37 protein-coding genes and 3 pseudogenes are annotated in these 51,726 nt (G+C 42.4%); 11 read left to right on the top strand and 29 right to left on the bottom strand.

Going from position 1 to position 51,726, the window contains the following annotated elements; translation table 11 throughout:
- Positions 1–89 precede the first annotated feature (89 nt).
- The gene (locus R7E78_RS19570; protein ID WP_262629926.1) at positions 90–1,070 is read right to left on the bottom strand and encodes a chemotaxis protein; all 981 of its coding nucleotides are present in this window, start codon (positions 1,068–1,070) and stop codon (positions 90–92) included.
- A gap of 684 nt (positions 1,071–1,754) precedes the next feature.
- Here R7E78_RS19570 and R7E78_RS19565 point away from each other — a divergent pair.
- The gene (locus tag R7E78_RS19565) at positions 1,755–2,363 is read left to right on the top strand and encodes a response regulator transcription factor (RefSeq protein WP_017635344.1); all 609 of its coding nucleotides are present in this window, start codon (positions 1,755–1,757) and stop codon (positions 2,361–2,363) included.
- On the opposite strand, the gene R7E78_RS19560 is transcribed toward R7E78_RS19565, so the two are convergent.
- From R7E78_RS19560 to R7E78_RS19540, 5 genes and pseudogenes are all read right to left on the bottom strand, one after another.
- The gene (locus R7E78_RS19560; RefSeq protein WP_017635345.1) at positions 2,360–3,247 is read right to left on the bottom strand and encodes a LysR family transcriptional regulator; all 888 of its coding nucleotides are present in this window, start codon (positions 3,245–3,247) and stop codon (positions 2,360–2,362) included. The two genes, R7E78_RS19565 and R7E78_RS19560, sit on opposite strands and share 4 nt — an antisense overlap.
- A 157-nt stretch (positions 3,248–3,404) precedes the next feature.
- Positions 3,405–4,775, bottom strand: a complete 1,371-nt coding sequence (locus tag R7E78_RS19555; protein ID WP_017635346.1) for a GGDEF domain-containing protein — start codon at positions 4,773–4,775, stop codon at positions 3,405–3,407.
- 9 nt (positions 4,776–4,784) lie between these two features.
- The gene (locus R7E78_RS19550; RefSeq protein ID WP_017635347.1) at positions 4,785–5,381 is read right to left on the bottom strand and encodes a response regulator transcription factor; all 597 of its coding nucleotides are present in this window, start codon (positions 5,379–5,381) and stop codon (positions 4,785–4,787) included.
- A complete protein-coding gene (locus R7E78_RS19545; protein WP_318058170.1) occupies positions 5,374–6,540 on the bottom strand; it encodes an EAL domain-containing response regulator in 1,167 nt (388 codons plus the stop codon). Before R7E78_RS19545 ends, R7E78_RS19550 begins: the two co-directional genes overlap by 8 nt.
- Positions 6,524–10,187: pseudogene (locus R7E78_RS19540) on the bottom strand (ATP-binding protein). Before R7E78_RS19540 ends, R7E78_RS19545 begins: the two are co-directional and overlap by 17 nt.
- Positions 10,188–10,863: 676 nt before the next feature.
- Here R7E78_RS19540 and R7E78_RS19535 point away from each other — a divergent pair.
- Entirely contained in the window at positions 10,864–12,081 is a 1,218-nt protein-coding gene (locus R7E78_RS19535) for a tyrosine-type recombinase/integrase (protein WP_213963388.1), read from the top strand.
- 181 nt (positions 12,082–12,262) lie between these two features.
- On the opposite strand, the gene R7E78_RS19530 is transcribed toward R7E78_RS19535, so the two are convergent.
- The 3 genes from R7E78_RS19530 to R7E78_RS19520 are packed head-to-tail and all read right to left on the bottom strand — an operon-like array spanning position 12,263 to position 15,254.
- On the bottom strand, positions 12,263–13,282 hold the full coding sequence (locus tag R7E78_RS19530; RefSeq protein WP_318058169.1) for a hypothetical protein: 1,020 nt from the start codon (positions 13,280–13,282) through the stop codon (positions 12,263–12,265).
- Between the two features lie 57 nt (positions 13,283–13,339).
- Entirely contained in the window at positions 13,340–13,921 is a 582-nt protein-coding gene (locus R7E78_RS19525) for a hypothetical protein (protein WP_318058168.1), read from the bottom strand.
- Positions 13,922–13,928: 7 nt separating this feature from the next.
- Entirely contained in the window at positions 13,929–15,254 is a 1,326-nt protein-coding gene (locus tag R7E78_RS19520) for an ADP-ribosylglycohydrolase family protein (RefSeq protein ID WP_318058167.1), read from the bottom strand.
- Positions 15,255–15,444: 190 nt separating this feature from the next.
- On the opposite strand from R7E78_RS19520, the gene R7E78_RS19515 reads away from it, so the two are divergent.
- From R7E78_RS19515 to R7E78_RS19485, 7 genes and pseudogenes are all read left to right on the top strand, one after another.
- On the top strand, positions 15,445–16,092 hold the full coding sequence (locus R7E78_RS19515; RefSeq protein WP_318058166.1) for a HEPN domain-containing protein: 648 nt from the start codon (positions 15,445–15,447) through the stop codon (positions 16,090–16,092).
- A 30-nt stretch (positions 16,093–16,122) separates the two neighbouring features.
- Complete coding sequence (locus R7E78_RS19510) at positions 16,123–17,019, top strand: helix-turn-helix transcriptional regulator (protein WP_318058165.1); 897 nt, start codon at positions 16,123–16,125, stop codon at positions 17,017–17,019.
- A 100-nt stretch (positions 17,020–17,119) separates the two neighbouring features.
- On the top strand, positions 17,120–17,827 hold the full coding sequence (locus R7E78_RS19505; RefSeq protein ID WP_318058164.1) for an SGNH/GDSL hydrolase family protein: 708 nt from the start codon (positions 17,120–17,122) through the stop codon (positions 17,825–17,827).
- Positions 17,828–17,830: 3 nt separating this feature from the next.
- A complete protein-coding gene (locus tag R7E78_RS19500; protein ID WP_318058163.1) occupies positions 17,831–19,117 on the top strand; it encodes a hypothetical protein in 1,287 nt (428 codons plus the stop codon).
- A 40-nt stretch (positions 19,118–19,157) separates the two neighbouring features.
- Positions 19,158–19,784 carry a hypothetical protein gene (locus R7E78_RS19495; protein ID WP_257889328.1) on the top strand — a complete coding sequence of 209 codons (627 nt, stop codon included), beginning with the start codon at positions 19,158–19,160 and terminating at the stop codon, positions 19,782–19,784.
- A gap of 3 nt (positions 19,785–19,787) precedes the next feature.
- Entirely contained in the window at positions 19,788–20,573 is a 786-nt protein-coding gene (locus tag R7E78_RS19490) for a DUF6998 domain-containing protein (RefSeq protein ID WP_318058162.1), read from the top strand.
- Between the two features lie 137 nt (positions 20,574–20,710).
- A pseudogene (locus R7E78_RS19485) lies at positions 20,711–21,920 on the top strand (IS256 family transposase).
- Between the two features lie 175 nt (positions 21,921–22,095).
- On the opposite strand, the gene R7E78_RS19480 reads toward R7E78_RS19485, so the two are convergent.
- From R7E78_RS19480 to R7E78_RS19410, 15 genes are all read right to left on the bottom strand, one after another.
- Positions 22,096–24,429, bottom strand: a complete 2,334-nt coding sequence (locus R7E78_RS19480; RefSeq protein ID WP_318058161.1) for a hypothetical protein — start codon at positions 24,427–24,429, stop codon at positions 22,096–22,098.
- On the bottom strand, positions 24,395–25,084 hold the full coding sequence (locus tag R7E78_RS19475; protein ID WP_318058160.1) for an ABC-three component system middle component 1: 690 nt from the start codon (positions 25,082–25,084) through the stop codon (positions 24,395–24,397). The genes R7E78_RS19480 and R7E78_RS19475 overlap by 35 nt, the downstream gene beginning before the upstream one ends.
- Positions 25,077–26,333, bottom strand: a complete 1,257-nt coding sequence (locus R7E78_RS19470; RefSeq protein WP_318058159.1) for an ABC-three component system protein — start codon at positions 26,331–26,333, stop codon at positions 25,077–25,079. Before R7E78_RS19470 ends, R7E78_RS19475 begins: the two co-directional genes overlap by 8 nt.
- A gap of 55 nt (positions 26,334–26,388) precedes the next feature.
- Positions 26,389–28,239, bottom strand: a complete 1,851-nt coding sequence (locus tag R7E78_RS19465; protein ID WP_318058158.1) for a hypothetical protein — start codon at positions 28,237–28,239, stop codon at positions 26,389–26,391.
- 14 nt (positions 28,240–28,253) lie between these two features.
- A complete protein-coding gene (locus R7E78_RS19460; protein WP_318058157.1) occupies positions 28,254–29,492 on the bottom strand; it encodes a DEAD/DEAH box helicase family protein in 1,239 nt (412 codons plus the stop codon).
- Positions 29,482–30,174, bottom strand: coding sequence for a DUF4276 family protein (locus tag R7E78_RS19455; protein ID WP_318058156.1), 693 nt, complete (start codon positions 30,172–30,174; stop codon positions 29,482–29,484). Before R7E78_RS19455 ends, R7E78_RS19460 begins: the two co-directional genes overlap by 11 nt.
- Positions 30,167–31,273 carry an AAA family ATPase gene (locus R7E78_RS19450; protein ID WP_318058155.1) on the bottom strand — a complete coding sequence of 369 codons (1,107 nt, stop codon included), beginning with the start codon at positions 31,271–31,273 and terminating at the stop codon, positions 30,167–30,169. Before R7E78_RS19450 ends, R7E78_RS19455 begins: the two co-directional genes overlap by 8 nt.
- 10 nt (positions 31,274–31,283) lie before the next feature.
- Complete coding sequence (locus R7E78_RS19445) at positions 31,284–33,197, bottom strand: site-specific DNA-methyltransferase (protein ID WP_318058154.1); 1,914 nt, start codon at positions 33,195–33,197, stop codon at positions 31,284–31,286.
- A 58-nt stretch (positions 33,198–33,255) separates the two neighbouring features.
- Positions 33,256–33,996, bottom strand: coding sequence for a DUF4391 domain-containing protein (locus R7E78_RS19440; RefSeq protein ID WP_318058153.1), 741 nt, complete (start codon positions 33,994–33,996; stop codon positions 33,256–33,258).
- Complete coding sequence (locus R7E78_RS19435) at positions 33,996–37,265, bottom strand: helicase-related protein (RefSeq protein WP_318058152.1); 3,270 nt, start codon at positions 37,263–37,265, stop codon at positions 33,996–33,998. Before R7E78_RS19435 ends, R7E78_RS19440 begins: the two co-directional genes overlap by 1 nt.
- Positions 37,265–37,762, bottom strand: coding sequence for an addiction module antitoxin (locus R7E78_RS19430; protein ID WP_318058151.1), 498 nt, complete (start codon positions 37,760–37,762; stop codon positions 37,265–37,267). Before R7E78_RS19430 ends, R7E78_RS19435 begins: the two co-directional genes overlap by 1 nt.
- A gap of 121 nt (positions 37,763–37,883) precedes the next feature.
- Positions 37,884–38,765 (bottom strand): Wadjet anti-phage system protein JetD domain-containing protein, encoded by an 882-nt coding sequence (locus R7E78_RS19425; protein WP_318058150.1) that lies wholly within the window; start codon positions 38,763–38,765, stop codon positions 37,884–37,886.
- Entirely contained in the window at positions 38,762–41,554 is a 2,793-nt protein-coding gene (locus R7E78_RS19420; protein ID WP_318058149.1) for a hypothetical protein, read from the bottom strand. The genes R7E78_RS19425 and R7E78_RS19420 overlap by 4 nt, the downstream gene beginning before the upstream one ends.
- On the bottom strand, positions 41,548–42,117 hold the full coding sequence (locus tag R7E78_RS19415; protein WP_318058148.1) for a condensin complex protein MksE: 570 nt from the start codon (positions 42,115–42,117) through the stop codon (positions 41,548–41,550). The genes R7E78_RS19420 and R7E78_RS19415 overlap by 7 nt, the downstream gene beginning before the upstream one ends.
- Positions 42,107–43,381 carry a hypothetical protein gene (locus tag R7E78_RS19410; RefSeq protein WP_318058147.1) on the bottom strand — a complete coding sequence of 425 codons (1,275 nt, stop codon included), beginning with the start codon at positions 43,379–43,381 and terminating at the stop codon, positions 42,107–42,109. The genes R7E78_RS19415 and R7E78_RS19410 overlap by 11 nt, the downstream gene beginning before the upstream one ends.
- Before the next feature lie 147 nt (positions 43,382–43,528).
- On the opposite strand from R7E78_RS19410, the gene R7E78_RS19405 reads away from it, so the two are divergent.
- Complete coding sequence (locus tag R7E78_RS19405; RefSeq protein ID WP_318058146.1) at positions 43,529–44,389, top strand: helix-turn-helix transcriptional regulator; 861 nt, start codon at positions 43,529–43,531, stop codon at positions 44,387–44,389.
- Positions 44,390–44,668: 279 nt separating this feature from the next.
- Here the strand turns inward: R7E78_RS19405 and R7E78_RS19400 are convergent, their stop codons facing one another.
- The 4 genes from R7E78_RS19400 to R7E78_RS19385 all read right to left on the bottom strand — a co-directional run bounded on the left by R7E78_RS19400 (position 44,669) and on the right by R7E78_RS19385 (position 48,192).
- Complete coding sequence (locus tag R7E78_RS19400) at positions 44,669–46,924, bottom strand: ankyrin repeat domain-containing protein (protein WP_318058145.1); 2,256 nt, start codon at positions 46,922–46,924, stop codon at positions 44,669–44,671.
- A 231-nt stretch (positions 46,925–47,155) separates the two neighbouring features.
- Positions 47,156–47,299 carry a hypothetical protein gene (locus tag R7E78_RS19395; RefSeq protein ID WP_318058144.1) on the bottom strand — a complete coding sequence of 48 codons (144 nt, stop codon included), beginning with the start codon at positions 47,297–47,299 and terminating at the stop codon, positions 47,156–47,158.
- A 120-nt stretch (positions 47,300–47,419) separates the two neighbouring features.
- Positions 47,420–47,629, bottom strand: a complete 210-nt coding sequence (locus R7E78_RS19390; protein WP_213963416.1) for an AlpA family transcriptional regulator — start codon at positions 47,627–47,629, stop codon at positions 47,420–47,422.
- 125 nt (positions 47,630–47,754) lie between these two features.
- On the bottom strand, positions 47,755–48,192 hold the full coding sequence (locus tag R7E78_RS19385) for an RNase H family protein (RefSeq protein WP_318058143.1): 438 nt from the start codon (positions 48,190–48,192) through the stop codon (positions 47,755–47,757).
- A gap of 356 nt (positions 48,193–48,548) precedes the next feature.
- Here R7E78_RS19385 and R7E78_RS19380 point away from each other — a divergent pair.
- Positions 48,549–49,468, top strand: a pseudogene (locus R7E78_RS19380) (IS5 family transposase).
- 165 nt (positions 49,469–49,633) lie between these two features.
- On the opposite strand, the gene R7E78_RS19375 reads toward R7E78_RS19380, so the two are convergent.
- Complete coding sequence (locus R7E78_RS19375; RefSeq protein ID WP_161679384.1) at positions 49,634–51,295, bottom strand: BCCT family transporter; 1,662 nt, start codon at positions 51,293–51,295, stop codon at positions 49,634–49,636.
- Positions 51,296–51,726: the final 431 nt, after the last annotated feature.

The following is a 51,726-nucleotide window of genomic DNA, read 5'->3' as shown; positions in this document are numbered from 1 at the left end:
TTAAAATACAAAACGCCCGATGAAGTACATCGAGCGTTTTAGTTAAAAAGTGTCAACCCATATCAGGACGGGTCAATCTGATCGGTTTTTTACGCAAAGTTAAACACGTATTTATCCATCATATTCACCATGCGGCCAATCTCTGGCTTGGTAATCGTATCATTTGCGCCAAGAGATAGTGCTTTCGCTCGGTTATCCTCACTCATCAATGACGAGAACATAATGATCGGCATTTCATGAAACGCTTCGGTATCGCGTAGTCTCTTCACTAAGTGCATACCATCCATTCGAGGCATTTCTACGTCCGTAACCACCGCATCTAATAGCTCTTTAACTGGCAAGCTTTCTTCTTTCGCAACCTCGATCAAACTCATCAACTTCTCATGCGCCTCACCACCGTCTTTACATGTGATCACATTGTAGCCTGAAGAAGCTAATGTATCTTGGATCAAAGAGCGAATAAATGCTGAGTCATCCACCACCATGATCGTTTTAGCATTACGCTTACCGACCATTCTCTGGTTGAGATCCACCGACTTGTCCCCTTTCACATCGTATTTTTCCATACTCAATTCTGGGTTGATGTCTGCGATGATTTTTTCAAAGTCGAGAATCATGATCAGGTTGCCTTCTTTACGGACAACGGCTACTACACAATCTTGTTCGCCCGCTTCCAAAAACTGACTTGGTGATTCCACATCATTCCAAGAGATGCGATGAATACGCGAAATGCTGTCAATTAAGAAGCCATTGGTCATTTTGTTGAAATCCGTAACGATTACAAACTTGCGCTCCAGATCTTGTCGTGTTGGCACACCTAACCAACCAGCTAAATCCACTAAAGGCGTCAGTACATCTCTGGATGAGAACACACCAATCATATGAGGTTGTGCGTTTGGATAATCGGTTGTTTCTGGCACGCGAATCACTTCTCGTACTTTCGCAACGTTAATGCCGTAATAACAAGTTTTTGTGCTGCCATCTGGCAATGTTTTTTCTAAATGAAACTCGATGATTTCAAGCTCATTGGTACCACTTTCTGTCAAAATGGTGCTGGTTACGTTACTCATAAAGCCAATTATCCAACCAAAAATACGCATCAGAAAAAGTTTGATGCAAACGCCATGAGAAGCCATTCTCTGGCTAAAAATCCAAAAGTCCTTTTTAGTCGTTACAACAAAATTTGTAAACCATCAACAGGACGGCTAACGCACATTTCCATACCAAACCATGTAAAATTGTCTCATTTTTGAACACGACATTATGAGTGGCCAAAGTGCGAATTAACACCTCCACTTTTAGCGACCGAGTCAATGAAAAGTTTAGAAATAATTTGAAGTGATGTTCAGCGTCAATAGCCAAACCTATCCAACAGATATCAGTGCAAAGTTGGCTACTGTGCTCATGCCTGGTGTAGAACAAGCTCTCTTCAAGTGGCATGGTATAAAACTGCGCTTGTGAACACACGAGTTTAAATCGAAGCGCTAGAGGCATCGCAAGAAAATCTGAAGGCATAGAACACTGAAAGAACACTTTCAGTTTGTTAGTTTTCTGCCAGCGTAAGTTTTAAGCAATCATCCTATCACTAGGTATTTCAATACCTGACATCGTTATTCCCATAATCAAGACACTGATTTTCACTTTTGGAAAGAGTCATTTTCCTTCCTCTTAGCAAGGTTTTTCCTACAATCCTATTCATCCAATTGCGCTGTCGCCTGACAGCACACTAGTTGATGTATTAGGTGAGGTTAACTTTGAATAATGTTCTTATTATCGACGCTCAACCATTGTATAGCGAAGCACTTGCTTCTCTAGTTGAATCTATAATCAACGCAGCTGAAGTGATTCAAACCACTGACAGTGCGGAAGTGATGGATCTTGTCCGAGGCCAAAAGATTGATTTGATTATTTTAGACGTAGTGCTTGGCGACCGCGATGGTATGCGTTTAGCCAAAAACATTTTAGCGACAGGATATCGTGGCCGACTGTTATTTGTTTCTTCACGTGACTACTCGAGTCTTTCTAAAGCAGCGTACGAAATGGGCGCAAATGGCTTCTTAAGCAAACATGAAACAAGAGAGACCATTATTGACGCAATTGTGAGTGTTTCACGCGGTTACTCAATGTTTAAGTCGACTCACACACCATCGTCGGGTAACGTAACACTTTCAAATCGCGAAGCCATGGTGTTCCATTATCTTGTACAAGGCTACTCAAATAAGAAGATTTCTGAACAACTTTCACTCAGCGCTAAAACAATCAGCACCTACAAAACGCGTATTCTGAAAAAGTACCATGCGGACACGTTGATTGAACTTCTGCATACTATTCCTCAGTCAGAAAACATTGAGTTTTGCCGCTAAGCGCTCATGTATTTTGCAATAGCACCGATTAACAACTGGTGCATTGCATCATGTCTTAAGCTTTGCTTCACCTGTACAACCACTTTTGGCCAGCCATCTGGGTAAAAATGCTCTGGCACTCTTATAAATTTATATCCATCAATTGGCGCCTGATATTCAAGTAACACGGTTGCGGCGCTTTTTTGCTTAATTAGCTTCAATACGCTGCTTACGTTGTCTAGAGCCGCAATACGGTTGATGACCATACCGTGGCTTTCCATTGCACGCTTAACGAGCTGCTCTTTCTCTTTCCAACCGATAATCTCTAACATGATAAAGGGAAGTTTGGCCGCTTCTTCCAGGGTGGTAATTCCCAGCTCTTCAGGGACAACTACCACAGCAGGCGCATAGCCGATGAACTTCTGATAAACAGATTTCGGAACATCCTCGTTGAAGTAATGTAACTGCGCATCCACTTTGCCTAGGATTATCTCTTCTATCGTATACTCTGTAATCGTTGCTATCGAAATGTGCGCCTTGGGAAACAGCGCCATTAAATCCATTGCAAGTAAATGCCCAAATGAGTATTGAGCGGTTTGCGGCAAACAAATGGTGATGTCTTTTTCGTAATTTTCCGGTTCAAACTCATCTCTAATTAGACAAGTTTCAAGCTTCTCGAGTGCATCGGAAATTTTAGGTAATTGACGTTTTAAATAGTCCGTCGGTTCCATGTGGTGAGGATGCCGAATAAACAATTCATCGTTTAGCTGGAGTCGCAATCGGGCAAGGTATTTGCTAATTGACGCTTCGCTCTTCCCCATCGCTTTCGCAACGGGCTTGAGCTGACGGTGCTTATCCAGTAAGACAAGTATTTTAAGTAAGTTTAAGTCGAGATCTTTGTTCACGTGCGACACCAGATGTAAGGTCGAGAATAAATAGAGCAATCACTATTTGTTGACTGCTCTAATATAAAAGACCACTCATTCTGTTTGGTCAAATTAATCAAACAGTTATGTCATGGTTATGTTCCGTAACTTTGCATTTAGTCAATACCAGACCTGCTTAATGGGACTTTTGTCTGTGTTTTTTCATCTCATAGAGATCTTCATCTGCACGTACAATAACGTCCTGAAGCGTTTCGTGTAACTCATTCGCCGCGATACCAGTACTCACACTAACTTCGATATCCAAGGTCTTTAGTCGGTTATCTTTAACGACACTACGAAGCTTCTTCGCCAATATTGAAGATTGGCTGATACTGCAACCTGGCAGAATCGCAACAAACTCATCACCACCAGTTCGAACTAGATAATCACTATTTCGAAACACTTTAGACATAGCATCAGCAATAATCCCAATAACTTCGTCCCCTACATGGTGACCGTAATGGTCATTGATTCGCTTGATCCTATCGCCATCTATTGCAATGACGGAATATGGCGCGGTTTCCAAACGACGTTTGAATTCGCTATCTTGAAAGACTCTGCGGTTAAACAATCCCGTTAAATCATCTTTCGTCACGTTCGTCAGTGCTTTGGCGAGGCGAAGTTTGCTCTCTTTAGATTCATAAGCTTTGTTGTAATACGCTAAAGTTACGAAAAAGAAGATGATAAACAAGAACACGTAATCCAGTACAATTTTACTGAATGGGTACATGTAAACAATGAGATTGTTGTTGTCTGCGACATATGATTGGGTGTACGCGAATGATGGAAAGGGGTAGCCAGCGAAGTAAATCACCATTTGCTTGTTCCCATTCGCAATTTGAACATCCACCGCTTTCCCATCATTATAAAGCGGCGAGAGGTACAATTGTTCCGAAAACTCTCCCACTAACTCACCTTGAAAGTAAACCGGACTCATGATGCTTATCGCCATGTCATCGGAGTATGTCGTTTTAAATGGTAGGGAAAACAATACCCGGTCCGTTAGTTGCTCTTTCCACGCGGCTAACACACAAGAATAGTTACTTTTACACCAATCAACATCAAATGTGGCTTTCACTCCCTCTAGCGCTTCAATCGGTCTCTCTAAGATGAGTTTGTTTCCAGTATAAGAACGAAAATACATAACGGCATTTTGTCGATTGAACGCATTTGATAAATACGCTTCAGCCTGATGAAGCGATTTCCGTGCAACAGCTTCAACGTAATTAAGTTTTTCATAACGTGACAGGGAGTAAATCGCATCTTGAAAGCTCAGCTCTGTTTGCGCTTCTACTTCACTCACGCTCATGCCTTTGTATTGCTCGAGCTGCGCTTCCGTCAATAGCCCCATGAGAATTACTTTTTGTTTTATTTTGGCTAAATTATTCGCGTAAGTGTTGAACTGCTTTACTTCATAAGAAATTAACACCGCACCAATCATTGTGACAGAAGTGACGAATAGTAATGTTGCGATGAAAAGAGACAACGCGATACTTTTAAGTGTCATGATGCGGTCTTACGCCCCCGCCACTCTTGTTAGCTCAACAATGTTCTTTACGTTAAATTTATCCAATAGACGACGTTTGTATGTGCTGACTGTTTTGTCACTTATTGATAGCACTGAAGCGATTTCTCGATTGGACTTTCCTTGTAATAAATACTTCATTACTGCGCTTTCTCTGCTTGAAAGTTGTGGCATTTCTCGAACGCTATTAACAACTTGCTTAAATTTGAAGAAGGTATACCCCTTCTCTACCGCTTCTATCGCGTCTTTAAGAATGTCGTGATTTTCCGATTTACACACATAGCCATCAGCGCCAGAACGAAAAGCCATTTGGCTGTACATTTGGCTAGTTTCAGCGGAGAAGAAAATGACTTTGCCTTCATAACCATGGGATTTGATACGTTTGTAGAAATCAAACCCATCGCAATCTGCCAAGTTCACATCTAAGATCAACAGTTGAATTTCTTCCTTTTTCAATATTTGTAATGCCATCTTCGCTGATGTTGCAGTAAATACCCCATTTGTTTTACCTAACTCTTCCAGCAACGACTTGATTGCAACACAAACGAGAGGATGATCGTCAAAGATCAAGTAATTCAATTTATTCATATCTTTCATTTAGTATGGTTATGGCTTCTAGTGGCATGGGTTTATCAATGTAGAAGCCTTGGCAAAGATCAATGCCATACTCACGTATCGCTTGCAGTGTGACTTCGTCTTCAATACCTTCCGCGACCAGTCGTATATTCAAACTTTTCGCTAACGCGCAAATAGCAACAACGATGTTGCGTTTTTTGATATCGCATTCGACACCTTGTACAAACGAACGATCGATTTTTAACTCGTTGAATGGCAGTTGAGCCAGTTTTTCAAACGTCGATGACCCCGTGCCAAAATCATCTATTGAGACAGTGACACCGTTCATCCTCAACTTGAGTAAATTCTTGTACAGGGACGCGCTAGTCTGAAATGTATCTCGCTCTGTAATTTCAATGGTGATTTGTGATGGGTCAATCTCGCTCTCTAAACATTGCTGTAAAAAGTAATGAGAGAACGCCGTATCTTCTAAATTTTCATGGTCTACATTGATGGATACGTTTTGCGTCAATCCGCGGTGTTTCATGTCATAGATAACATTACTCAATACAGCTTGAAACAACTCTCCAGAAAGGCGGCAACGCTCTACAATTGGCAAAAAATAATGAGGGGGTAACACACCATAAATAGGATGATTCCAACGCGCGAGCGCTTCATACCCAAGCACTTCCCCACTTTGCACATCGACTAAAGGCTGGTAATAATTTTTCACGCGCCCTTCAGCCAGAGCAAACAGGAATTCTTGATCTTCCACTTCAATAGGTTGCGCAAAGCTGACTTGTTTCGCTTTTTCATCTTTTATTTTATCCAACAAATCAACGACTTCATTTTCATCGTATGGCTTAGGCAGCTTCCCTAATATTTCAAAACTAAATCCCTCGCACATGGCTCTTACCGCAGAAATAATGGTCAATTCCATTGCACTGACCAGTACAACTTGCCCCTGGTACTGGACTTTATCGAGCATTTCCATCATATCGATGCCGTCTTTTCCGGGCATTTGGATATCACAAAAAATCACGTCAAAATATTGTTCCTGCACACTCTGAATAGCGGCATCCACACAGTTAAAAGGGATGACTTGCGCGCAATAGCGTTCCAATATTTGCGTAAGTATTGTGGTTTGTAGCGGATGGTCATCAATCACCATCACATTAAATTGTGTATTCATTTGTCTCTACCCAATAGTTTATGTTTTCGATCTCCTGCTCGATTCGTAAAATTAGCTCCGCTGTTCGCCTGTCAAACTCCGCAGCAGTAACTCGTTCTGCCTCAATACAAAGCTCAGCCAGCATGCTTACCCCTATCGTCCCAACCGCTCCTTTGATGCCATGAATGACCCGTTTTTTGTCTCGCTCAGTCGATGCGGCGTTTAAGTTTTTTATATCTGTAGACATTGATTGACTAAACACGCGCGCAATCTCTTTTGCGTCCTGAGCTTTGAACCGTTTAATCCAGCCGGGCAGCCTACCCCTCTCTTTTCGCCAATAAATGGAATCAAAACGGTTTTTAATTGATTAAGGTCATAGGGCTTGTAGAGCACATCATCAATGCCGATATCCTGTGTACGTTCAATGGCAAGACGAGCATCTTCTGCTGTCACACCGATGATTGGAATTGCTTTAAATTCGGAGTTTTTCACGTGCCTAACAAGCTCATAGCCATCCATTTCTGGCATATGAAAATCGGTCAGCAGCAACACAACGTTTTCATCTTGGTTGATGTATTCCCATGCTTCGCGGCCGTTATTCACAATGACAGGTTCGATTCCAAGTTCATGAAGCTGCATTGCTATCACACTTTGGTTAATGGGATTATCTTCTGCGACCAGTACCGTGCCGAGAACCCAAGAAACCACTTCTTGATTTACGTCACTAAGCTTGGTTTCTTGCTGCGTTTGGCTGAGCAAATTGAACAATGTATCTGGATATTGAAGCTCTCTTAGCGTAAGACTGCCAAGTACCCTTTGTTCGTCACGCAGCATTAGGCCATTAAAACTGGCATCGCTGTCGTGTATAGGTGAAGGTTCGCCACCATTGTTTTTAACGTCGCTGGACGCATTTTCCACGCGTCACACCACTGGCGAACATTAAGTGGTAAGCTCTCGCTATACGTCCAGTTCAAACAAACGTCTGGCTCAGAGTCGCAATGCTCAATTGGCAGTCTGACGGTAATCGTCGTGCCCAAGCCAAATTGTGAATCGATGCAGAGCACGCCGCCCATGCAGTCGATCAATCGGTCAACAATGCTTAGCCCCAATCCAGTACCGCCATATTTACGCGTAATAGTGTCATCCGCTTGAACAAAAGGATTGAGAATGCCTTCGAGTTGGTCATCCGTCATGCCGATACCTGAATCTGCCACTTTCAAGATAAGCTGCTTTTCATGAAGAATGACACTGATTCCAACCTCGCCTTCCGCAGTGAATTTCACCGCATTGGAGAGTAGATTGGTGGTAATTTGCACCAATCGCAGCGCGTCGATTTCAATGAAAGCATTCGAAAATGGTTTGATTGTCACTTTGTAATCCAAACCTTTCGCGAGCGCTCGTGGTTCAAAGCTTCGAAACACATCGCACAAGGTTTTAAGCAAGTCAGTCTTAACTGGGGCGACGGTTAAGTGCCCTGCTTCTAACTTTGAATAATCCAGTACTTCGTCTACTAGCGTATTCAAATGATTGAGCGAGCGTATGGCTTGGGCAATTAACTCGCGATTTGAATCTGCCGTCACTTGGTGATTTAGAAGATCGAGGATGCCGTGCGCTGCCGACAATGGCGTTCTTAATTCGTGACTCATGGTTGCCAAAAAGTTTTCGCGCGCACGTACCGCGGTTTGCGCTTCTTTTTGCGCATCGATTAACGCCTGCTCACGTTCTTTTTGCTGGGTAATATCTTGAATAACAGTCAGTACAAACTTGTTCTTACCGCTAGGAGAAGCGATGACTTTGCGTTCTCGATATACATGTTTAATATCAAGTTCACAGCCCGATGAGGCAACCTCTTCTGAAACACGCTTTCCAGCAATAACAGTGGTCAGTTCATCAAAATTATTCACCAGAGGAGCGTGCGTAGAATCACTTTTCAACTTACATTGTTGGCACTGTTTACTGTTGTAGTTGGCACAATTACTCATCTCCATATGGTTATTTTCACTATGGATAAAAACCAAGCTATTGATCTCTTTGATTATGTCCATCAGCCATTGCTTTTCCGCTTCCTCATTGTCAGCATTAAATTCGGCTAACCTCACTTTAAGTCGCATGTGAGATAAGATGAAATACGCCGCAATTAACATGAGACAGAATATGAATGAACCAGCAACAACAAATGTAGCGATCTGCTCCGCGTCATAGCCATAAGTCAGTTTGAAGCTTCGGTGAGAACGCAGCAGTTTTTCGATCTCGTTAGAATCAATGGTTTCGATGATGCTGTTCAACATGTGTTGAAGTTGTGTATTGTGGTTTGCAACCGCAAATGCATTAGAGAACGTCAAAACGTCCTCCGCATTGATCACCAAGCCATCGACTTGATCTTGTGCAATCATATTGTGAACGATGTCGTCAGGAATGTAAGCCACATCCAAAACGCCCGATTTCAAATCGGTAAGCAGCTTTTTCAAATCATCATAATGATCAACTTGGCCTTGCTGCCAAGTGCCCAAATGAACTAACCCTTGCTTTTTCAAAGTGAGCAGAATACCCGCTTCTTTCAGTGCAGATTTATCGCGCTTGCTCTGCTCCGCTTGGATAGCCACGTAATTACTGTGCATGAATGGTTTAGTGAACAACCAGTCTGACTTAGGTAGATCACCCACATAAGAAACAGGGACTATATCGGCATCAAATGCCGTTAATCCATTGGAAAGGCTCGACGTCGGCTTCACATACTTAAAGCTCAAGCCAGTACGAGACTGCAATAAGTCGATGAAGTCTGGAAAGAAACCGTCTAACTCACCCGTTTGCGAATCTCGGTAGAGAAACGGATAAGCTTCGTCACTGCTGCTGTAAGTTATCACTAGTTTGTTTTGATGATTACGTCGGTAATCTACCAATAACTTATCACTGATATGGTAAGGATTTTTCGAGGCGACGGAGCGAATGTTTTTTCCATTTTGCTCCCACTGAAGGATTTTGTTGATGTCATCGATCAGACTCTGTTTGTCCAACGAAGCGATAAAACTCACCTCTTCGTCTTTCAACCAACTAGGAATATCGACAACCCCTTTTACAATGTCATTCAAATCCAAATATTGGGTAATACCAACATAAGTGTAAATCAGCGCGTTCGCTTTACCTCGCTTAACTTCATTAAACGCCTCTAAACGTGTTTTAACATAATGTATCTTATCGATACCACGTTCAGTGAGGTTGTCACAATACACACTGCCCTCAACACACACCCATTTAAGATCACGCGCATCACTATCTCGGTAAGTGGCATTCCGATACCAAACAGCGATAGTGCTCGAAAAGAAAGGCATCGAAAACAAGAAACGCTTTTCTCTTGCTGCTGTTTTACTAAATCCAACCGCACCATCAATCTTCTTGCTTTCGACATCCGCAAGTAAAGACGGAATATGCTTGTAAGTCCGAAGTTCTAACTCATAATCCAAAGCTTTAGTAATGTTAGACAAATACTCAAGACTAATTCCGTACGAAGGACCAACGCTACCGTCAAACGAGTCTTTAGCTTCGTCTTGCGCAATAACACCAACGATGACCTTCGGTTTAGGACTCTGTTTGGCAGTTGAGCAAAAAGAACTCGCTAAAAAAATTAAGGCGACGGACGATACCGTAATACTTCTAAGAATACTGAGCATGACTGCTTCCTCTGAATGGAAGCTCAGACTAGTTTTTGTCAGATAAAAGTCAAACTTCGCTCAATAGCGAAATAAAAATAAAGATTTGATATAAAAGCAAAAAACAAAAATTCGTCAGAACAATCTGACAACACAATCCACCTTTGACTACACAGCGTTTGCGTTCGGTCTCTCACCCAGACGGATATTCACTGCGAGTCGGTATACATAAAGGATGTGTGCTTTTAGGTTTGCACGCCATAGCTTTTTACTTTCATCTTGAATGATTCATCATCATTCCATGATAAACTGACGTATTAACATGAAAGAAAGCTCAACTCCGCGGTTTCGAGCAGCTTGAAGTAAACACAGTTTTAGAAAATGCATTCTAGTATTGTATTACTCAAGACTCACATTGCTACTTTTACAACCGCTGGAGCATTAGAAAAATTAAGGTATTAAATTCAAATGGTTAATAACTCAATCCAGTGGTTTCCTGGACACCCGCATTAAAATCTCACAACTTACCAGAACATCTAATTTATCATTTAATATCAATAATTTAACCAGAACCTCAATTCCAGAACGTCCCACCAGATATCACTACAAATCATCATTTTGGTACCCCACCTGGTACCCCACCAAATCAATTTACTATACAATGGTCTTCAAATAATCACTTCAAAGATCATTCGCTATGGCAAAACGAATCACTGATACCACAATCAAAGCTCTCGTCATCAAAGACAAGGAATATACATATACTGTTGAAGAGGGTTTACAGCTTCGTATTCGACCTAAGCGCTCTGATAAGGGGACAGGCACTAAGGCTTGGCAATTCAAATACCGTCACCCTGTAACGCGAAAAATAACAAAAATTCCAATGGGCACCTACCCTTCACTGCGACTTGCAGCTGCAAAACTCGAAGCCGCCGAATATCGGAAACAAATCGCTGAAGGTATCGATCCAAAACGATTCAAAGAACATAAACGAATCGAAGAATTACGTAAGCACAATGATAGCTTTCTTGAAGTTTCAACTATGTGGTTTGATAGGAAGCGTAAGTCTGTCAGCTCATTTCATGCAGAGCGAATCTGGAGAACACTAGAAAAGTACGTATTTGATAGCTTAGGTGGGCTTCCAGTAAGTAACATTACTCGGCGTGATGCAATTGAAATGCTACGCCCTCTCGAAAAAGACGGAAAACTATCCACCATCAAAAGAATTTGTCAGAGCTTAAATCAAATTATGGAGTATGCGGTAGCAAGTGATGTGATTAACGCTAACCCATTAACCAAGATGATCAATTCATTTGAGAAACATAAAGTAGAAAACATGCCTACCATACGCCCTGAGTTGCTAGGTGAGTTTATGACTCGTTTGTCGCACAACGAAAACATTCAAGACAAGACTAAACTACTTTTGCTGTGGCAACTACACACGATTTCCCGCCCAAAAGAAGCTGCTAGAACACGCTGGAAAGACATTGATTTCAATAATCAATGCTGGACTATACCTGCCGAAGAAATGAAGCGAAGAAGAGAGCACAGAGTTCCTCTGACCAAACAAGCAATCAATATCCTTGAAAAGATCAAAGCCCAAAGCGGCGGCAAAGAGTTCGTGTTCCCCAGTGGACGGAATCCTGATAGCCATGTAAGCGTCTATACAGCTAATGCTGCTTTAAAACGTAGTTTAGGATTTAAAGATGAACTCGTTGCTCATGGTTTAAGAGCTATTGCATCGACCGCTCTGCACGAACAGGGCTTTGATACACTTCATATAGAAGCTTGTTTATCACATATGGATAAGAATGTGACAAGAGCGAGCTACAACCGCTCTGACTTCTTCGAGCAACGGAAAGAAATCATGCGCTGGTGGAGTGAGTTTATAACGAAAGCAAATAGCGGCGATTAAACAGCGCGAGTGAGGGCAATCCCTTGCTAAAATACATAGTCAAGAAGGGGACAACGTCTAGCCAAGTTTTAGCGACGGGACATGCCTCCTTTTACCTTTACTGATATAGCGAATCAACAATGGTGATGCAAAAAACCATAGTAGCCTGACGAGTAAGCCAATTGCTTTCGAAGTAATCAAATTAGTCATCTCTTGTTATCACACTCATCAAATGCCTTACTACCCCTCCAGCTTCATTAAAACTGAGGGGCTTTACTCCCATTAGCTCAAAGCATCCATCGCCTCGTAGAACAATCTTTTGCTGTGTTTGCTCCTTATGCGGATAGCGCCAAACACTCAGCTCAAAGCCATCAGCGATATCCTCTCTACACACGGTGAACACTTGGCTATCCAACATTGCAACCAGTTGGTTGTAGTCTTTAACCAATTGCTCTGGATAGCCCAAGCCCATTTGCCAAATCGACTCGATGGGACTAGGTTCACTTCCCTGACTCTGGATATCCTTAACCACTACCTGAATTAATGATGCGAGCTGAGCGCACTCCTGTTTTGATTTATTATTTCCTAAAGCGGCATTTTGAAATAGGTAAAGGTAAACATCTAAATCATGAGCCTTACGCGACTCGTAAGAGGTGCCTATTAGCAGGCGAGAGATGTCTTGAACCAATAATTCAAACAACTCCTGTTCACCTGGAGTAGAAGCATTTACCGATGAATCCCAAAAACCAGTCAGTCGACTTTTTATTTGCCTTACTATCTCAACGTTGATATTGCTTTCTGCAACGACTGATTTAGATATCGGCAGCATTTGAAAAAGCTGATGGTTAAGATTGCTCTCCAATGCGTAATGTCTACTATGATCGCGAATAAAAGCTCCCGACGAATTAAAACCATAGCTATAATCACCTGTTACAGCCTGAATCGTATCTAGTACAGTGAGATTTAGGTCAATCCAATTAATGGCGCGAGCATGCTCTATTCCCTCATACCACTGCTCAAACGATTCGACTAACTCTTGCTGACGCTGTCGCCCTTTACTGCCAATGATAGAACTGTGGCTAACGAGGTGCTGATAAACCGCTAAATGCACAAATATGGGACTGATACGATTAACGAACACCGGATACTTTTTGGTGTAGCTATCCCACAGCCCATCACAAAACTGGCTCGCAAGACACGCTGTTAAATTTTCGTTCGTCATCGTATTTTCCCCAAAACTATCGGATTGATTCATCTCACCTCGCCAATAAAAAACAATTTATAGGCTATCGCCAACCAACTTAAAGGCTTCTTCAGTTTTATAGCCCTCAAGGATAAGATTGATGATATCGTCTCTATGTTGGGAAATGGCTTTCGGAAGACTTGCTCTGTTGGCTTTAAAAAAGTCCAGCGTCATAGCCATTGCATCAGCACGTGAAAGCCTAACGGGAGGGGTAGCCTTCTGTTCCGCCGTTTCAATGTACATATCAAAATCGTCAGAGACCGAAGACCAATCATACGCAAACACTTCATCTCTTAATTTCACGGGGTCGAAGTACTCAGTAACGCCATTACCGCATTCGCCCGCAGTCTTATTGATAATAAGAGATGTCACATCAGGTAAGCCTCGTTCAGAGGTAAACAATCGGACAACGTCAAGCTTACGACCAGCCGATACGGGTATCGCACGTTGGACGTATTCAATATCAGGATGTGACTCTTTGGCTCGCTTAACCAGCTCACCATAAGTCAGACAATACTTATGACGAGCAAGTTCCACTAAGATCGGATAGTATACAGTCGCCAACTGAACATCGTTTAACGTGATATTGGCATACAAACTTTGAGCCTGTTGTTCCATTTTAACCTCAAAAATTATCATTATTATTTGCGAATTGTGCCATTCGCCCTAGCCAGACGTGTAGTGAACCATCTTCTACAAATTTTTGCCATAAGCCCTCATTAAGTCTGTCACCTCTAATGATGGCTGTGATCACCTGAAAGCCCTCTACATAACTCATACGCTCGAAAAACTGACGTTTTGGATGGCTTCCATCGTCAGCAGGAACCCTGAGATCGGTAGCGATCAACGCTCGATTGGGAAAATCCATCCAATGGTAATCAGCCAAGATACAGCCATGGTCATACAACAACAGATAGGTTGCCTCACTCCATGAGCTTTCAGGCATACTCGCTATTTGGCTTAACATCAAGCTAAGACGCTCAAGCGTAGGAATCATCATAAGCAGCTTAGCTTGCTCTTTGATATAATCTTGCCACGCGAGCTTGTCGAGCCACGACCTTGGCAATTGACTGTATCCATAAAACGCGCCAGCAAGTTGTCCATAAATCGCTGCGGTTGTATCGGCATCCTCACCCAAGTTTGCAGCCAGCAAGGCCCCATCTTTAAAATTATCACTATGAGCAAAAGACCATAACGCGGCTTCTAGGGACTGAACAACAAAGCCTGTTCCTCGTATGTGCTTTCTCGATTTGGTCAAGAACGACCCTTGAACTACAGTAGCCAAATCATCATGGATACCAGTTTTACCCCAGTAGTTGGACAACTTTTCAAACAGCGTTGCTTTACTCAAGACCGAATCAACATCATTCAGTACTTGATACATTAGCCAAGCCATGATTTCACATACTTCCACTGCTCTTTGCTCAGCATGGGTCGTGATTGAGCTCAACCTAGCAGCTTTCACCACGTCCTCTTGCGATGCATACCGAAACGAAGAATAGAAAATGGGAATCGGAGCTAGTCGCATTAAACTGCCGTTTCCAGCACTTTGCTCATCGCTAGAACCTGCATTTACCTCATTGATTGCTTTATAAAGTTCTAGTGCTGCCGAAACTGTATTACCTATATCAAAACAACGACCTGTTACCGAATTGTGCCCTTCTTGCCACCATGCAATATAACGGTTAATCTGATCTCGTGCTTCGTGTTTACCTAATGCCAACATGCTATCTGCTAAACACAACATCATTGAGGTGTCGTCCGTCCATTGACCAGGTTTCAAGTGAAATGGGCCGCCGCAAACGATATCTTGCAATGGCGTATAACTGTCTTTGGGGCAAAACTCCAAACTAGTGCCTAACGCATCTCCCAGCGCCAGCCCAACAATTGCGCCCTGCGCTTTATCCAACATCAAACGTTTGTTATCTTCGTTATTTGGCGTGTTGTTCAAATGAGACCCCTCTAGTTGCCGGTTCTTTAGTATCCTAATCAAACCCAAGCCGCAGCGTAAGTGTCGATTTTTGGTACATGCTCAGTATTACGACACCAAATTCGTGTTTATTGATCCACCTCTTAACACCACTTACTCATTTTGTTGCATTCTGGGATATTAACTCTATACGCATTATCAAGGGACTGGCATGCACTACGAAAGGCTAAAAACGAAACATAGAGAAGTGAGAGACCAACACCCAAGATCTTTGGCGATACGTGTACATCGAGCACTGAGTTGGCTCAATAAAGCCGAACAATCTGATGATTTGGACAGCCAGTTTATCTTTTACTGGATCGCCTTCAACGCCGCTTACGCTCAGCACATCGACCGTCCAATATTGATGTCAGAACGCGGTAAGTTTCAGCAATTCCTGTCAAAACTCATCTCACTCGATGATGGGAACCAACTGGCAGAATTTGTGTGGCAAGAGTATGCCAACACCATACGTGTCGTTCTCAATAACGAGTTTATCTTTGAGTCCTATTGGGATGCCCAAAACGACGCCATAACTCAAGATGAATGGAAGCAGCTGCGCGCAAAATCCATTCATGCCAGCCATCAAGCGCTCTCAAGTGAGCAAACCGACGTTGTGCTGTCGATTGTTTTTAGTCGCTTATACACGTTAAGAAACCAGCTTCTGCACGGTGGCGCCACCTGGAACGGAAAAGTAAACCGTCAGCAGGTCGCTGACTGCACTGCCATTATGGCAAAAGTCATCCCACTTGTGATTGAAGTGATGATGGGTCATCCTGATGAGCTCTGGGGAGATTCTATTTACCCAGTCATCAACTAACCAGCTAACCTTTTCAATTTGAGCATTTTAATGATTGAGCAGAAACAAATTCCGAATAGAAAGATCAATAAAAAAACACGATTACGTTACCAAGTCATCGAAATCATCGCCTACTGGGAAGGTCGAGTCACCACTAAACACTTGTGCAATTGTTTCGATATTGGACGGCAACAAGCCTCCAGAGAAATCAACACCTATTTGAGAGAGCATGCGCCCGATAACCTAGAATACGACATGCAGATCGCCGGTTATTCAGCATCAAAAACCTTTGATCCCATCTTTACTCGGGGGAGTATCGACGAATACCTAAACCTGCTAGCCCTTAACGAACGACTTGTAACTAAAGACAATCAGTCTGCACTTGGGTTTAGTGAAGTCACGTCTGTCATGCCTCCTACTAGGGCCATTGACCCCGTCGTAATGCGAGCACTGGCAAGTGCGATTGGCAAAGGTCGACGTTTAGAAATTGAATATTTATCGATGAGTTCACCAGATCCCGAAGCTCGGATTATTGCACCACACTCATTGGTAGAAACCCCTTTGCGCTGGCATGTTCGAGCATATTGTGAAAAAAACAGAGCTTATCGCGATTTCGTGTTAAGTCGATTTATTGGCGAACCCGAAGTACTCGACGCCTCCCCCAACCCCATTGAGGAAGACACTGACTGGAACACTCCTATCTCCCTTGTACTGCAAGCAGACCCTCGCCTTAATCGCCATCAAGCATCACTCATTGAAAGAGACTACGGCATGAGCGACGGGGAACTTGTTATACCAAGTCGGTTATCACATATAAACTACCTTATCGATGGTTTGGGGCTAAGCCTTAATCACGAGCAAACCGAGCCTGTCTACCAGCAAGTTTGTATTAAAAACCAAGAACAGCTGGTCAGTTTGCTTGGTGAGCGAGGGCTTATCAAACGCTAGTAAGACTCAATCAAAATGAAGCATGTACCAAAACTCGACACTTACGCACCAGAGTTAAAATAAGTACGGTAAGTACACAGCTCGATAACAGGTACGAATCATGAACATAGAAACTAGTGAACCAACAGGTCAGTACTTACCCGATCAAATCGTCTTATTGGGGGATTCGATTTTTGACAATGCGCCCTATGTAAATACGGGAGAGTCGGTTGCCGAGCAATTGACAGGTTTAATCCAAACTGAGGCAATGACAACCGCTTCTAATGCTAACCCCACGACACACGTAGAATTACTTGCTGTTGATGGGCACGTTATGACCAACCTTCCCGACCAAATAGCACGGGCTCGTTCAAAGACACATTTCAATATGCAATGTGCGTATCTCTCATGTGGTGGCAATGATTTGCTCGGCTATGCCGCTGCAGGTCTACTCAATATTGAGTCCACTAAAATCGGCGATGCATTGGGTTCACTTTATCAGGTTCGGGAGTGCTTCCGTCAAGAGTACCGACACGTTTTGGCCCTTGCGCTTAGAAAGTTTCCTAAACTCACGGTTTGTACTATTTACGATGCGGTACCCACATTATCTAAAGCAGAAACCATCGCTTTAGGGCTATTCAACGAGGTGATTTTAAAAGAAGCGGCTGAGCACCGGGTGCCCGTACTCGATTTACGCATCCTTTGTAATGAGCCAGATGATTACGCTCCGATATCGCCTATCGAGCCTTCAAAGCAAGGTGCTGGAAAAATTGCACAGGCAATTTTTAACCAATATAAACGACGCAAATATAACTTCCACGGAGTATAAGGAATGAGTCTAAGCAAAGAATGGTTTGACCAACGCGACCACTTTATCGCACAGCAAAAAGAGCAAGGATGCTTTACACTTGAGCAAACACTTGAAAAGCTCGATACCACTCTTCCCTATTTTTTTGATCTTGGAATTTTAACGCAACGTGAATTTTCAACTAATATCAATAATTTCAACCAACTAACCGAACTTGGTGGGCTATTTTTCGTCGAGCAATATCAGCAGATCTTCATTACACCTGCCAATCTGAATAGGCTGAAACTGGCGCTGGAAAGCTGGGATCACTTCACTATAGATTACCCTATTTATCAGTCTGACATTTTGGGCAAGATTGCAGTTAGAAACCAAACACACGTTAAATTTAGAGTGAATACCAGGCGCTTTAAACACAAAATGACGTTTCAAATTAAGGAGTCACGCAGCGAAATAGCCACTTTCCTGAATAGTGAAGAAACTGACCAACTGTTGAATGTTTGGAATGACTTTAGTAAGTGTGTTGCCTTGATTGAAAATGACGATAAGTCGCCAACAAACATAGAAATCGCCACCGACAGTGATTCTATTGAAACACTTTGTGCACCCTGGCACCCTCTCGTCCAACGCTATTTTCGTAGTAAAATGCATGAATTAGGTTTTGAACATAACCTAAACATTCTAAAGCAAGAGATTGAATCTAAGTACTCCATGACGAGTTCAGAATGGCGCAACATTGATAGCATTTTTGATGTGGTAAGACCAACTCTACAAAGCCAAGCTGAAGAGCTACCGCCAAACTTGTCAGAAGAGGTTGAGATTCAACTTATTTCTCCTCAATCCATCAGTAAATTTGGTCTAGTTGCGCCGAAGCGAATTCAACTAACACACCGTAAACCACAACAAGTTCAACGTTATAGCCCAATTAATCCAGGCGATGTATTGTTATATAAAAGTGCAGACCGAAAAACCGTCAAGGTCGCCTACTATTCTATTGAAGATCAACGCACGTATTTCTGCTCCGAGCTGTTTGCCGTGTTACGTGCCAAAGACAATGAACATTGGGACGGCAAACGACTGTTTCTTTTCCTGACCTTACGCGCAGGGCAAAGGCTGCTTGAGTACACATTTCGTGACTTCTCTGTCAACGAACTGGCCCAGATTCGCCTTAGTCCTCGACAGCTCAGCAAACTCCAGATCCCGCAGCTTGACTCGCAGAGTGCAAGTGAGCTTGACGATAAATACCGCCAACTCACCAATTTACTACAACTGAAAGCTGATATTGAACAGCAAATTGCTGCTTTGATGAAGTGAAATCAAAGCAACCAGAACTCGATTTAAAAAAAGGAACAGTATGATTTACCCAGAACAACAGGTAACACAGGAAGAGCTCAACATCTTAAAAAAGTTGGACAATATGAATAAAGAAGCAAAGCCGATGTACATCAAGATTGTACCTACATCACCTGTATTACCTCAAACACTGGATGATGACTTATCAGAAGAGCAAGAGAGACAGCTACTAGAAAAATGCCCGAGGATTCACCTATCTTCAGCCACCAGTCATGAACAAATCACGACGTTTTTAATTGAGCTATTCGCCTATTATTTCGAACTTCCTCAAGTGAAGATCAAACCTGGCAGTGATTTGGCCGATGATATCGAGCGTATGGTATGGGCACGGGAACTCGGTGTGTCTTTTAAGGACGTCACCTACGGTCGGATATTTTGCGGTCAAGACGAAGATGGTAATGCCGTCGGTGGTATGGAAGATAAAGGTATCATGATTGCGACGATGTTTATGCTCGACTTTTCCAACCTTGTTGGCATTAAGGAAGTGGACAATGCAACCGATGCGACATTTGAAGCAATGGATGATGAGTTTGGTAGTTACTACGATTGTGCTACTGTCACTGAACTAGCAGATTTGATTTACTCAGTTTGTACAAAACTAAAACAGCTAACAACGTATGGAAATTAAGAAATGACGATTTTCGATAAAGTTGATCTAATACTCAACAAACAACACAAAACAGTCTTCACCACACAGGAAATTAAACAGCTTTGCTCTGAAGAATATGCTCTAAACCCTAGCTCAGTAATTCCAACAGACTATTGCTATAACCGTATTAATAATGGAATTAGCAATGATAAAAATATTTTGATTTATTTAGGCTTTGGTGAGTTCAAGTACGTGGGAAAGTCTTATAACTATCAAGGATGGGTATACCAACGACCTAAAGGCTCTAGTGAAGATATCATCGTTGGTCAATGGAAAAACGGCAACTACCTTCCAGTAGAATCACCTATTTACTCTGCTCTTCCCGAACACAACAGCATTCGTGACGTTTGGAAATTAAACCAACAACACATTGAAAAGCTATATCAAGATTACCTTGAGCTATTGGAGGTAGAACTGAACCTTCTCGGCTGTAAACCTACTGAACTTAGGCATTTGATTGGTCGCATTGGTGAGTTCAAGTGTGCCCTGCTGACTAACGGTCAATTATCTTCAGTACCTAATCAACACGGGTTCGATGTCATTGCCGAAAATGGTCAGAAAATTAGCGTAAAAACAACAGCTCAAACCTCTGGGTTCGTAACGATAAATTCAAAAACCGTTGATTTAGTCGATGAACTAATGCTCATTCAATTTAAAGATTCTCAATTTACCGTCGCTTATCATGGTCCAGTAGAGCCAGCATTGGAAGTCGCTAGATTATATAAGGACAAATATGAACTAGATATCGCAAAAGCCAGTAGACTGTAAAGTCGTTGCATTGTGTATTATGGCAAGTGGACGCCCAACAATATGCTCACCGTCACACGTGTCATTTTGTAACTGAGAGTGTCCTGAATTCTGTGTAACTGTCTAGACTTAAGCCTTAAAGGCTAAGGATGGACAATATGGATAAGAAAGCACTCGAAGCTTTTGCTCGTGAAGCAGCAAAGTCAATTAAGACTGAATCTGATCTTGATGACTTCCGAAAAATGTTAACCAAGGTGACCGTTGAAACGGCGTTAAACGCTGAACTCGATGAGCACCTTGAATATTAAAAACACCAATCTAGAACCACCTCCAACTCCCGCAATGGCTACTCGGGTAAGTCAATCATCACCGATGATGGAGAGGTCGATATCGACGTCCCTCGCGATCGTGAAGCCAGTTTTGAGCCTCAACTCGTCCGCAAGCACCAAACTCGATTCCAATCCATGGACGACAAGATATTGAGCTTGTACGCGAAAGGCATGACCACACGTGAAATCGTCGCATCGTTCAAGGAAATGTATGATGCTGATGTCTCGCCAACGCTGGTATCAAAGGTGACCGACTCGGTACTCGAGCAAGTGATTGAATGGCAGTCGCGACCTCTCGACGAAATTTACCCTATCGTCTATCTCGATTGCATCGTGGTTAAGGTGCGTCAAGACAAGCAAGTCATCAACAAAGCGGTCTATCTTGCGTTAGGCGTCAACATGGAAGGCCAAAAAGAACTGCTCGGCATGTGGCTCTCTGAAACGGAAGGCGCCAAGTTCTGGCTTAAGGTGCTGACAGAGCTTCAAAACCGTGGGGTAAAAGACATCCTTATCGCTTGCGTTGACGGACTAAAAGGCTTTCCTGACGCCATCAACACTGCGTTCCCAGAGACGCAAATACAGCTCTGTATCGTCCACATGGTGCGAAACTCGGTCAAATACGTCCCTTGGAAAGACTATAAAGCGGTGACGACTGACCTGAAGAAAATCTACCAATCAACCACAGAAGATGAGGCGCTGCTGGCTTTAGAACAGTTCTCTGACCGATGGGATAGTAAGTATCCTCAAATCAGTCGCTCTTGGACGGCGCATTGGGACAACCTTAACACCCTGTTTAACTACCCAGAGGATATTCGCCGAGCCATTTACACGACCAACGCCATTGAATCCCTCAACAGCGTTATTAGAATAAGCGATTAAGAAGCGCAAGCTCTTCCCAACGGATGAATCAGCTAGAAAGGTGATCTACTTGGCTATCCGAGATGCTTCCAAGAAGTGGACGATGCCGATTAGAAACTGGCGACAAGATCTAAACCGCTTTATGATTATGTTCGAAGACCGACTCACTGAATATATGTAACCCTGACAGTTACACAGAATTATTTACAGGGTCTGGGTAAATGTCAGATCAGGTCTGACTTAGTACACGTAAGCACTTGTACTGTACCCAGGCATTTCCCCAAACTGGGATATCGGTGGTAACTACAACTAACTAATCGTCAATTTATAAAGTTAAATTAAATTTCTAATCGAATTTATGCTTCATAAACCACTTTGTTTTTCTCAAGTAGGTTTACCTGTTTTCTAGAAAGACCAGCTTTCCCGTAACGGTAGCACAAGTAATCTGAGATATCCTGCTCATGGGTAGACATCACTACTTGTCTATCTCTTAGCTCAACTCGGAGCAAATCACTCAATGATGCTATGTTGATCTCATCCATACACTGCGTTGGATCATCAATAAACACAAACGCAGTTTTGGCGTATTTTTTGTTAAGCGCAAGAAATAGAGATAGCGAAAGAGCACTAATCTGCCCACTACTCATCGACAGCGCTGCATCATGCTCAGAATCACGCACTGTGGTAAAGTTCATTGCAGCTGTTTTTCGTTGTTTACCATTAGGTGTATCAATAAAGACACCTAACCCGCTTTGATAGTTTTGTAGCAATCGCCCACTATAGATATGGAAAAGTGACTCCATCTGACCAAGTGTTTGATTAGTATAGTTTGTACGCGCGCGTTTAAGCTGGGTTTCTATGCCTTCTAGCTGTGAACATAACTCTTCTAAATGCTGAGATTTTTTACGGTAAAACTCTACATCCTTTTGCAGTGCAATAATCGACGCATTTATGGTCAATTTATACTGTTGCTCAATGTAGTTTTTCTTCTGTTCAATCTGCGCTTCTGTCAACTGTTCAAGTTTACTTAGATCAGAAAAATGAGCTTTAAAGAAGCCAAACTCATTCGTTGATAACATCTCATCTTCTGGCTCTAGAGATTGAAGAATAGCGGTATTCACTGCTGAAACTTGTTTCGATTGGTCCTCTGGTTCTGTGGCATATGCCCTTGGTAACTCAATCCCTTGCTGTGCCAACTTTTGTCCAATCGAGACTAATCTCTGTATTTGGTGCTCAGATCTAGTCAACTCCAAATACAGTGTTGCATTAAACTCACGTCTATTTGATTCTAACAATGGGACATACTGAGCTTTTAATGGTTTTAAAATCGCCTCTAACGATTCGTAGCATTGATTGATTTGTAAACCGATCTTATTTAGTTTTTGCTCTAACAAAGTTGTCTTTGCGTCAATTGCCGAAAGTAGTATCTCATTCTCTTTATAATCAACCCCACAAAGTGGACATTCATGCTCACTAATATCAACTTTTTGAGTCAATTTTAATCTCAGCTGCATTACTTCTGCTTGTTTTTTGCTCACATCACTGTGGCCTAAGTGAAGCTTATTTTTTTCTTCAAGCAATTGTATAAGCTTGGCTGATTCTTGCTCGTCAAGGCAAGCTGAAATAAGTGAACCATGTGATGAAGTAAGCTTTGATACTTCAACCTCCAACGCACGACAAATTTTGTCTAATTTATCTAGCTCCGCTTTCTCTTTATTTAAGCTAGGTAGCTTATCGAAATGATGAAAGAGCCTAACGGCCAAACCAAACTCAGCTCGTTTAGTGAAATCAATTTTAAGTTGATTCCTTACCCTCTTAGCAATCTCTTGCCGGCCAGCATAGACATTACTTAACAAATCAAGTTGTTCCTGTAGCTGTTCCAAGCTTTTTAAGCTATCAACAGAAAATGGAACCTCAAGGTCCCATTGAGGAGTAACCTTCGACTCAGTTAATTTAGTGTAAGCTACCGGAGCCACGTCACTGACCGTTAAAGTTTGCTGTAGCTCTTCTAGTCGAAGTTTTTGCTTCGCATATTCATCTCCAGCATATTTAAACTGCGCTTTGGACTCCGATTTTAACTTGCCAATATTATCAATTTTTGTATCTAGCTCATCAAGGTTGAGTAGGTGGCTTATTTGATCCGTTCTTTTATCGCTATTACAACCATCAGGAATAACAATTGATTTACTATCTTGTTGTAAGTAGTTAAGCACTGGAAAGTTTTCTAGAAACTTATCGCCAAGTTTCTCCGACCAAAACTTTTCCTCATCGTCTATTAACTGAGGGCTTGCAGTACCATCGAAACCAGATAGCTCATAAAGCTTGAATTCATTAAAGCTATTAGGTTTGTTCCCACTTGAATCTAAATCTTCTTGCTTAGCCCACCTCATCACATAAAGTGTTTCACTACCCTTTTTAAGCTCTGCAATAATAGATATTCCATCTTGGCTGTTATGGTTTTGGAATATACTACGGCGGTACTTTTTGTTCCCACCTTTGAGAGCACGATGCCTCGCTGAGATTCTCGGGAGTTCACTACAAAAAAGCAGTTGTTTGGCGTCAAATAAAGAGGTTTTACCAAAGCCATTCGGTCCATCATAAACAACTAGATCAGACGAATAGTTTTCTGAGAACTTTGTAAAAACCTTGAAGCCATTAATCTTCAGCTTGTGAATTCGCCATCTTGCCACGAATGTACCCCTCAACTATTGCTTTGTAATTATTACCGTTGCTTGTGATTAGCGTTTCAAATTCATTACTAATCGACAGTAAACCTAATTTCTTCAAGTAGTCGTCTGCCAACTGACAAGGATCATCTAGCTCAGACTCGTCTACAGGAACAGATAAAAAAGGCAACTTAATAAAAATACGACTAGCTATACCGTATTCAGACTCGGCCAAAGGTGACTTTTTATATAGACTAAATTTACTTTGATCTTTTATTAAATTTGCAATGCTATTCACATCCATATCATTCAAAAGGGCCAATTCTCCTTGTGAGTAATACAACACATGTTTTTTAAAGCTATAGCCATCCTCTTCCAGAGAAAAGAGTTCGCTTTCATAACCAACGATATCCGTTAAACGATCTAACTTAAAAAGAACCAGAACATCTGTGTTTTTAGCAAAAGCTGGTAATTCCCTTAGCTCATCCGGAGTATTTGCCAACACCCATTGGTTAAGTTCACTCGGTTTCATTAATTTCGCAACTTGTACTACAACCAAAAACCGTTGGTAATCCGGTGATGTTGCTCGATAAAAAGAAAACTGTTCTGCCTCTTGTTCAACTAACTCAAACTTACAAGGAGAGTTGCTTGATAAAGTTGTAATTATCTGATTAATCATTTATTTCATCACTTGCGTCACGCACTGACACAAACCTCACATTGTTTATTTTTGTAATTCGGTTTTTATCGTTTTCAGAAATCTCTGTAAATTTACCAGTAGAACTAGATTCACTACTAAGTGGAAATGGAGCACTATCCATATGTACAACTAGATTATCGTAATCATAGAGCACATCTTGTACAGCTAGGTTTCCACGCAGACCATCAACATTTTCTTGAATTTGCTTTACGTCTAATTTCTTATTTAAAAAATCAAACTTCATCGCAGTAGGAAGGTACGAACCAAGTCCGCTTTTGAAGTAGTGTGGTAAGTCTTCAGACATTTTAATCCCTATGATGTTGAGAATTATTCTTAAATAATGATCTACAGTATCATTACTAAAACCAGCTAAAGTGATTCCCTTTTGATTTGGCTTCTTTGAATAGTAGAGGCGAGTTAAGGCAGGAATATCCATATTCGCTACTACAAATCTACACTTACAAATACCATTCAAATCAATAGACTCACCTTCCTGAAGGCTATCTAATATTTGGTCGGTTCTATCCAAAAGAGTTCTTCTAAACTCAAATAGAATCGCTGCATGATCATCATTGTGAATTACTTCAGCATGTAAACAATCCTCTATCTCCGAAAAATAAATTGGAATAGATTCTGCCGCTTCAAACTTGTTCATCGACTCATGTTGGTTTCGATAGTGAGCTAAATTCACTCGCCCAGCTAACAATACATGCAACTTAGCCAATTTATGCGCAATTAGTAATTCTGTGGATGGCAGTCCGTATGCTCCAAGGTACTGTTCAACAATTTCATTGAGTTTAGTATCGATAGAGTTCGTTTCAACATAACAACGATCATCATGGTACTGATAAAACTGAACAAGATGCTCGCCATTAGCGACATTAGCAGCCCTATCAGAAAAATCATCAAGCCTCACTGAAACGTGAAACCATCTAACAGTGCTCTCATTGCATCTCTCTGATACTTTTGATGCCTTTTGCAAGGCAGGGCTATAAGAGTAGCGCTTATCACTCTTCATAGCTTTGACCTGGTGAAGAGATAGAACGTTACCGTTACAATCGTGGATCACAAAATCATCTAGGAGCTCGACATTCAGGTAATGAGCTTCGGAATCCCCTTGCGTAAGAAGACGTATCGCGTGATACAAGGCAACTTTACCCTGATATACAAACCCACTCCAAGCAGGAATGGCGCTACTATTAACTATCTGAGAGGAAACTTCTGTCAATGTTTATATTCCCTTTGACCATAAAAGGCTCAAAGCATAACTTTGAGCCTTCACCTTAATGGATTAGTGTTTTCAAACTTTCATAGCTATCTACAACATCATACTTAACTTTGTTTTCACTGAACTTTTCGTTCACCGTTTCAAAGAACTTTCTTGCACACTCGATCTTCGCAAGCTCAGCACCTTTTAACTGGAGGGACTGCATTGAGCCTTTCGTTTCAGCAATGAAGTAAACATGTTTGACCGCGCCTTCCTGAAAAGTAATGGCCCAGTCTGGATTATAGCTACCCAAAGGTGTTGGGATAAAGAAGCCTCTTGGTAGTTTTGCATATACACTAACCTCAGTTCGGGTATCCAACTCTTCAACGAACTTACGCTCAACTTTTGAGTCTGTAATTACGTAGTCGTAGATATGGCGTTTCAGCTTCTCCCCAGCGTTAGAAAAATCTTCTGAGCCGTTTGCATCGAAAATATTTGCTTCAAACTTCTCTTCCAACGTATCGTATGCCAGATGTTCAATGACCATAGTCGCTTTTTGCTCATTGATCAGTTGCGCAGCCTTTACGATAAAGTCTTCCGGGTTGTTTCTAAACTGCTCAAAAACATGGCTTCCGATTCCACGCAAAATATCAGCTACCGTACTACGTTTTAGTTTAGTTAACTCAGCTACCTTACCAAGCAAATCATATCTGACATTAGATTTAACCGACGCATGGTACTCAGCACTTTCTGTTTCTTCTACTTTGAAACTTTGACCAGCCTTCATTTGCTCAGCATCAAAATTCGCCATCTGTTCACCTCGGACAATATCGAAATGAAGCTTTTCAACTCGCAGTTTACTATCAAGAACTGGGATAGATTTTGATACTAGTTCGTCACTATCGAACTCAACATTGTAAATGGCTTTGTGGTTGATACGTCCCCACAGTTCCTGAAACTCTTTCTTATCAAAATTCTTGTTAAGCTCATTTCTTTTCGCTTTCCGATCATCTGCGATATCAGGAAGCTGAGCATCAGAGTATACCGAATCAATTAGATGGAATATCTGCTCGGCATAAGGCTGAAGGCTCTCTGGAAGCGCAGCTAGTTGCTCCTCGCGTTTAGCATCATGGTAGGTGTCGGATATTCTATCGTTGTCATCTGAATAGTCATTCTTAAGCAGATAGCGGTATATCTGTTTTGCCATCTCTGGTGTCACTTCAATATCACCTTCTAGTGTACCTAACATCTTACCAGTGAAATACTTTTCATCTGCCTGTCTTGGTCTTGATGATAACGAACTACTTATATCTTGCTGTAATCCACTCACGAAGTCTTTATAGCTCTCACTAGCGACTACGGTTAAGTGGTTGATATCATGAACTATGGATGGATGATCGACACGCTCTCCGTCTTGATCTACTGCCAAGCGCAAACCTCGACCGACTTCCTGACGTCGTGAAATGGTGTTATCGCTGTGCTTCAGAGTACAGATCACGAAAACATTAGGGTTATCCCAGCCCTCTCTTAAAGCCGAGTGGGAGAAAATAAACCTTGTTGGCTCAGATAGACTAAGTAAGCGCTCTTTATCTTTCAAAATCAGATCGTAAGCATCTACGTCATCAGACAACCCTTTGTTGTCACCACTTCTGTTAATTTTGGGATCAACCAACCGTTTCTTCTTGTCGATAGAAAAATACCCCTGGTGGATACCCGATGCCGAGTCTCGCTTCAAATAACGAGCATATGCCGTATCCGCATGCTCTCCTTTTGAATTGAGAGGGATGTAGTCGTTTACGAGTAGTTGGTACTCTTCTTCAAAAATTCGCGCGTATTCACCTTTTTCATCTGGCTGATAATAGTCACGATATTTAGCAACCTCGTCGATAAAGAACAGGCTTAACACCTTAATACCCTTATCAAACAACCGAACTTCTTTGTCTAAGTGGGCTTTATCGCCTCACGGATCTGCATTCGGCGTAATGCAATTTCACTCACATCACCTATCGCATCACCAACCGTCAGCTCTACACCGTTTAAGAAACTGACAGTATCTGTAACGGCATTTATATCCGAAATAACAAAGTTATTTTTGTACTGCTCTAAATTATCAGACAGATCGTAAAGGTTATCGCCCTTACCCAACTTGCGGACAACACGTTTAATACCTGAGTTATTCCTCACTTCAAACTCAACACGAGCGACCGGAGGTTTCTTTGGCGAAATTTCGATATTTTCCAGATAAAGGTAGGCATTAGTTCCTGAGAGGCCTTTCGTGGTAATACCCCTTACACCAATCTTCTTCACCAGCTTCTGGTTATACGCATCAACAGCATCAAGACGGAAGATTTTATTTCGTTCGACACGGTGTGTTGCAGAGTAACGGAGAATAAACAGAGGGTTAAACTCGGCTAGGGACTCTAGAGTTTTCTTACCTTCCATCTTTTGCGGTTCGTCCATAATCATGATCGGACGGTTGGCTTTGATGACATCGATAGGTCGACGGCTTTGAAAATCGTCTAACTCCTCGTAGATTCTACGAGCATCTTTTCCGCGAGCATTAAAGGCTTGAACGTTGATGACCATTACGTTAATGCCGCCATCAGATGAAAAGCTTTCAATCTCATGCAGTTGTTTCGAGTTATAGATAAAAGGCCTAATTCGCTTACCGTAATCCTCTAGAAAGTGCTCTGCTGTGATCTCCAGCGACTTATAAACCCCTTCACGAATTGCAATGCTCGGCACAACAATAATGAACTTGGTCCAGCCATACTGTTTGTTAAGCTCAAATATCGATTTTACAAAGCAGTAGGTCTTACCGGTACCGGTTTCCATCTCGACATCTAGATTGAGATTTGCGCCGGAGAAGTACTTGACAGACTTACCGTTCACGTCTTTAAAATCAAGCAGACCTGTTGACTGAGGTATGTTTTGATGACGTTGAACCTGTTGCACATTTGCAAGTAGCTGCTGTTCATTGAGCTGAATTTCAGCATTTTTAAATGCATTTTCATCAAAATCCTGCTTTTGCTGACGAGCACCTGTGTGGTCAGCCTTTTCTACACCAGGATCCATGCGATAGCGGCTAGCTGCATCATTGGGTAACTGACCTTTGAAACAATCCACAATAGCTTGAACAGAAGCAGCCTGATATTTTTGATGTTTAAATTTAAGCTTCATTTTGTTCCTCAAGCTTTGCTTCTAGTTGCTCTAGCCAGCCGTTAAACAACGGACACATCTCACGCATTTTTTGGATACCAATGCGCTGTGCAATGGCAATACCTGTTGTCGTTTTGGCAAATTTTCCGTAAGGAGCCCATCCATCTAATCTCTTAGATGGTGCTGTTTCGGGGCTATTATTGATAAATTCAGGTTCCCCACATTCGGTAAGAACCGCATCAACCGCCTCCGAGTCGATGTTCATCTCTGCCGAGAGCACTTCACTGTCTGAAAACAGTAATGCTTCAAATTCATGCATTGCAACATAGGGAATAAAGCGCCCATCTGAGCGATGACCACCAAATAGCTCATTGACCGCTTGCTTAGTCGCGTGATGCAGATGTGCAGATATCTGCGCTGGAGTTTGAGCCGGAGCAAGAGTGTCCAACCCTGGCCACTCCTTCGTTCCATAATAATCAATAAAGGTCGTTACAAACGTATCGCCACGCTGCTTAAGATGGTTACCGATATCCTGCTGGGCTCGCACAAAACGAACATCACCGCCTTTTTGTCCCGGCTTAGTAATTTGCGTTGCTGAAATAAAGATATTCTTCAATGCCAAGTATGGAGCGAGTACCTTCTCGATAAATACTTGTTCTGTCTTCCCTTCTACGATTGCAATAACCGAGATGAACTTACTCATAGCGAGGTCCCCCTGCTATGACATTCTTAGTCCAAAGCTCACCAACAGAATAGCTTTCTAGCCATTGTGAGAAATCTTCTGCATTTAGACGTTCAAACGTTGATGCACCATCCTTACGGTTCACCACCACAATATCTTCAATTGCAAACTGATCGATCAAAGCTGGCGACTGAGTTGCAACGATTACTTGAGTACGCTGTGAAGCTTGTTGGATTAACTCAGCTAGAACATCAATTGCCGCTGGATGTAACCCTAACTCAGGCTCATCAATGATGATTGTCGAAGGTGGGTTTGGTTGCAAAAGTGCTGTCGCCAAGCAGATAAAGCGAATAGAGCCATCAGATAAGTGATAAGGCTGCATTGGGTAGTCAGAACCTTTCTGCAGCCAGCTAATATTTACTTTTTGCTTTACGCCAAACTCTCGAGGCTTTAATAGAAAATCATCAAAGAATGGCGTAACCAAGCTAATCGCATTAACGATTTCTTTATACTGTGTTTCGTGGGCTGTTTTCAGCTTTTTCAAAAACGGACCAATATTCGCCGCATCGGTGCGCAAGACTTCATCGTCTTCAACGATTTCGTACTTACGCATTGGAGCCGTTGCACTGGTATCGTGAAAGTGATAAATCATCCAAGACGCTATTTCGTCATAGACTGGCTTTGAAAAGCGAGCGTCAGAACGTTTTTCTTTCACTTCAGCAACCATCTTAGATTTGCCATCGTGGCTATCACCTAACTCCCACCAACCAGATTGTCCACCGGAGTAGTAACGCGCTTCGCTTTCAATAGAGCAGCTATCCGAAGGTGTAGGAGCTAATGTAAAACGAAACCCACGGTCACCAAACCGAGTACTAAAGCTCATTTTTGGTGTGGTTTTTTCACCGTTGAACAGGAGATCGCTAGCACCACCATTGTCTGAGACATAATTACTTAGGTTGTCATTGATCAACGAGCGTAGCATCTTAAAAAATGATATCAGATTACTTTTACCTGCCCCGTTGGCACCAACGATCACATTGAGATTCTTCATTTCGAAATCTTCAAGTTCACGAATCGATTTGAAGCCCTTTATGGTGAGCTTATCAAGCTGAGTACTCATCGTCGTTCCTCTAGATTGATTTCACGTCAGTGTTTGGAGATAGCTGCTTTAGCACTTGTTCGACATTGATCTTGGTACTATCTGAAGCAAAGCCGGCATCACGGAAAACCAGGCGTAATGGTTCAAACTTTGCTAACTCTTTAACAAAAGCTTCATTGATGCCACTCTCTTTATCAAAACAAGCCACAAGCGCGTTATCCGCAACAAAGAATACTGTTTTTCCATCCACAGTTTCACGACGAATAGGAAGGGCCAGATCTACCCCCCAATCCAACATAACTTGGAATAGTAAGTCTTCTTCGGTTCGATCTTCTTTGACATTATCAACCTGTGCAAAAAGATCGGCTTGGGTCATTGTGTCTGGTTGGTAATAAACATCAGCCATGTTTGAACTATCAATTTTTAGTACTCTGAAACCATTGTCGAGCTCTTTATCTGAAGTAGAAGAGATCTTCTCTGCTACTTTTCGGATTCGCTCTTTACTGATCTCCGAAATATCTTTAAATCCTAGTTTGTACCCTTCCGACTTTTCCGAACATAACTCTGGCAATTGAACCAATATAAACTTGCGATTAGCGTGTTCTTCAACATTAGATTGCATTACCGCATGAGCTGTAGCTGCTGAGCCAGCAAAAAAATCAACTACCAATCCTTCTTCATCAGAATGCAAGTTTATAAACCACTTAATTAATGATGTTGGTTTAGGTGTATCAAATGGCTTTGAACCGAAGAGCTCTTTTAACTCTCGTGTGCCATCAGCATTGGTTCCATATTTATCTAACCAAGTAGACCAACCTGTAGACTTCTTAACATCTCGTATTTTTTCATAAGGCACCCATCGATGTGTTTTACCGTCGACCATTACACCTTCATCGAAAGGTCTTTGCTCCCAGTGGAAAAAATTAGGGTCTTCTAATGCTGTTACAATCCCTTCGTTATTTTTTCCCCATCTCCAATGACCTTCCTTACCATCATTTCGATAAGGGTAGACTTCATCACCGTTTGGTGTTGTTAACTGATAAAATTGATTCGGTCTATCTTCTCGAAGAGAGGTCCCCCCCCATTTCATTAACTCGCGTCCTTTTCTATAAGGACCAAACTTATCTTTACTATTCAGTTCACCAGTTGACCTTTCTTCAGAGGTGATACTTTCACTACTGTTCTTATAGTAAATTAATAAATATTCGTGTCCGGTTCTTAAGCCAGTTTTCTCCTTTCCTCCACTGGCTTCTGATAACCATGGAGCGCAAGCTAATCTACTTTCACTGCCAAAAACTTCATCTAGAACCTTACCAAGTTGAAATACTTCAGAATCACTGATAGACACACCAATAATTCCATCATCTGCTAATAAGTTCCAAGCTAATTTCAATCTTGGGTAAATCATACTTAACCAATCAGAATGAAATCTACCATTAGACTCTGTGTTAACCACTAATCTATTTCCCAATTCATCTTTTTGATTAGATTTACCGATGTAACTATCTAAATCTTCTACAAAATTATCATCATAGATAAAGTCATTGCCTGTATTATACGGAGGATCTATGTATATAACCTTCACCTTACCAAGATAAGTTTCCTGAAGAAGCTTCAATGCATCCAAGTTATCCCCTTCAATGAATAGGTTCTGAGTTGTATCAAAATCCACACTCTCTTCTCGGCAAGGGCGCAGCGTTTTCGCAATCGGCGCATTAGCCGTTAACAGGGCCTCTCTCTTACCTGGCCAGTTAAGTTGATAACGCTCTTGAGGGCCTTCGACTATATTGCGAGACAGTTCCTGCCTTAATAGATCAAAGTCTATCGCTTTGCGCAGTTTGCCATCTTCGCCTTGCGCTTCTGTCACACAGCCAGGAAACAGCTCCGCTAGTTTTTCGATATTTTGGTCAACCATGTTCGGGCTGTGCATTTTTAGTTGTTCCATATCTGGAGGCTCTCTGTTATCTAATTCGTTGTTTCTGCTCGATTCGCTGAGTTTTCACTCACAAACCACTTAGCGAGCTAATCTGTTCTTTTAGTCGGTTGATTTCACTGTTCATATCAACCTTTCGATTGTACTGCTTTTCTTTTTGTTGCTTTGCCTGAAGCTTTGTTAGCTTATCTCTGCAAGCGTTCAGCATCGCTATACGCTTCATCTGCTCATCTAATGACTCACCTTCAAGTGCGGGTTCTGGCAGTAGGCTTCGTAACAGCTCATTGTACAGTGTTGCCATGTTAATGATAACTGGAAGCTTTTTACTTTCCGCATGATTTAGCTCACCTAACTTAGAGATCAAGCTCCAATCGGACAAAAAGTATTCCTTAATGACCATACTTCCAGCATCTCGCTTGTTCTCTCTTTTGTAAGCCATGGCATGCTGCACTTGTGGCCTATGTTGGAGCCCATTAAAAACACGAAAAAAAATGTTCGAAGGAACTGCACGATCTAACGTTTCCAATACCTTGACATCAAGTTCTGTGCAATTTGGTTTTAGATGTATATCAAAAACTTGTATCTCAGCCACATCTTCACTTTCAGCGACATTCAACGTATCTGGAGACAATTTGTATCGCCAGATTATTTGCTCGACTTGATTAACAAATAATTGCTTAGTCGCCGGCGGAAGATTTGATTGCTGATAAATCGTTTCCTTGGGAATTTTCTGCCCTTGCTTTTGACTTCCTAATGCAGCAGCTTGAGGAAATCTGAAAGGAATGAATACATGTTGTTGGGCTGATGCCATTAGCCTTCCGCCTTTACGACAATAAAGTTAATCAGCTCAAAATCTTCCAACCCTTTAATCTCATTAGCCAATGCTGATGTGTGTTTTCCACTAAACAGGCTGTTGATGTCACTAGCCTGTTTAACTTCCACAATAGAGCCTATCGCTTGGTCCAATAATTCAGAGTAGAAACTCATCTCACGACCGTCTTTAGTATCTCTATTGAAATTTGTGCATGCCAGAGTGTCTGGGCCATCTTTACCTTTACATGCAGCCCGTACCTGATCGAGCAACGGTTTTACCTGCATATGGTTAATCACAACCTCACCCGACTCTGCCATGTAAATCAAGTAGTATGGGTGAAGTCTGTTCTGCTTATTGATGTTGACGCTATGATTACGATTACGTAATGAGAAAATCACGCCTGGTACGAGCCCCATGTCCGGCTTTGCCGCTACCACTGCATGCAGCCCATTTGGTGTAGTGTTGATGTCCCCATTCGCTTTGATGTAATTCAGAAGATCCATGCGAAATTCATTGAGGCCGAGATCGGTTATGGACACGCCTGTTTTGACGTCTTCTAAATCTACCACTTCCTCTTGCAAACGTTTGAGCTGCTCTGTGCGATAGGCAACATCGTTTGCTTCAGCCTTTAGCACGTTATCGTCACCAGTCGCGGTAATGTCTGAAATTACCATCCTGTTTTCGACACGCTCTTTAAGGTTAATGTATTCATCCAGGCTTATATCCGGCCAGTAGTTGACTAACTGAATGGCTTGATTTGTTGACCCTATGCGGTCTACTCGTCCGAACCTCTGGATAATACGTACCGGGTTCCAGTGAATGTCGTAGTTAATCAGATAGTCACAATCCTGCAGGTTCTGACCTTCTGAGATACAGTCTGTACCGATTAGTACATCAAGCTCAACAGGTTCATTTGGTAGTATCTGAGCTTTTTCTTTAGAGACAGGTGAGAATAACGTAAGCAGACTTTGAAAATCATAACTCTTACCTATCGTCGATTTTGCTGCACTACTACCGGTTACCTTCCCGGTGTGAATCTGGTATTTATCTTGAAACTCTTGGGCCAGGTTCTCGTATAAATAATCCGCAGTATCTGCAAAGGCGGTAAAGATTAAAACTTTTTTATTGCCTGGGTTGAGTGGGTTTTGCCACTTTTCAAAAATATGCTGTCGCAAATGCTGCAGCTTAGCATCCTGCTCAGGTGGAACCTTATCCATTTCCTTTAGCAGTTCACATATCACTTCTAAATCAGCACTTAAATTGTGCTCCCAAGAAGGAAGATCCATATCAGCAAGTTTTATTTTAACTTTACCCCCAGTTGAAAAACCTTCTTGGTATTCCGTTACATCTTCATCCCAATCAATACCATTAAAATCATTTGCGCGGTCTTGATAGCCAGTATCTAATCCACTTTTCTTAAACGCTGCGATGTTACTAAGTGCATCATCAAGTATTGACTGTAGCCCCTGCAACGTTAATCGGAATGCATGGATGGAACTTTCTAAACGTTTTAGTAAGTTAATGGTCATCAGACGTTGCAGTGCTTTTTCTCGATCAACCTGACGCAGCTTACCTTTACTTCCTACATCGGTATCGTACATCTCTTCATACTTGGCGATACGACTAGGTAGGATATAGCTAATTGGGGCATAAACAGCCATCTTTAACTTCGAAAGCTGCTCGAATATCTGATTAAACCCAATTACGTCAGGTCGCGCAGTCAACGACGGGTGAAAAGACTTCGGCTTCATTCGTTCAGGGAAATGACCTATATCAGCCGTATCGTAGAACGTTTGAATATGCTTACGAGAGCGAGCAATGGTCACACTATCGAGCAGTTGGAAAAAGTCATAATCCAACGTCTCTAATAACGCAGAAGCAGTACGTTCTTCAGGAGCGAGATCTGCCCATGCATTAAATGACTTTTGCGCTCGTTTAAAAATTTCTTCAATACTGAACTGCGTACCTATCTGCTCTCGAAGCACATGTGAATCACCCTCGTAGGCCAATGCTAACTGATTACGTAAATCAGAGAATTTGTTGTTTACCGGTGTTGCCGACAACATCAACACCTTCGTTTTCACCCCAGCACGAATGACTTTATTCATCAGTGACTGGTAACGAGTTTCTTTATCTTTGTATACCTGGTTGTTTCTAAAATTATGCGACTCATCTATTACAACCAGATCGTAATTGCCCCAGTTAACTCGGTCCATCGGGATACCAAAAGACTCTCCTCTAGTGCGTTGCAAATCGGTATGGCACAAGACATCAAAATTGAACCTGTCTTTTACAAAAGGATTGGTAATCAGGTTACGGTTATAGTTAAGCCAGTTATCCGCCAGTTTTTTAGGACACAAGACCAACACTGATTTGTTACGTAGCTCGTAATACTTAACTACGGCCAAGGCTGTAAATGTTTTACCTAAACCTACACTGTCGGCAAGGATACAACCATTGTATGTCTCCAGCTTATTGATGATTCCGGTAGCAGCATCTTTCTGATAATTGAACAATTTATTCCAGATTAAACTGTCTTGGTAGCCCGTCTTATCATTCGGGAGGACATCTTCGTTAAGGTCTTCGAGGAATTCACTGAAGATGTTGTATAGCAACTGAAAATAGATACGTTCAGGAGAGTTTTCTTGATATACGGTAGATATGTGATTGACCAGCCTATCCGTCACATCCTGCACTTTTTCTGCATCATTCCATATTAGATCAAACATACCCATGAAAACGCTGGTGGACGAGGGCTCGTCCATACAGGTAACAATGTTGGAAACTGCATTACCCTTTTGGTAACCAAGATCTACCGCTGAAAAACCATTAAGCGGCTGATATACCGCTTGTTCTTCACTTACTTGCACTGCCGCCAACTGCTGCATTGGTGCACCAGTAGTATTTGACCTAAACTCCACCTTTCGACGAATCCAGTCCGCGCACTCTCGAGCAATCGCTTTTTGGGTAAGCTTGTTCTTTAGCTGTATTTCAAATTCAGTTCCGTAAAAGCTCTTTTCTCTTTGCTCTTTCGGAATGAAAAACTCTCGCTTCTGTTTACTCAGTTTATCCGTTACTTCTGATTCAACGAATGTAGGAGAGGTAAAGACAAACTCCAGTGACTCAATCTGTTCGAGCTCCTCTTTTAAAGCTTCATACGCATAGATCGAAAAACAGGATGCTGCAATTTTAAGCTTTGCTCCTGGCTTTATTGTGCTTTTTAAGTCGTCACCAAGCAGATCATTTATATTGTCGATGATACGCATTAACTATCTCCAAATGTCTGCTGCCAACGAACAAAGGCAGGTCGATGACGATCAGTCCATTGGGTACAAATCAAGTACGTTTGTCCATCACGCTGAGCAACTTTAGTTGTAGAGTAACGGTTGCGGCCTTTGGCATCTTTAGCGCTAAGCCTTACATCTTCTGGCCTAGCCGTTTTTGATATTTTCAGAACAGGGAATGATAGACCAAATGTGGTTTTACAATACTCTAGCTGGGTGAGATTGTTAATCTCTGAAAAAGGTAATCTCACTTCTACCAGATGCTGTATAGATTCTGTTATTTCAGCATTTGAGATCCTATTCGCTCCCTGCTGAGTCACTGCGCTATCCCCATCTAGGGCAACTGGAAATGGAAAACCTTGCACTTGAACCGCTTTTGCAAGAAATACGTTGATAGCGAGCTCGACCGGTAAGCCAAGCTCGCTAAAAATTTCTGTCGCCTTCTCAAGTAATTCAGGATCTAGTTTTGAGTCTTTCATGCAATTTGCTATCCCTACAATTTGTAACTTTTGTATACTAGCTCATGAAACAACTCTTGAATAGGATGGCGTTCTAAAACAAACGTCTTTCATTCATTAGTGTCCTACTCAATTCACTAGCCTATTTCTTACTAAGCCAAATGGACTCTTGCTCAAGTGCTAACCCGTTCGTTTGCATCTCTAGAACTAGCGCTTGTAGATGAGAGGATTGAGCCAACAAATTGCTACTATTCTCAAGAAATGAATTGAATTCTCTTGCGGTATCAACCCAAAGCTGGTTTTGCCCGTAACGGTTCAAAAGTTCCTTCCAGTTAGGCATCATCCAAAACTCTGCTCTTTCTTTAAGCCTCTCATTCAGGCGCCGGAAGTTATTTAGCCCGACTCCATCATAATCGGCAAAAAAATAGACCATCGTTGCCCTTTCAGGCACCGATAGCCAATCAATGAGTTTGTTGTGTAGCTGCCCTCGGTACCAAATAACGGTAGTGGGTTCGTTATTGGGTAGCCAATCTAGACGGTCAAACAATACTTGGTTTTCCACCAGCCAAATAGAATGATGAGTGTTAAGATCCCTATTTCTTTCTCCGCCCACTTCAAGGGAAAAAACGCCAAACTCTTCTGTCGCTACATTTAAGTGCTCAGTTGGCCCTCCGAAAGACTCCCATAGCGGATTCGCAACCGCTTTAGCCAGCACGTAGGTCACATCGTGACCTACTCTTCCTTGTTTGCTGCTGCGTGTGGAGGCTATGTTTACGGCTCTTTGCGGGGCTGATGGAGACACGTTTTGATTTGGCGCCAACTGCTCCAGTGTGACTTTAACAACATCCATATCAAGAATGCCGTAGACAACGCCACGGCCTTTAGGAGTAACTTGTACACTCTGAGTTTTGCGGCTGAACTCTTCAAGCTGCTTCTTCTGAGATGATGTCAATGTGCTACCAGCGATGGAATCAGGGTACACCTCGATCAGTCGCATTAGTGCTTTAACCAATGCCTGACTCATAATGATGGCTCCACTTGTGACTGCAGCAGTTCTTGGCTTTCTATTGGTTCGAAAATCTGCCAGCTATTACGGCTAATGTGGTTCTTTCCATTCGCTTGGTGGATAGGCACACAATAACGAGCGGTGGTTAACGGTGCTGGTGAAGCAAAAATCAGTGCAAAACCGAACTGATTTGCAATCTCTATCAAGTTTGATTGGTTCTTGGTATCCAGGGCCAACGCCTCATCCAAATAACATACTGCTTTCATTTGGTGTCGCTTGTCTTGCATTAAGTGAAGCATCGCAAGGCCGGTCACGAGCTTGGCCATCAACACTGTTCCGTTAGAAGCCGCACTATCGATATCTTCAAATGACTCTGGTTGCTGCCCTTGCTTGGCAACGACAAACTCAAGTCTGAACAAATCTGCCACTCTTAGCCCTTGGCGAGCATTACCTTCTTCAATCAACAGGCTCTTTGCTCGCTCTAACTCCACATCATCAAGAATACTACCTTGATCAAACAGCTCGAAACTCTGACCACTTTCTGTTTGCTCTGCTTGCTGGATTAGTACATTCATCGCATCAACAAGCTGACTCTCTTCAACAGGCTCAATTTTGAAAGTTTTGAGATCCGATAACTGCCTATGATTGATTAAACGGTTGAATTCCTTCATCTTACTTTGTAGTGCATAGAGTCCACTGCGCAGCTCTCTTAAACTCGCAGTGACGTTGACCACGGCCGAACGAGCACGTCTTTCCAGCGCTTTCTTTTCATCATCTAAACAGTGACTGAATTTAATTATGCCTTTTAACTCTTCATCTTGAGTTTGCGCCATCTGGAACTTGGTAAGCCCCTTCTGAGCTAAGTCATTTTTCATGTGGCGCAATTCTTTGGACAACTTATCGAGGTCTTTGCAATCCTCGATGTATTGTTCAAGGCGAACGGGTAGATATTCCAGAGACCATTCATCCACAATAATCCAAGGCGTATGTGGTTGCTCCGAAAGAGCGTTAAACAGTGCTTGATCATCAATTCTTTGATTTTTCAGCTTTTCAACAAGTCCATCATCTGAAGCAAGCTTATTTAGCTTATCCGTAATCTCTCCGATTTGCTGTGCAAGTTCGTTGTACTTCTTATCCGCACCATGAAGAGCGCTATTAATCGCTACCAGCTGATTCTCAAATGTCTGTCTCTGCTCGATTCGCTGTGCCTGGTCTTTTTTCAATTTTTGCAGCAGCTCGTAGTCCCTCAAGTCCTGTTCACACTGTTTAACTGCGGTATTTAATTCGCTCTTTTTCCTCTCAGCAGCTTCGTTTCCTCTACTTACTTCAAGCAGTTGTTTTAGTTCTGTTACTTGCTTATTAACATCGTCTATTTCCTCCACCAGCTCCTGCTCTGTTTTTTGAACATGCTGTGGAATAAGCTCCTCAAGGGACAGTTTTAAACCTGAAAACGAGAGTTGCTCAGAAGATTCGTCATTGAGCATGTGTCGAAGCTGATTGATGTCAAACGAATACTGCGAAGGCGGCAGTTGCATTACTCGTTGGCTAAGTACTTTGTTCAGCTTTTCTAATTCATCTACATTAAGCACTTCAGAAAGATGAAGGTATAAATTGTCACCCAACGTTTGATGTTGAGAGTGCAACCTTTGCAGCTGATCTTCTTTCTCTTTCAACTGTTTGCCAATCGCAGCAGAAGAGGACCGCTGTGATTGAACACACAAGGCAGCCTGAGCATCATATTTTTGCTCCGCAGCTTTCAATTGACTCTCTAGAAACGATTGATCCGGGATCAAGGTAAACCGCTCTTCCAACTCTTGTCGCCGCTTCTCTATACGGTTTAACTCTTCCAGTTTATTGGTTAAGTCTGTGCGCTCTCCTGCATAGGTAATATCTTGGCTTCGGAGATCACGTTGCGTTTGCTCAAGCTTAGTTTTTTGCGTTGATAGATTCTCAGTCATCGTTTGAACATGACCATGCCAATCCTGCAGCAGTTCATTAACCTTAGGCTGGCATACGGCGATCTTTCCTCGTAGCGACAAGGTACGCTCAAACTTTTGTTCGAGCTCTTGAATCGTTTCCAGATTGTTTACGGGTGCTAGGTACTGCTCGCGTTCTAGATTAATGTCTTGAAATGCTTTCTCCCACTCCTGCTTAAAATCGATGCTGGCATTGGGTAGCTCTCTGCTAAATATCTTCAACAAATAGTCTTTCACATCGCTGGAGTTTAGCTTATCGAGCCTGAGCGTTTTGGTGAGGACTTGCTGGAACGAACGTGCGTCACTTACATGTTCAAGTTTAAACACCGTAAAATCGATGTCGCTTGTTTTCTTACTTTTTGCACCACCATAAATCGAGTGTCTGAACTCTTTATCATTAAATTTATAGACTCGATGTTTTTTTGTCGCTAAGTGGTTGATTAACTTCGGTTGGGCAACGATGTTGCCATCATCCATACGGAAATCATCTAAGTTTAATTCACCTTTATAAGCGAAGTATTCGTAGTCATAACCTACCCCTTTACCAACACAGCCAAACACCACGGTGCCGGTTTGTGGCAGGATGACCTCTAGCAGAATGTAAGCGCTATTGTTCGGGAAGTAAAAACGGCGAGCTTTCTCTAATGTATGAGAGCCGAAATCCATCCTTCTTTGATCGATGATGAGCAGAAATTGAAGCGCGTTGATTAGGCTTGTTTTGCCATGGTTATTTGGCGCAATTAATGACACAGAGTCATCGAGAGGAAGTTCTGCTCTTTGATACCCAGCGCTACCAATTAATGCTAAACGTTGAAAACCGTAACTTAGCATGATTCATCTTCCTCATAAGCGGCCACATCGCTTTCAGATGCTTGTTCTGTAATAGCTTCGAAATGGTCTAGGTAGCGATATACCGAAGGCAGTAAACGCCAGTGATTGCTCTCTTGAACGGCAAAGCCTTTGCGCACCGCATTATCGAGTATCTTTGCTAGTGCATCTTGGTCGAGCTCTTCTGCATCCAAAAGCTCTTGATGCTTTTCGTAGACCTCATCAAGCAAGGCATTATCAATCGTCCATTGGTAAAACTGACCAAGGAAGCGGCCGCTATCAGCTTGATGGTCAAATATCACCATCAGCAATAGTGCTAACTGGCGTGATTGTTTATTGATGTTCTGGTTACCATCTTCATCATGGAACCAAGCAAAACCCCGTCCATCAATGCGCAAGTCAAAACCTAAGTTAGCAAATAGGTACTGGTACTGCTCTGCTTGCTGTTCTAGCTCATGCCATAGAGCCGCATCCGTCGAGCGGTTGAGGTGCCGACCAGAGTTAAAAAGGTTAAATAGCTCAGTCAGGTGAGCCAGCTCATTTAAATCGATTTTGCTAGTTTGCATTATCAACATCCTTTGCATTTGTTGAGCCAGTCAACATCTTTATTTCGTGAGGGTGGTAGGTTACGGCTACTGTGTTCAATGCTGTAGTACTTGAGCTTGCCCCTAATGTGCTTTGCCAATGAGGATCACGGACAAGCTCGTGATAGAGTCGCAACAGCTCAGCATCTGGTAGGTGCTGATAGTTTCCTCTGAGCCACGTCATTAGATTCGCGACCGGTAGCGAGTCAGCAAGTTTTTCCCTCAGAAGCTCTTCATCAACCCAGTTGATCATCGGACTTTCAGTCGCTTCTTCATCCGGGAACGGTATAGAGCTAGGTTCAAAGTCCAAGAATTCTGCCATCAACTCACGAACTTCATTACCCAACTGAATTTTAGTCACGCGGCTACTTTTCCACATAGGCAAACCTTCGGCATTCAGTCCTCGCGCTAAACCCTTTTTACGAACTTGGCTTAGCTGCTTGCTGATAACCGCTGAAAGCTGATTGTGTTGTCTGGCTTCCTCTCTTAATGGCAACAAAGTATCGGCACATTGCTGAGCAATAACTCGTCCTTGGTATCGAAGATCTTTGACTTGATAAGCTATCTGACGCATTGCCAGCCTTTGTTGATACAAAGATCCACGCATAGAAAGTATGTCAACGGCAGAATCGAGTGCTTCTTCCGCCTTTTCTAATAAGGGATAGAAACTGCCTCCAAGACCGCTATCCATCATTTCATTCATGGGTTCTACGTATTGGTCATACACTTCCAGCACTTCACGGTAACGACGTTCAATTGGAACGCTGGTATCAGCTGATTTCGCCAATTCTGCTATTTCAAATATTGCTTGTTTGTCTTGCGTTAACTGTTGGGTAATTTTTCTAACCAGCTCCGACAGCCTATTCGCGCCAGTACGAAGTAAATCATTGTCCGATCCATCAAGTCCTTCTAACACTTGACTGGTGGCGTCTTTAATCGCATCAACTCGCGCTTTAAGTACCGCTGATAGACCTAACTCATGCTCCTGGGTTAAGCCTCTGACAAAGTCCACAACTAGTGTGTTTAGCTGATAGTCGCTACTGCGATTGATAGGCTGCAGTATGTCTGAATTAACAAGACTGGTGAGTACAGTATTACTTTCCGCATTTTTACTTTTGTACTGATTGATCACCTGTTCAAGTACTCTCAGCTCAAACGCTGGACACTCTCTCGAAAGCCGAGTTAACTGCTCAACCACCTCCCAATGTTGATGTAACTGAAAAGTGAGACTCTTAGGTGCGGCCATTGAAACCTACTTCATACGTATCTAATAGAAAGAACAAAATGAACTACTTGGTTGACTATTCATTACCACTGACACAATATATCGCTATTAGCTACAGGTAAATACTGATTACATACACACGTCGCATAAGTAGACAGGAATCAAATAATGAGTAAATGGCCAATTCGTTGGGACCTCCTATGTCGATATCGAATGATTGAGATTATTGCGTTGTGGGAAGGCCGCTTAACCACGAACCATCTGATTAAAAATTTTGGTATTGGTAGACAACAAGCATCGAAAGACATCAACTCTTATCTAGCTGATATTGCCCCTGGCAACCTTATTTATGACAAAAAGTTAAAGGGCTACAAGCCTAGTAATAGCTTTAAACCCAAATTAACTAGCGGTCATGCTGATGAGTACCTGCATATCCTCGCTCGCACTGAAGATATGGCCATCACATTTAGCGAGCTCAATATGGGCTTTGAGAATACTACGATGGTTAGACCCGTAACACGCAATATTTCGCCAGAGATTCTTCGCCCATTAGTACAAGCGATTAGAGATAAAAAACGTGTCGATATAAGCTACACATCACTTAAAGACGGTCTCGTAGTCGAACGTATAATTTCGCCCCATACTCTAGTTTGTACACCTTTACGCTGGCATGTCCGAGCTTACTGTGAACACGCTAAGGGTTATCGGGACTTTGTACTGAGTCGAATTCGAGGCATTCCAAATATTGAGGCTAAAAGGGTTATGGGAAAAAGTCACGATGCCCAATGGAATACAGTGTTAAACGTTGACTTAAAGCCAGATCCACGCTTAAACGAAGCCCAGGCTTCTGTCATTGCCCATGACTATGGCATGGAGGGAAATACCCTCAAGATACCAACCAATGCTGCGTTGGTTCGTTATGTTTTAGATGCTTACAACATCGACATTAATGTTCTTGATTCCAACCCTCAAGGTCAGCAGATTATCATTAGGAATTTTGAGGAGCTGAAGCCGTATTTGTTTTTCTAGGTGCGCTGGGAAACATACGTCGCGCTTATGGTGAGGCATGTAAACTATAAGACTTGGTAACATTCTTGAATTGCTGTTGAGAATTTAGCCGGTAATAATTAGACCATTCCACAAAAGCTGTAACGCCCTCGTGGAGTGGTACTTGTGCTGGAAAACCTCTTAGATAGGTCCTATGAATATTAGCCTTCTTCATAGACAAAGCTCAGGTCAGAAAGCTCCATTGTTCTGAGCCAAACAACAATTACTCTGCGAAGTCTCCACAGAAAATCGAGCTTCAATTTAATCAGAAAACCGTTCAGTTAACATTTTAGATACCTTCTTTGAGCGCCAATTTCTTATCAATTGTTCGAGATCTACTCGTTGCCGAGAGCGTGAATCGATACAAGTGTCACCAAAATTGGCTTGGTGATACTTTGAATCAATCATCGCTTCCACCAGCTCAACTTCGTCTAGCTCAATGGCCAGCATCAGTGGCGTATACCCAAGCATTGCCGTATCGTGTTTCGCATTGGGATCAGCCCCTTGCTCTATTAGGAGTTTTGCAATTTGTCGAAACCCTTCAGCTGTTGTATGTTTCAGAATATTGCTCAGCTCTGTAGCCTTGACGACTTCATGCATACGTTGGAACCTGGGATCGCTTTGTTGCCTCTCTATCGCAGCCTTTAAATGCTCTAAATCATGAGGTAACAGCCCTGCTGAATGGGCTCGCACAGATTGTAAGTTCATGCCTGAGTATTTCATTGCCTCCCAATGTATTGCATTGAAGTTTGGCCGAGTATGGTGTGCTATTAAACCTATCGCCGTAAACAAGGGAGTCTCACCAATAGTGTCATGCCTTCTATCCACTGACGCCCCCACCTCAAGTAACTTACTGACAACGCCTAATCGTCCCGTCTGAACTGCACACCCCAATGGAGACAGTTTTTTCTTATCTGTTAGAGCGTCCAATACACTTCGCTTGTGTGCTTTCCTACTCAATATATTGAATAACTCATCGCTCATTGAATTCAACGGAACAACATTAACTTGCATAGATTGAACTGCGAGCAGAATTGCAGACTCGTTACTTGAAGAGAGCTTGTTTACATCCGCTCCACCCTCTAAAAGAGCTGAAATAGCATCTGTGTCATCTAGCATCGAGAAATAAACCAACTGCGGCATTTTCTTCACTAACCCGCCTTCTATTCCAACGGAGAAGACTTTATTAGGCTTTTGGATATCCAACTTATAAGCGGTTTCATCTACCATCCATACACCATTATTATCATGCGGGTCTTTCGGGTATGGTGCGTCTGGGAAGAATGAATCTATGGTAAAGAAAGAACTGAATTCATGACTAAATGCAGCAATCTCCCAACCTTCAATCTCATCAGGTTTAGCTTTGTACTCATCATTACTATGCTCTGGTGGCATCAAATCAATCTTCATGATAACAGCCATTCGCCTTAACCGATTGATAAACCTTTTATTTGGCTTTGGACAGCGGCATGCTGTAACGATCGCCTCGATGATTATTTTTTCGGCATTTTCTCCTTGTCTATAAATAACCTGCTCAAACGCAATTCTATATGCCTCCACTGCGGCCAAAAGATCTCCTGAATGCAGGTGAAAACGAGCATTCATCCAATGGTAGTAATATGTCGTGTCGTAATGCGTATCCAACTTATCTTGCTGTTGCTTAAACTGATCTAGTAACTCAAAACAGCGCTCTCTCGAACCAGTTTCTTTAGGTTTTCGCAAGCTTAGTAAATCAAACAATCCTAGTGCTAAAGGCGTTGTCGCCTGATATTTGGTAGCCTCCTTCTGAAGAAGATTGAATAATTGATTAACCAGCATTTCTAAACACTGTATTGGGGATTGATGCTTAAGAATAGCTAAGTCGGTATAGCCACTGCGGTGAAAAAAATAGTCCCACAAACGTGCAGTTATAAGTCTCGCCTTATATGTCCCCCAGCTATTCCCTCGCTGCCATTGCTCACCAAGAGAGGCAATACTGGTTAAGTCAGGTAGCTCAGCTCCTAACGACCAAGTTCGCAGACGTTCTCTCTGGGAGTCCGTACTCTCGATTAGAAATTGTTGCCACTCCGTAGAATCATCAAGTTTTCCTATGACAATAGACATCAAAGCCTTATCACTCCACGCAACATCTCTGGGGGTGAGCCGCATACCATTTAAAGAACTAGAGCAAATCTCAGCGACAGCAAATGTCATAAAGTAACGTTCAAGAAACTGTTGTGCTAAGCCTGCATTTACCCCGTCTAGAGGAACTGACTTTATCAAGTTGAGATAAACATCAGTTACGCTCTCAAATTGCTCTAAAACATGATCCGCAAAGTAAATATTGACATACTTTGTAAGCGGTTCATGAATCAGTTCTTGTTTTAGCGCTGCTAGATGATGCGGATTTATTTCTGAACTTTTACATGCATCATCAATTTTCTTTCCAGCTAAGGGCTTTGTCCCTAATCCCTTAGCAAACTCTCTGAGCAGGTATTGAATAGAGAAGTAAGGTGTTTCTATTGTTTTACTAGTCATAATGAACGTTGAATATCTTTGCTAAAATTTTGAAAAGCTCTTTTATCACTCGGTGTACTCGGCACTGTGAATCGCTTCCCTGCTGGCGAGAAGATTGAGCCATGTTTTTTACGCCTTTGGAATACCCAATTGTGCTTTATTAGCTGGCAAACTAACTTCTGTATATCTTTGTTATTACTATACCTTGTCATAATCAGTAAGGGGGAGAGATGATCCTCCCCCACACTCCCATTACTTACTGTTTTTCGCAGCTGCAGATTGTGCTCTTGCGGCGAAACTTCCCTTGGTGATTTGACCACCATTAGCTTTTGCCTGAGCACCTTGAATACGTGCTGCTGCCGATAGCGTCATTGGTGTTGGTTTTGCTTTTGACATGTTCATTTCTCCTTGTGTGTTTGAACACAGACAAGTTAACAACAGCATCAAAAGTACACATCTGGGTAAGTGGAGAGTTTTTTTATTAATTATCTTGTACGCGCTAAACAGACACTAATTTTAGATTCGGCTATGTAAAACTTTTTCCATCCACTCTTCTACTTCACTGTCAATCCAAGCAACGGCCCTATCACCCAAACTTACAGTTTGTGGAAAGCTTCCTTCATCCATCTTCCTGTATATCGCTGAACGGCTTAGTGCAGTCTTTTCGATTACTTCTTTTAACTTTAGAAATCTCATGGGACGTCCTCCTATACTGTGTGTTCCCATGGGATTGACTGGCACGTAGAAAAATACTGTTTTTTGCCCCCAGAGCTTTGTCTGCAAAGCTATAAAATTCGATAACAACAAAAAAGAATCACTTGCTGGAACTACCAGCAAGTGATTCATTGTCATTACAACTGACGCTTCGTCGCCAGGAGAGCGTATCTATAAGCTGCATCTTTTCCTGCTGAACAGGCAGCGACTTTTCTCACCTCAACACGCTTCTCCGCGCTTCTTTCATCCACAAGCCGCCATAGCTCTGCATTAGCTATCGATTCTTTATTTGCTTTACGCCAATCTCGTGTCTTCCAACCTTCTAGCCACTCATTAAAGCCTTTGACGCAATAATCGCTGCTTGAATAAATAATATCGCCATCTCTCGCACGCTTTAATCCAAAAGCAAGCGCCGATAGGTCTAGATAAGCTTGGTCTGTGACATAGCCAACAGGCTCCCAATCTTCATCATCAATACATCCATCAGCATCGAGTGCTATGTACGCAATACCACCAACAAGACGGCCTCTTTGTTTTCTCACCATGGCCGCTTCTACATAAATTTCTATACTCATTGTCATACTCTCCAGAGACTAAAAAGCCGATACATTCTTTGATTCGGCTTGGTTGTTAATAACTTGCTTTACAGCGATTTCTACATAACAACGGCAAGTAAGTTATTTTTTACCTGTCTCTTGGCACGCTTGCTTTCTACCCTCCAATTCCTAACAAGCCTGATTTAAAACACTTTCAGATATATTTCATCAGTACGCATAACCAAACAGATAGCTTAAGGAGCTTTTATGCGTACCCAAAAAACTGAACATGACTACCCCTTTGAGACTTCAGAAGGCTTTGTTGCGGAAATCGAATGAACTAAATCAGAATATTACGATCAGATCAGGGACATTCATTCATTGACTTTGATTTCATGCCGAAGCCTCGCTACAAAACCACTAACTGGTGCAAGTACAATAACTCCTTGATCAACAGAGGTTCACTCACGTTTTGGATTGACGAAGAGGCCATAACTTAGTGGAAACAATCTAAACAGGATAAACGTGGTAGACCAAGATTGTTTAGTGATCTCGCTATCACGACTGCTCTCATGGTAAAGCGCATTTTTCCTTACCATTAAGGGCGCTACAAGGCTTCATCGACTCTGTTTTTAGATTGGCGAACGTCCCATTGGTTTGCCCCCACTATACTTGCATCAGTCGCCGAGCTAAGGATGTAAAGATTAATTTCAAAGCCTCATCACGAGGCGCTATCCAACACCTGGCTATTGATGCAACTGGGCTCAAGGTATACGGTGAGGGCGAATGGAAAGTGAAAAAGCACGGAACCGATGGCAAGCGTCGAGTCTGGCGTAAACTCCATCTTGCTGTTGATACTGACACTCATGAAATTATTGCAGCTGAACTGACACTTTCAGGCGTGACAGATGCGGAAGTACTCCCAAATTTATTCAAACAAACACGCCGATCCATCAAGGAAATTTCGGGAGATGGCGCATACGATACAAGGGAGTGCCACAGGGCGATTAGGGTTAAGAAAGCGATACCTCTAATCCCTCCACGTGAAGGAGCCGCCTTCTGGGAAAAGGGGCATCCACGTAATCTGGCGGTTGGTTGCCAAAAGCTCTATGGTTCGAACAAAAAGTGGAAACGAAAGTATGGTTACCACAGGCGTTCATTGTCGGAGACCGCTATGTATCGCGTAAAACAGCTACTAGGCGCTTCACTCACGCTTCGAAATTACAACGCACAAGTTGGGGAAACATACGCCATGATCAAAGCACTCAACAAGCTAACAGGGATAGGTATGCCCGAAACCCAGTATATCGTTTAAAATACAAACGATTTAACTAGTGTTCGCTCTCAAGTTGAATTCCGCAACAAAGCCCAACTTAGCTTCAATATAATATAAAAATTTGTTAATTTCCTCATAGGAAAGAATAAAAAACGGCATACTGTAGCATGCCGTTTTATTCAAATACTTAACTGTTAATATTGGTTATTTTGATTTCTTGTTAGAAACCGCTTTTGGACGAGGTTCATCCATCAGGCCTTTTACTAGGGAAACCGTTGCAACAAGCAGAACAATCGTAAATGGTAGGCCTGTGGTCACGGCCATTGCTTGAGCTGCCGCTAAGCCACCACCAAGCATCAATGCAATCGCAACTAAGCCTTCAAACGTACACCAGAACACGCGTTGAGGCGTTGGCGCATCGACCTTACCGCCCGCAGCAATAGTATCAATAACCAGTGAACCAGAGTCTGAAGAGGTGATGAAGAATACCACCACCAAAATAATACCGACGAAAGATGTAATTTCAGCTAGCGGCATCACATCTAACATGGCAAATAGTTTTAACGGTAATTCCGCCTTGAACACAGCTTCATAACCATCGCTCACGTATTGGCTTATAGCGTTACCACCAAAAGCGGTCATCCATAACACACAAACAGAGGAAGGGATAAGGATAACGCAAATAATGAACTCACGAACTGAACGACCACGAGATACACGCGCAATGAACATACCAACAAATGGTGACCAAGAAATCCACCACGCCCAGTAGAATGCCGTCCAACCTTGAGAATAGTTTACGTCTTCTCGTCCAAATGGCATTGATAGGGCAGGAATATGAGTTACATATGACACTATATTTTCGAAAAAGCCCGTTAAAATCGCGATCGTCGGGCCGACAACAATAACGAAAAGCAGTAAAAGCGCAGCAAGACCCATGTTGATCTCAGATAAGATTTTCACGCCTTTGTCTAGTCCCGCAACAACTGAGATTAAAGCGAGTGCGGTGATGCCAATAATCAATAGTACCTGCGTAGTATTCGTCATTGGAACATCAAACAGGAAGTTCAAACCCGTTGCGGCTTGAGACGCACCGTAACCTAGGGACGTTGCCAGACCAAAAACTGTCGCTACAACGGCAAGAATGTCGATAATGTGACCAGTCCAACCCCATACACGCTCACCAAACAGTGGGTAAAAAATGGATCGCATGGTAAGTGGCAAGCCTTTATTAAACGAGAAAATCGCCAAACCAAGAGCCAATAGCGCATAGATTGACCACGGGTGAAGCGCCCAGTGGTAAATAGTCGCCGCCATGCCTAGTGCAGATGCAGCACTTGCATCACCTTCAGCACCACCTAGAGGGGCCCAGTCAGTACGAACACCGTTCTCAACGTTCACGCCACCAATAGCAGAACTAAAATGAGACATAGGTTCTGATACACCAAAGAACACCAGACCGATACCCATACCTGCTGCAAAGAGCATTGCCAGCCAGCCCGCATAGGAATAATCCGGAATCGCTTCTGTACCGCCGATTCGTACACGACCTAACGGTGTAAAAATCAACCCAACACAAACAATGACAAACATATTACCAGAAGCGAGAAAAAACCAATCCAAATGGTGTAACAAACCCGCTCTTAGATCTGCGAAAAACGGCTCTACCTGTTCTCGAAATAATAGTGTTACTACAACAAACAATACGATTGCTAAGCCAGAAATTGCAAAAACACGGTTATGGATATCAAGGCCAAATGGGCCTACTTTTAACGCGACGTTATCCTGACCAATTTGATAGTCAGTGTCTATCGCGTTTACCTTTCCATCGGGGCGTTGAATGCCACCGTTATTATCGGTGCTCACGGATAATCTCCTTAAAAATACGTGACCAAATTTAATTACTTTTGTCGAAGTTTGAGTGATGAAACACCCTTACTACTTACTACCAAGCGCGTGTTAAATATTCATACTAAACAACTCTTAGTACTATTGATATGCTTTGAATAACACCGGATAGTTTTTCTGATAAGAAATTCCGCTATTAACAGGAAACCGGTAAAGCATAATAAAATTGATAAACAGAGTTCCTACTTCGTTTGCCTTAGCCCTCAATTTAAGCTTTTCATTTATACCGCATCGTGGACGTTCTTATACACAAGAGTATATTGATAAGCTGCCTTATCCCTACTGAACAGACAACACTTCTTCACCTCTATACGGGCTTTGTTGCGTAATTCGATGGAACTAAATCAAGAAGCTACGATCTGAGCGGTTACGCCCATCAATCGTCGTAG

The sequence above is a fragment of the Vibrio sp. YT-19(2023) genome (genome assembly GCF_033337395.1).
This window is presented reverse-complemented; position numbering and strand designations above follow the sequence as displayed.

Coding starts and splice junctions, on each gene's coding strand:
- R7E78_RS19570 (WP_262629926.1), bottom strand. CDS start 1,070: ATGAGTAACGTAACCAGCACCATTTTGACAGAAAGTGGTACCAATGAG.
- R7E78_RS19555 (WP_017635346.1), bottom strand. CDS start 4,775: ATGACACTTAAAAGTATCGCGTTGTCTCTTTTCATCGCAACATTACTA.
- R7E78_RS19550 (WP_017635347.1), bottom strand. CDS start 5,381: ATGAATAAATTGAATTACTTGATCTTTGACGATCATCCTCTCGTTTGT.
- R7E78_RS19545 (WP_318058170.1), bottom strand. CDS start 6,540: ATGAATACACAATTTAATGTGATGGTGATTGATGACCATCCGCTACAA.
- R7E78_RS19535 (WP_213963388.1), top strand. CDS start 10,864: ATGGCAAAACGAATCACTGATACCACAATCAAAGCTCTCGTCATCAAA.
- R7E78_RS19530 (WP_318058169.1), bottom strand. CDS start 13,282: ATGACGAACGAAAATTTAACAGCGTGTCTTGCGAGCCAGTTTTGTGAT.
- R7E78_RS19525 (WP_318058168.1), bottom strand. CDS start 13,921: ATGGAACAACAGGCTCAAAGTTTGTATGCCAATATCACGTTAAACGAT.
- R7E78_RS19515 (WP_318058166.1), top strand. CDS start 15,445: ATGCACTACGAAAGGCTAAAAACGAAACATAGAGAAGTGAGAGACCAA.
- R7E78_RS19510 (WP_318058165.1), top strand. CDS start 16,123: ATGATTGAGCAGAAACAAATTCCGAATAGAAAGATCAATAAAAAAACA.
- R7E78_RS19505 (WP_318058164.1), top strand. CDS start 17,120: ATGAACATAGAAACTAGTGAACCAACAGGTCAGTACTTACCCGATCAA.
- R7E78_RS19500 (WP_318058163.1), top strand. CDS start 17,831: ATGAGTCTAAGCAAAGAATGGTTTGACCAACGCGACCACTTTATCGCA.
- R7E78_RS19495 (WP_257889328.1), top strand. CDS start 19,158: ATGATTTACCCAGAACAACAGGTAACACAGGAAGAGCTCAACATCTTA.
- R7E78_RS19490 (WP_318058162.1), top strand. CDS start 19,788: ATGACGATTTTCGATAAAGTTGATCTAATACTCAACAAACAACACAAA.
- R7E78_RS19475 (WP_318058160.1), bottom strand. CDS start 25,084: ATGATTAATCAGATAATTACAACTTTATCAAGCAACTCTCCTTGTAAG.
- R7E78_RS19460 (WP_318058157.1), bottom strand. CDS start 29,492: ATGAAGCTTAAATTTAAACATCAAAAATATCAGGCTGCTTCTGTTCAA.
- R7E78_RS19455 (WP_318058156.1), bottom strand. CDS start 30,174: ATGAGTAAGTTCATCTCGGTTATTGCAATCGTAGAAGGGAAGACAGAA.
- R7E78_RS19450 (WP_318058155.1), bottom strand. CDS start 31,273: ATGAGTACTCAGCTTGATAAGCTCACCATAAAGGGCTTCAAATCGATT.
- R7E78_RS19445 (WP_318058154.1), bottom strand. CDS start 33,197: ATGGAACAACTAAAAATGCACAGCCCGAACATGGTTGACCAAAATATC.
- R7E78_RS19440 (WP_318058153.1), bottom strand. CDS start 33,996: ATGGCATCAGCCCAACAACATGTATTCATTCCTTTCAGATTTCCTCAA.
- R7E78_RS19435 (WP_318058152.1), bottom strand. CDS start 37,265: ATGCGTATCATCGACAATATAAATGATCTGCTTGGTGACGACTTAAAA.
- R7E78_RS19430 (WP_318058151.1), bottom strand. CDS start 37,762: ATGAAAGACTCAAAACTAGATCCTGAATTACTTGAGAAGGCGACAGAA.
- R7E78_RS19425 (WP_318058150.1), bottom strand. CDS start 38,765: ATGAGTCAGGCATTGGTTAAAGCACTAATGCGACTGATCGAGGTGTAC.
- R7E78_RS19420 (WP_318058149.1), bottom strand. CDS start 41,554: ATGCTAAGTTACGGTTTTCAACGTTTAGCATTAATTGGTAGCGCTGGG.
- R7E78_RS19415 (WP_318058148.1), bottom strand. CDS start 42,117: ATGCAAACTAGCAAAATCGATTTAAATGAGCTGGCTCACCTGACTGAG.
- R7E78_RS19410 (WP_318058147.1), bottom strand. CDS start 43,381: ATGGCCGCACCTAAGAGTCTCACTTTTCAGTTACATCAACATTGGGAG.
- R7E78_RS19405 (WP_318058146.1), top strand. CDS start 43,529: ATGAGTAAATGGCCAATTCGTTGGGACCTCCTATGTCGATATCGAATG.
- R7E78_RS19400 (WP_318058145.1), bottom strand. CDS start 46,924: ATGACTAGTAAAACAATAGAAACACCTTACTTCTCTATTCAATACCTG.
- R7E78_RS19395 (WP_318058144.1), bottom strand. CDS start 47,299: ATGTCAAAAGCAAAACCAACACCAATGACGCTATCGGCAGCAGCACGT.
- R7E78_RS19390 (WP_213963416.1), bottom strand. CDS start 47,629: ATGGGAACACACAGTATAGGAGGACGTCCCATGAGATTTCTAAAGTTA.
- R7E78_RS19385 (WP_318058143.1), bottom strand. CDS start 48,192: ATGAGTATAGAAATTTATGTAGAAGCGGCCATGGTGAGAAAACAAAGA.